Below are 42,305 nucleotides of genomic sequence, written 5' to 3' on the forward strand. Positions count from 1 at the left end.
CTGGTTCGGCAACCGGATGCCCAAGCGCTTCGTGCCCAGCGACTGGGGCCGCCGCGTCAACCGGGTGGGCGGCTGGTCGCTGGCCCTGAGCGGCCTCGTCTATGCCGGTCTCTGGGCGTTCGCTTCGCCCCGGGTCGCGGTGATCGGCGGCAGCGGCGCGATCCTCGCGGGGCTGGCGGTGACGATCGGCTACTGCCTGTCGGTGCGCGCCCGCACCAGGGCGCTCTAGCTAAAGCCGGTCGCGCAGGGCGTACCAGGACAGCCCCGCCACCGTCAGCGGCCAGCGCAGCAGCCGGCCGCCCGGGAACGGCGGGGTCGGCAGGCGCGACAGCAGCTCCACCCCGCCCGTGTCGCCCAGGGCTGCGTCGGCTAGGAGCTTGCCGAACCACGGCGCCAGCATCACCCCCTGCCCCGAATAGCCGGCCGCCGTCCGCACCCCCGGCGCCAGTTCGCGAACATAGGGCGAGCGGTGCACGGTGATCCCCAGGGTCCCGCCCCAGGCGTGGGTCACCTTCACGTCGGCCAGGTCGGGATAGACCTTCAGCATGTGTCGGCGCACGAAACCGGGCAGATCCGCTGGGAAACCCGGCCGGTAGTTCTCGCCGCCGCCGAACAGCAGCCGGCCGTCCGGGCTCTTGCGGAAGTAGTTCACCACGAAGCGGCTGTCGGCCACGGCGGCGTTCGAGCGAATGATCGTCTCCGCCCGCTCGCCCAGGGGTTCGGTGGCCAGCACGAAGTTGTTGATCGGCATCACCCGGGCGCGGGCCTGCCCGCCGGCCAGTTCGTCCAGATAGCCGTCGCCGGTCAGGATCAGCTGGTCGCAAATCACCCGGCCGGCGGCCGTCTCGACCACGATGCGGCCGCCCTCGCGCCGCCACTCCCGAGCCCGACTGCGCTCATGGACCACCGCGCCCTTCGAGAGCGCCGCCCGCGCCAGCCCGTGGGCCAGGTTCAGCGGATGCAGGTGGCCGCCGCCGTTGTCGCGCACCCCGCCATGATAGACCCCCGTGCCCAGTTCCTCGCTCAGGGCGTCTTCCTCGATCGGCTCCAGTTCGTGATAGCCGTAGCGAGCGGCCATGAACGCGATGTGGTCGAGATCCTCGCCCTCGCCTCCCGGCTTGTGGCGGGCGTGGATCATGCCCGGGGTGAAGTCGCAGGCGATGGCGTGCTCGGCGATCACCGCCGACAAGTGCGAGCGGGCGTCCAGCGACATCTTCCATAGCGCCATGGCGTCGTCGCGGCCGACGGCCTTCTCCAGCCAGGCCTGGTCGTTGCGCTGGCCCATGTGCACTTGGCCGCCGTTGCGCCCCGAAGCGCCCGAGCCGACCTGGGCTGCCTCCAGCACCACGACCGACACGCCGCGCGAGGCCAGCTCCAGCGCCGCGCCCAGGCCGGTGTAGCCGGCGCCCACCACGCAGACGTCGGTCGTCACCTCGCCGTCCAGGGCGGGCAGCGGGCCGAACGGCGTCGCGGTGGCTGCGTACCAGGAGGTGGCGGGGTGGCCGGTGTTGCTCATCTCCCTTCCCTCTTGATGGGGGGAGGGCTGCATGGCCCTAAACATTCAGCAGCAGGAACTCCCGCTCCCACGGACTGATGGTGCGCATGAAGGTCTCGTACTCGGCCTGCTTGACCCGGGCGTAGGCGGTGCAGAAGGTGCCGCCCAGGATGTCTGACAGCGCCTTGGCCTCCTCGAACAGGGTCACCGACTCCAGCAGGCTGCGCGGCAGCTCGATGCCCCTGGCGCTGGCGTCGATCTCCACCGGCGCGGTGGGCGCCAGGTTCTGGGTCATGCCCAGATAGCCGCAGGCCAGCACGGCGGCGATGGCCAGGTACGGGTTGGCGTCCGAAGACGGGATGCGGTTCTCTACGCGGCGGTTGGCCGGATCCGATGGCGGCACGCGCAGGCCGCAGGTGCGGTTGTCGTAGCCCCACTGGGTGTTGACCGGCGCGCCGCTGTCGCGGGCGATGCGGCGATAGCTGTTCACGTAGGGCGCGAGGATGGCCATGATCGCCGGCAGGTAGCGCTGCTGCCCCGCGATGAAGGCGTAGAAGGACGGCGTCGCCTCGCCGGTCTTGGGATCCGAGAACAGGTTGTCGCCGTCCTCGGTCAGGATCGACTGGTGCACGTGCATGGCGCTGCCCGGCTCGCCGGCCATCGGCTTGGCCATGAAGGTGGCGTAGATGTCGTGCTCCATCGCCGCCTCGCGGATGGTGCGCTTCATCATGAACACCTGGTCGGCCAGCTCCAGCGGCGTGCCGTGGCGCAGGTTGATCTCCATCTGCGCCACCCCGCTCTCGTGGATCAGGGTGTCGATCTCCAGGCCCTGGCGCTCGGAATATTCGTACATGTCCTCGAACAAGGCGTCGAACTCGTTGACCGCGCTGATCGAATAGCCCTGGCGGCCGCTCTCGGGACGCCCCGATCGGCCCACTGGCGGCTTCAGCGGGTAGTCCCAGTCGATGTTCTTCTCGACGAGATAGAACTCGATCTCTGGGGCCACGATCGGGCTCCAGCCCTTTTCGCGATAGAGCGACAGCACCCGGCGCAGCACCTGGCGGGGGCTCTCCTCCACCGGCCGTCCGTCCGGGTGGAAGGCGTCGTGGATCACCTGGGCCGTCGGATCCTGCGCCCAAGGCACGGCGGCCAGGGTGGCGAAGTCGGGGGTCAGGAAGATGTCGGTGTCGGACTGCACCGCGTTCACCGCCCCCTCGAACTGCGGGAAGTCGCCGGTGATGGTCTGGTAGAACACCGCCAGCGGCAGGTTCATCGACGGGGTCCCCAGGAACTTGCGCACCGGCATGATCTTGCCGCGCGCAACGCCGGCGAGATCCGGCACGACGCACTCGATCTCCTCGATGTTCTGGCTGCGGAACCAGGCCTGGGCCTCGTCCAGCGTCTTGACCCCCCGGGTGATCTTCGGACCGTCGTGGTTCTTCTTGTGCTTGGGCTTCATGAGGGCGCTCCTCGCGCTTGCTGAAGTTTGGGCTAGTGGAACGGGTTGATGATGCGGACGCCCTCGACGACCTGGCCGTGCGAGAGATCCTCGGTGAAAAGTTCGGTGCAGCCGGCGGCGCGGGCCGCGGCGATAACGGCGCTGTCCCAATAGGAAAAGCCGTAGCGCGCCTTGATCTCCAGGGCCGAGAGCAACACGGCCAGGGTATTGTCCTGCACCTTGAAGCGGGTCCAGGCTTCAACCAGCCCCTGCGCTTGATCATGTGTTATGCGGCTCGAGCGGGAAGCCCGTGTGGCCTGCACGTAAAACTCCTGCAGCACCTGCACGGACAGTGTCCCGTCCTGCCGGTCCAGCAGTTGGAGCGCCCGCTCGCGCTTGGCGGCCTCATGCGCGAGCGGACTGACTGCATAGAGCAGGATGTTCGTGTCGAAAAAGACCGGCATCAGAACTTGCGATCGTAGAGCTCATCGCGAGGCAGGCGATCGCTGGCGGAGAAATCCTTGATCTGCGCCCGGATCTCCGCCTCGCGCCGCTTCAGCCGCTCGAACTCGCTCTCGTCCTGAGCCACCTCGACCAGGAACCTGCGCACCATGGCCGATACGGAAGTGTCCTGCTCGGCGGCCTTGATGCGGGCGCGCCGATAGGTCTCTTCGTCGATCGAGACTGTGATGTTTTTCATAATCTCACAGTATCACAGTTTCACAGCGATACCGACGTTCACTCCTCTTCCTTCGGCTTCAGCGCCCGCAGCACCGGCTCGGCCTCGTCGAGCGACTTCCTGATGATCCCCACCAGTTCGTCGATCTGGGCCTTGGTGATGATCAGCGGCGGGCAGCAGACGATGCTGTCGCGGATGGCGCGCACCATCAGGCCGTTCCTGATGCACAGGTCCCGCACGATCGGCCCGGCCTCGCCCTCCTTGTCGAGAAAGCGATGGTTCGTGCCCTTCTCGCGCACGATCTCGACCGCGCCGATCAGGCCCAGCGAGCGCACTTCGCCGACCAGCGGATGGTCGTTCAGGCTCGCCAGCGCCTGCGCCAGATAGGGGCCGGTCTCCTCGCGGGTGCGCTCGACCAGGCCCTCGCGCTCCATGATCTCGATGTTCTTCAGCGCCACGGCCGCCGCGGTCGGATGGCCGGAATAGGTGAAGCCGTGGATGAAGTCGCCGCCCTTCTCGCGCAGTTCGGCGACGATGTGGTCGGCCACGCCCACGGCGCTGATCGGCAAGTAGCCGGACGACAGGCCCTTGGCCATGGCGATCAGGTCGGGCTTGACGCCGTAGTGCTGGTGGCCGAACCACTGGCCCAACCGCCCGAAGCCGCAGATCACCTCGTCGCAGACCAGCAGGATGCCGTACTTGCGGCACAGGGCCTCGACCGCCGGCCAGTAGCCGTCCGGCGGGATGATCACCCCTCCCGCCCCCTGCACCGGCTCGCCGATGAAGGCCGCGACATTCTCGGGACCGACCTCCAGGATCTTGTCCTCGATGGCCTGCACCGCCCGGTCGCGGAAGGCGACCGGATCCTCGCCGAAGCCGTCGCCGAAATGATAGGGCTGCATCACGTGCTCGACCCCGGCGATCGGCAGGTCGCCTTGGCGGTGCATGTGCTTCATGCCGCCCAGCGACACCCCGGCCACGGTCGAGCCGTGATAGGCGTTCCAGCGACTGATGAAGACGGTGCGGCTGGGCTCGCCTTTAAGCTTCCAGTAGTGGCGCACCAGGCGGAAGACCGTGTCGTTGGCCTCCGATCCCGACGAATTGTAGAAGACGTGGGAAAGATGCCCGCCCATTTTCTGGGCGATCTTGGCCGCCAGCTGGATCGGCGGCGGCGAGGCCGTCTTGAAGAAGGTGTTGTAGTACGGCAGCTCCAGCATCTGGTCGTAGGCGGCCTTGGCCAGCTCCTCGCGCCCATAGCCGACATTCACGCACCAAAGCCCGGCCATGCCGTCGAGGATCTGATGGCCCTCGCCGTCGTGGATATAGACCCCTTCGGCGCGGGTGATGATCCGGCTGCCGCCCTGCTCGGCGATGACCTTGTGGTCGGCCTGGGCCGGCAGGTGGTGGGCCAGGTCCAGACGCTTGAGCTCGGCGATGTCGTGATTGCGGAGGGGGGCGGTCATGTGTGCGAACTCCTGGACGATCTTTGTTTTTCCCCTTCCCCCTTTGATGAGGGAAGGGTCGGGGGATGGGGGTGAACGCGTGTCAGGTCATGGCGCGGGCCGAACCGCCGCAGTCACCCCCACCCCTGCCCCTCTCCCATCGAGGGGGAGGGGAAATGTGCGAGCGGTTTCACGACAGCAGCACCGCCGGCGAGCACGCGTGCCAGGCGATCCACACCGCCTCGCCCAGCCGGAAGTCCTCCTGGTCCCAGCGGGTCAGGTTGGAGCGCTGCACCTTCACCCGGCGCCCCCCCTCTATCTCCACCTCGTAGGTCGACACCCCGCCCAGATAGGCCTCGTGCCTGATCACGCCGGCCACCGCGTTGGCGCCCTTGGGCGCGTCGCCCATGTTCGGCGGCTCGCCGTCGTCGGGGCGCTTGTGCAGTTCGATCTTCTCGGGCCGGATCGCCGCCCACACCGTGCCGCCGCGCGGGCCGGTCACGCCATGGTCGAGGAAGATGTCGGTCGGCAGGCCCGGCGAGCGGATCACCGCGTGGCTCGGCTCGTCCACCGCCAGCACGCCCTCGAACAGGTTCACGCTGCCGATGAAATCGGCCACGAAGCGGCTGCCTGGAAACTCGTAGAGGTCGTTGGGCGCGGCCACCTGCTGCAGCACGCCCTTGCTCATCACCGCGCAGCGCGTCGCCAGCGCCAGGGCCTCGTCTTGGTCGTGGGTGACCATGATGAAGGTGATGCCCACCTTCTCCTGCAGGGTGCATAGCTCGGTGCGCATCTGCTCGCGCAGCTTGGCGTCCAGGGCCGAAAGCGGCTCGTCGAGCAACAGCACGCGCGGCCGTTTCACCAGCGCCCGCGCCAGGGCCACGCGCTGCCTTTGCCCGCCCGACAGCTGGTCAGGCTTGCGCTCGCCAAGTCCGCCCAGCTGCACCAGCGCCAGCGCCTCCTCCACCCGGCGGTCGCGCTCGGCCTTGCCCACCCGGTCGACCTTCAGGCCGTAGGCGACGTTGTCGGCCACGGTCATGTGCGGGAACACGGCGTAGGACTGGAACACCATGTTCACCGGCCGCTTGTTGGGGGGAACATTGGATATGTCCTGGCCGTCGATCAGGATCCGACCTTCCGTCGGCGTCTCGAACCCGGCCAGCATCCGCAGCAAGGTGGTCTTGCCGCAGCCCGATGGTCCCAGCAGCGCGAAGAACTCGCCCTCCCTGATGCTCAGCGACACATTGTCGACCGCCGCCAGCTTGCCGAAGCGCTTGGTGACGTTCTCGAAGGTGATGATGGGTTTGGCTTCGGTCACTTGGTCATTTCCCCCGAAAACGTCGGTGGCCTGGGCTCCTCGGCTCGCGAGGAACCTCCCCCTCTGGGGGAGGCGATCGCGCGGCGATCGGTGGGGGGCGTGGCTGCGAACCTTCCGACACCGCGGAAGCTGAAAACGTCCCCCCGCCGGCCTTCGGCCGCCTCCCCCACGGGGGGAGGTTCCAGAACGGTGAGCCTCATGCCTTGTCCCCCCCATGCGCCCCGGCAGTCGCGGCCGGGTCGCCCTGCAGCTTCAGCGCCACGGCGGTCAGGATCACGGTCAGCACGATCAGGATGGTCGAGGCCGCGTTGACCTCGGGCGTCACCGAGAAGCGCACCATCGAATAGACCTTCACCGGGAAGGTCACGGTGTCCGGGCCCGCCGTGAAGAAGGTGATGACGAAGTCGTCGAGACTCAGCGTGAAGGCCAGCAAGGCGCCCGCTACAAGCGACGGGGTCATGTGCGGCAGGATCACGTCCCTGATGGTGCGGAACTCGCCGGCTCCGAGGTCGCGCGCGGCCTCCTCCAGTTCGCGGTTGAAGCTGGCCATCCTGGCCCTCACCACCACAGCCACGAACGGGAACGAGAAGGTCACGTGAGCGATGATGATGGCCCCGAGATTCAGCGGCCAGACCAGGCCCTGCGGCCAGGGCAGCACCTTGGCGAAGAACACCAGCATGCCCACGCCCATGCAGATCTCGGGCACAACGATCGGCAGGGCCAGCGCCCCGTCCACCACCGTCTTGCCCGAAAACCGGAACCGCCACAGGGCCAGGGCCACCATCGCCCCCAGCACCACGCTCAGCAGGGTCGAGACCGCCGCGATCGTCAGGCTGTTGGCGAAGGCCTCGATCAGGCCGTCGTTGTTGAAGGCCTTCTCGTAATATTTGAGCGTGAAGCCCTTCCAGACGATGTTGCGCCGGCTGTCGTTGAAGCTGAAGGCCATCAGGGCGATCAGCGGCGCGTAGAGGAACACGCCCACCGCCAGCAACCATAGCCGGATCGGCCAGCGGCGCAGGTACTCCAGGGGGCCGGGCGGAGCGCGCTTGGTCATCCCACGCCCTCCTTCTTGCGGCCCTTCGACAGAAGCGCCTGCACGGCGATGGCGATGAAGGTCAGGTACATCAGCAGGAACGACAGGGCCGCGCCGAACGGCCAGTCGTTGGCCCGCTTGAACTGGCGCTCGATGACGTTGGCGATCATCTGGCTGTCGGGACCGCCCAGCAGGTCGGGCGTGAGGTACGCGCCCAGCGCCGGGATGAAGGTGATCAGCACGCCCGAGGCGATGCCCGGCAGGGCCAGCGGCACGACGATGCGGAACAGGGTGCGCAGGTGCCCGGCGCCGAGGTCGAGGCTGGCTTCAAGCAACGACTTGTCCAGCCGGTCCAGCGCCGAATAGAGCGGCAGCACCATGAACGGCAGGTGCACGTAGACGAGGCCCAGGATAACCGCGAAGTTGTTGTGCAGCAGCTCCAGCGGCTGGTAGGCGCCGAGCGGCGCGACCTTGGCGCCCAGGTTCCAGAACCACTCGAAGGTCTGGTTGACGTAGCCCTCGGTGCGCAGCACCGCGATCAGCGCGTAGGTGCGGATCAGGAGGTTGGTCCAGAACGGCAACATGACCAGCAGCAGCAGCCAGGTCTTGGCCTTCTGCGACGCGAAGGTGATGGCCAGCGCCACCGGGAAGCCGATCACCAGGCACAGCGCCGTGGTCAGCGCCGCCACCCAGGCCGACTTGACGAAGATCTTCAGGTAAAGCGGCTCCAGCGCCCGGGCGTAGTTGGCGATCGTGCCGGTGAACGAGATCTCGGTCAGCCCGACGTTGTGGCCGAAGCTGTAGGCCCAGACGATCGCCATCGGCGCGACGAAGAACACCACCAGCCAGACCAGCGGCGGTCCCAGCGCGGCGGCGAACACCGCCTTGGCCTTCTTCCAGCTCTGTTCCATTTGTCCGGAGCTCCCCCTCCCCCCTTGATGGGGGAAGGGTCGGGGTTGGGGGTGACAGCCTGTCAGGACGAACACGGACGGGGATGACGGCCAACGCCGCGGACACCCCCATCCCCAGCCCTTCCCCCATCAAGGGGGAAGGGAGACCACGGCGCGCTTACGCCGCCCGCACGCGGGTGATGATCTCCTCGTAGAGGCTGGCTTTCTCCGCCCCCTCGAACGCCCCGTATTCGCACTTGGCCATGATGGCGGCGGACGGGAAGATCACCGGGTTGTTCTTGTAGTCGTCCGGCATCAGCGCCTTGGCCGCCGCGTTGGGCGTCGGATAGAGGATCGTCTTGCTGATCTCGGCGCCGGCCTGGGCGTCCAGCAGGTAGTTGATGAACTTGTGGGCGTTGTTGGGACGCGGCGCGCCTTTCGGAATGCACAGGCAGTCCGAATTGATCAGCGAGCCTTCCTTGGGCACGACGAAGTCGATGTCGTCGTCGTCCTTCATCGCCTGGGCGATGTCGCCGTTGTACTCCAGCACCAGGTCCACCTCGCCCGACAGCAGGAGGTCCTGGCCGTTGTCGTCGTGGAAGGCCTTAACGAACGGCTTCTGCTTGATCAGCATCTGCTCGATCCGCGGCAGCATGTCGGCCGGGATGTCGTTGACCGAGTGGCCCAGATACTTGGCCGCCAGGCGCACCAGGTCAGCGCTTTCCGACAGCAGGGCGATCTTGCCGGCGTACTGGTTGCTGTCGAACAGCTGCTTCCAGCTGTCGGGCACGCCTTTGACCTTGCTCTTGCGATAGCCGATGCCCAGCAGCAGCCAGGTGTAGGGCAGCGAGAACTTCCGACCCGGGTCGAAGTCCGGGTTCAGGAAGGAGGGATCGATGTTCTTGATGTTCGGGACCTTGGCGTGGTCCAGCGGCTCCAGCATGCCGGCCTGGGCCATGCGGGTGACGAACTCGTTGGACGGCACGATCACGTCAAAGCCGGGATTGCCCGCCTTCAGCTTGGCGAACAGTTCGTCGTTGGTCGCGAACAGGCTCATGTTCACGTCGACGCCGCTGGCCTTCTTGAAGTCGCCAAGCGTGGTTTCGCCGATATAGGTGTCCCAGTTGTAGAAGTTGAGCTTGGCCTCCTCGCCGCCCTCGGCCGGCGCGGATTTCTCGCCGCAGGCGGTGAACGACAGGCCGATGGCCGCCGCGCCGAACGCGGTCAGCAGCGAGCGGCGCGAGGCCCCCCGGAAGTGGTTGGTGCTCATGGCCTCGAAACTCCCTCTTTCGTTCGCATGAAGCGGACGAGGCCCCTTCCCCGCCGCCGGTTCAACCCAAAGCTTATTCCCAGCGCCATGCCGTCAGGCGTTGCGCAGATACCAGTCATAGTCGAGCTGCCCGACCACCTCGAAGAACCGCGCCTGCTCGGTGCGCTTCACCGACACGAACATCTTCACGAACCGCTCGCCGAGGTAGTCGGCCAGCACGTCGGACTTCTCGAACAGGTCGACGGCGGCGAACCAGTTGGACGGCAGGCGCACGTTCTCCCTGGCCGCGGCGGCATAGCCGTCGCCGACCACCGCCGGGCCCGGATCTATCCTGTTCTTGATGCCGTGGTGGGCGGCAGCCAGCAGCGTGGCCATCACCAGGTACGGATTGCCGTCGGCCCCGGCCACGCGGTGCTCCACGTGCCGCGTCGGCGCAGGCCCCGCCGGCACGCGCAGGGAAACCGTGCGGTTGTTGACGCCCCAGGTCGGGGCGACGGGCGCGTAGGAATTGGCCTTGAAGCGGCGATAGCTGTTGGCGTTGGGCGCCAGGATCGCCATGCCCTCGCCCAGCAGCGCCTTCATGCCGCCGATGGCGTGCCTGAGCAGCTCCGAGCCTTCGGGATCCTCGGAGGCGCACAGGTTGTTTCCGCCTGCGTCGTTGAAGCTGACATGCACGTGGAAGCCGTTGCCCGCCTTGTCGGCCCAGGGCTTGGCCATGAAGGTCGCCTCGCAGCCGTGCCGCAGGGCCACCCCCTTTGCGGCGCGCTTGTAGAGCACCGCATCGTCGGCGGCCCGCAGCGCATCGGGCTTGTGCTTGAGCGTCAGCTCCACCTGGGCCGGGGCGAATTCCGAGATCGCGCCTTCCAGCGGCACGCCCAGCACGTCGGCGGTATCCCACAGCTCGCGCAGGAACGGCGCGTTGGCCTCCAGCTCAGGCAGGCCGTAGACTTGGATGCCGGTGGGCCGCTGGCCGGTCAACACCGACCTGGCGGGCATCAGCTCGCCGCCGGGGCCGCGCTCGATGTCGACGAGGTAGTATTCCAGCTCGCAGGCCGCGACCGGCGTCAGGCCGTCGGCGGCGTAGCGGTCGAGCACCCGTTGCAACACATGGCGCGGGTCCAGGTCGTTGGGCGTCCCGTCCAGCTCGTACAGCGACAGCATCACCTGGGCGACGTCGGGACCCAGCCACGGCGCCAGGGTGAGGGTCCCCGGCACGGGCCGCGCGCGGCGGTCGGCGTCGCCGTCCTCCCAGACCAGGCCCGTCTCCTCGCAGTCGGCGCCCACGGTGTCGACCACCAGGATCGAGCCCGGCAGGAACCGGCCGTAGTCATAGATCGCCTGCAGCTCGTGCACCCGCAGCCGCTTGCCTCGCGGCACCCCGGTCATCGAGGTGAAGAACACCTCGACGTACTTCACCTGCGGGTTGGCGGCCAGGAAGTCGCGGCATTCCTGCGGATCGGCGACGGCGGTCATCGGGAGCACTCCCCCTTCCCCCTTGATGGGGGAAGGGTCGGGGATGGGGGTGACTGGGGCGGTTCAGGATGCAGCGAAGCCGAGCCAAGGCCCGCCGACGGCGTCACCCCCACCCCTGCCCCTCCCCCATCAAAGGGGGAGGGAAAGTGAAAACACGTCATTCCACCTCCCCGACGGCCACGGCGAACGCATCCACCGCCGCGACCAGCCGATCGACCGCCGCATCCTCGGTGACGGGCGAGACCAGCATCATGTTGTGGAAGGGCGCGATCAGCACCCCTCGGTTGATCAGCCACAGATGCAGCGCTTCCACGGCATCCTGGTCCAGAATTTTCCGCATCGCGGCGGCGTCGCGCGGCGGCGGGTCGGCGAAGACCAGCTCCACCCGCGCCCCGACATGAACGACCGACCACGCAAGGCCGTGGGCTTCGATGACGCCCTCCAGCCCCGCCACCAGCCGCTGCGCCCCGGCCAGCATCCTGGCGTAAGCCGCCTCGGTCATGACTTCCGACAGCATGGCCCGCATGGCCGCCATGGCCAGCGCATTGCCCGACAGCGTCGTGCCGATCCCCGACTGGCCGGGACCGATGCGCGCCTGCGCCTCGTCCATCCGCGCCGACAGCGCCGCCGTCACGCCCCAGATGGCGGCCGGCACGCCGCCGGCCACCGCCTTGCCCAGCACGAAGATGTCCGGCTCCAGCCCATGCGCTTTCGTATAGCCGCCGGGACCAGTCGAGATGGTGTGGGTCTCGTCGATGACCAGCAGGGTTCCGGTCTCGCGGGTCAGGCGGCGCAAAGCGTCGTGGAAACCGGGTTCGGGCAGGATCATCCCGCAGTTGGTCATCACCGGCTCGGCCAGCACGGCGGCGACGTCTCCCGGAGCCAGGGCCGCTTCCAGGGCCGCAAGGTCGTTGAACGGCACGACGCGGGTGGTCGCCGTCAGGTCCTGCACCTGGCCCAGCAGGCCGGGCTTCATCGAAGGCTGGCCATCCTTCAGCACCACGAAGGCGTCCTCGACCATGCCGTGATAGCAGCCGTCGAACACCAGCACGACCGGCCGCCGCGTCACCGCCCGCGCCCAGCGGATCGCCGCGCGGTTGGCGTCGCTGGCCGTGGTCGCCGCCTGCCACAGCGGCAGGCCGAACCGCTCGGCCAAGAGCTTGCCGACGATCACCGCCGAGGCGGTGGGCAGCATGAACCCCGCCCCGCGCCTGGCCTGGTCGGCGACGGCGGCGGCCACGGAAGGCTCGCCATGGCCGAACATCGACGGCGTGTCGCCCAGGCAGAAGTCGTCATAGAGTTGGCCGTCGATGTCGGTGACCTGCGCCCCAACGCCCTGGGCGGCGAAGATCGGGCTGGGGCAGGCCCAGTCTCCCATCCAGTGCATCGGAACCCCGCCCCGCCAGACGGCCGAGGCCGCCTTGGCCATCGCCACGCTGCGCGGATGCTCGGCCAGGAACCGCTCGCGCTCGGCGGCGATCAGGTCGGCGAGGGTCGAAGGGCGGGAGAGTTCGGCGATCATGCCGACGCCCTTCTTTTCCCTTCCCCCTTGATGGGGGAAGGGTCAGGGATGGGGGTGACCCCGCCCTGTCCGCTATGCGGCGTCGAATAGCTGCGCCCAGGCGACGAAGGACAACGAAGCTGAACCGCTTCCACCCCCATCCCCAGCCCTTCCCCCATCAAGGGGGAAGGGAGCGGGTATATGTGCGACGACCTCATACCACCCCGCCAAAGCACAGGTACTTGGTTTCGAAATACTCATCGAGACCCTCGGACGAGCCCTCGCGGCCCAGGCCCGACTCCTTGACCCCGCCGAACGGGGCGACCTCGGTCGAGATCAGGCCTTCGTTGATCCCGACCATGCCGGCCTCGATGGCCTCGGCCACGCGCCAGCAGCGGCCGACGTCGCGGCTGTAGAAGTAGGCCGCCAGGCCGAACGGCGTAGCGTTGGCGAGGCTGATCGCCTCGTCCTCGGTCTCGAACTTCACGATCGGCGCGACCGGCCCGAAGATCTCCTCGTTGAACAGGCGCATGTCCGCCGTCGCGCCGCTAAGCACCGTCGGCTGGTAGAACAGGCCGCCCATGTCGTGACGCGCGCCGCCGACCTCGACCCGCGCCCCGGCCTCCACCGCCTCGCGCACCAGGGCCTCGACCTTGACGATGGCCTTGTCGTTGATCAGCGGGCCGATCACCACGCCCTCGCCCGCACCCGGGCCGACCTTCATCGCCGCGACCTTTTCGGAGAGGCGCGCCACGAACGCGTCGTGGATGCCGGCCTGCACGATCAGGCGGTTGGCGCAGACGCAGGTCTGGCCGGTGTTGCGATACTTGCTGGCGATCGCCCCATCGACCGCGGCCTCCAGGTCGGCGTCGTCGAAGACTACGAAGGGCGCGTTGCCGCCCAGTTCCAGGGAAAGCTTCTTCATCGTGCCGGCGCACTGGCCGTAGAGCACCTTGCCCACCGGGGTGGAGCCGGTGAACGACAGCTTGCGCACCCGACCGTCCTCGCACAGGGCCTTGCCGATGGCGCTGGCGTCCGTGCCGGTGACGACGTTGAGCACGCCGGCCGGCACGCCCGCCTCGATGGCCAGGCGCGCGATGGCCAGGGCGCACAGCGGGGTCTCCGCGGCCGGCTTGACCACCACGGTGCAGCCGGCCGCAAGGGCCGGGCCGACCTTGCGGGTGATCATGGCGATGGGGAAGTTCCACGGCGCGATGGCCGCGCACACCCCGATCGGCTGCTTGATCGAGGCCAGGCGCTTGCTGCGATCGGGCGTCGGGATGGTATGGCCGTAGCCGCGCTTGGCCTCCTCGGCGAACCAGTCGATGAAGCTGGCGCCATAGGCCACCTCGCCCCTGGCCTCCGCCAGCGGCTTGCCCTGCTCGGCCGTCATCAGCCGGGCCAGGTCTTCGGCGTGGGCGAGCATCAGGTCGCTCCACTTCCTCAGGATCGCGCCACGCTCCTTGGCCGTCTTGCCCGCCCAGGCCGGGAAGGCCCGGTGGGCGGCCTCGATGGCCACCCGCGTCTCGCCGGCGCCCAGGTCGGCGACCTGGGCGATCACCGTCCCGTCGGCCGGATTGGTCACCTCGAAGGTCGCCTCGCCCTCGATCCAGAGGCCGTCGATGAAGGCTTCGGTTTCAACGAGATTCAGGGTCATCACAGGCTACCTCAGCGTTACGGACACCGACTTCAGGTCGGCGTACTTGTGCAACGCATGAAGGCTGCGGTCACGGCCGAAGCCCGACTGCTTGAAGCCCCCGAACGGCATGGTGATGTCGCAGGCGTCCCAGCCATTGACCCAGACCAATCCGGCCTTCAGCTTCCGCGCCCCTTTCAGGCCGCGGTTTATGTCGCTGGTCCACAGGCCGGCGGCCAGGCCGTAGACCGTGTCGTTGGCCAGGGCGAAGGCCTCGTCCTCGCCTGTGAAGCTCATCACGCCCAGGACAGGTCCGAACACTTCTTCCCTGGCCAGTTTGTGCGAGGGCCGCACGCCGTCAAAAATGGTCGGCTCCACATAGAAGCCGCCGGTCTCGACGCGCACCTGCGACCCGCCCAGCACCGGCCCGCCGCCTTCCTCGCGGGCCTTGTCGATATAGTCCAGCGCGGTCTGCATCTGCCGCTCGCTGACCATGGCCCCAAAGCCCGTCTCGGGATCCAGCGGATCACCGACCTGGATGGTGCGCGCCACCGCAACCACCTTCTCCAGGAACTCGTCCTTGACCTGGGCCTCGACCAGCAGGCGCGAAGCGGCCGTGCAGACCTCGCCCTGGTTATAGAACACGCCCCAGGCGGCGGCCTGGGCGGCCGCATCCAGGTCGGGGCAGTCGGCGAAGACGATCTGGGGCGACTTGCCGCCCAGCTCCAGCGACACGCGCTTGAGGTTGCTCTGGGCCGCATATTCCATCAGCCGCCGGCCGGTGGCGCCCGAGCCGGTGAAGGCGATCATGTCGACGTCCATCGACCGCGCCAGGGCCTGGCCGGCGATCGCCCCGAAGCCCGGGACCACGTTCAGCACGCCCGGCGGCAGCCCGGCTTCGAGGGCCAGCTCCCCCAGCTTCAGCGCCGTCAGCGGCGACTGCTCGGCGGGCTTCAGCACCACGCAATTGCCCATCGCCAGGGCCGGCGCGACCTTCCACATCGCCATGTGCAGCGGGAAATTCCACGGCACGATGGCCCCGATCACCCCCAGCGGCTCGTGAGTGGCGAAGCTCAGCCGATCGGCCGGCGAGGCGCCGACCTCGCCATAGACCTTGTCCAGGGCCTCGGCGTACCAGCGGGTGGTGTTGATCGCGAGCGGCACGTCGACGGCCCGCGCATCGCGGATCGGCTTGCCGACATCCAGGCTCTCCAGCAGGGCCAGGTCCTCGGCGTCGCGCTCCATCAGCTCGGCCAGCCGAAACAGCACCTTCTTCTTCTGGCGCGGATGCAGGTCGCGCCAGCGGCCGTCCTCGAAGGCGGCGCGGGCGGCGGCCACGGCGCGCTCGACGTCGGCGACGTCGCAGGCGGCCACCTGGTTCAGCACCGCCCCGTCGCGCGGCCCGACATTGTCGAAGGTTCCGCCCGAGGTCGCACTCGCCAGCGCGCCGTCGATCACCGCCTTGCCGGGAAGGGCCAGGCGCTGGCGCTGTTCGGAGATGGATGCGGGAATGCTCACGCCCTACCTCATGGAATTGTGATCACAGTTTGTCCCGCCGAAGCGGCTGTCAAGCCGGCGCCGGCCTCGACCGCCGCGCGCATCTTGTCCATGCCTTCTGCAAGGTCAGCGGCGATGGCCCGGCGGGCGCCCTCGGCGTCGCGGGCCTTCAGGGCGTCCATGGCCTGCGCATGGCGGTCGGCCGGCAGGCTGCCGGTGCCCACCCGACCGAACACCACCCGCATGAACGGCCCGATCTGCAGCCACAGCCCCCCGGCCATGGCCAGCAGCACCTCCGCCCCGGCCCGCTCGTAGATGGCGAAGTGGAAGGCGTGGTTGGCCACCATGTAGCCATCGACGTCGCCCACCCGCAGGGCCTCTTCCAGATCAAGATCGATGGCCTTCAGCCGGCGCACCAGGGCCTCGTCGGCCCTGGGCGCTGCGCGAGCGGCCAGTTCCGGCTCGACCCAGCGCCGGGCCAGCTCCAGCTGCTCCAGGCGCTCGGCGGTCAGGGAGGGCACGGACAGGCGCTTGTTGGCCGGATTGATGGCCAGGGCGCGCTCGGCCGCCAGCCGGCGCACGGCGTCGCGCACCGGCATCGGCGACACTCCCAGCTCGGCCGCCAGGCTGCGCAAGGACACCCCCACCCCCGGGGCGATCTTGCCGGTGATCAACGCCTGCCGGATCGAGTCATAGACCTGGTCATGCACCGCCGTGGAATCGGCCAGGGAACGGCGCGCTTTCGGCTCGACCATGTCCCCTCTTCGCTCCGGCTCAATCCAGGGGTTGCCAGCTAGCCGATAATTGCGATCACAATGCAAGGTCCCAACCCGGAGCGTCACATGCCCGATTTCGGCGCCAACGACCTCGACGCCTACTGGATGCCGTTCACGCCCAACCGGCGTTTCAAGGCCAATCCGCGCCTGCTCGGCAGCGCCCACGGGATGCACTACCAGACGCCCGAAGGACGGCAGATCCTCGACGCCACCTCGGGCCTGTGGTGCGTCAACGCCGGCCACGGGCGCGAGCAGATCACCGAGGCGATCCGCAAACAGGCCGGCGAACTGGACTATGCGCCGAGCTTCAATCTCGGCCACCCGCTGGCCTTCGCGTTCGCCTCGCGCCTGGCGCAGGTGACGCCGAAGGGCCTGGACCGGATCTTCTTCACCAACAGCGGCTCGGAGTCGGTCGACACCGCCCTGAAGATTGCGCTGGCCTATCACCGCGCCCGCGGCAAGGGGACCAAGACCCGGCTGATCGGCCGCGAGCGCGGCTATCACGGCGTCGGCTTCGGCGGCATCTCGGTGGGCGGCATTCCCAAGAACCGCATGTACTTCGGCAGTTTGCTCACCGGCGTCGACCACCTGCCCCACACCCATGGCCTGGCCGGGAACCTGTTCAGCCAGGGCATTCCCCGGCACGGCGCGCACCTGGCCGACGATCTGGAGCGCATCGTCGCCCTGCACGACGCCTCCAACATCGCCGCCGTCATCGTCGAGCCCGTCGCCGGCTCGACCGGCGTGCTGGTGCCGCCCGAGGGCTACCTGCAGAAGCTGCGGACGATCTGCGACAGGCACGACATCCTCTTGATCTTCGACGAGGTGATCACGGGCTTTGGCCGCATCGGCGCCGCCTTCGCCGCCGACCGCTTCGGCGTCACGCCCGACCTGCTGTGCATGGCCAAGGGCCTGACCAACGCCGCCGTGCCGGCCGGCGCGGTGGCCGCCAGCGCCGCCATCTACGAGACCATGCTCGACGGCGCCGACGCGCCCATCGAACTCTTCCACGGCTACACCTATTCAGGGCATCCGCTGGCCTGCGCGGCGGGCCTGGCGACGCTGGAGATCTACCAGGGCGAGGGCCTGTTCGAGCGGGCCCTGGCGCTGGAGCCCTACTGGCGCACGGCCGTCCATTCCCTCCGCGGCGCCCGCCACGTCATCGACATCCGCGACTTCGGCCTGATCGCCGGCATCGAGCTTTCGCCCCGCCCCGGCGCTCCCACGGCCCGGGCGATGGAAGCCTTTGAAGCCGCCTTCGACCAGGGCCTGCTGGTCCGCGTCACCGGCGACATCATCGCCCTCTCCCCGCCGCTGATCATCGAGGAAAGCCAGATCGACCAGATCGTCGAGACGATCCGCAAGGTGCTGGCCGCGGTGGAGTAGACCCGCCCCCTGGGGGAGGTTCCTAGTTACAGAGCATCGTGGCTACGCCTTCAGCCGCAGCACATTGCTCACAGCCCGTTCGGCCGCCACGGGCAGCGGCGCATCCACCGCCTGGCGCTGCACCAGGCAGCCGTACCAGCCCAGGCCCTTGTAGGTCTCGTAGCCCGGCGTCAGGGCGTAGCCGATCGTACGGTCGCCTTCCGCATAGCTGCCCATGGTCCCATGCGAGGTGTCGAGCTTGAAGCTTTCGGTCAGCACGCCCTGCCCGTCCGAGGCCGCCAGGATCCGATGGTTCTGGTCGAGCAGCAGCACGCGCGAGCGGCTCTTTTCCTCGTCGGTCATCCGCACGCCGTCGACGATCGCCTGGGCCTGGGGACGCCAGTCGAAATGAACGCCCAGCACGCCGATCACCTTGCCCCGCGCCTGGCCGCCCTCGCGGATCGCCGTGGCGTAGGTGGCCACGGGCGCCTCGTCGAGCAGACGCTGACGGGCGATGTCGGCCACCGCGAAATCATCGCCGCTCTTGGTGCACAGGGCCTCCTGGAACCAGCTGGCATTGGCGACCGACGCGCCCTGCACGCCGCGATACCTGTCGGGCCGGCCGCTGGCGATCACCCGCCCGGCCGCGTCGCAGATCCACAGGTCCAGATAGACGGTGTAGGCGTCCAGGATCACCCGCAGCCGCTGGCTGGCGTAGTCGGCCGCCTCGCGAGAGGGGGCCATGGCGCAGTCGACAACAGCGCTGTCGGTCGCCCACCAGCGCACGTCGCAGGTGCGCTCATAGAGATTGCGGTCGATGATCTCGATGGCGTTCAGCGCCAGGTCCGCCAGCCGCTGGCCGCGCAGGTGCGACAGGATCGCCCCGCCGATCGCCGTCAGCTCGTCGAGATCGGCGCGCACCTGGCTTTCCAGGGCCCCGGCCACCTCGTCGATCTGGGTGGAGATCTTCTTGAACTCCTCGGCGACGATGGCGAACCCCCGGCCGGCCTCGCCCGCCCGGGCCGCCACGATCAGGGCGTTGATGGCCAGCATCTTGGCCGCGCGATTGACGGTCGAGATCTCGCCGATCTTCTGGCCCGCCACGATGCTCAGGCGTTCGGAGAGATCGAGGATGCGCTCCGGTCGGAGGCTGGCTTCTTCGGCGGACATGGGATGCTTCCCCCCCCGGGACGCGAATCGACGGCACTCCGGTAAGGTTGACACCAGCGTCAGGTTCGACCGCCCATTTTCGGAAGAAAACTTCGCCTGTCGGCGTCATGCCGCAACGCACTCGCTGCTTTCGCCCGAATATCGAGCAGGAATTGATCACGGGCGAAGCAAATCCCCTGCCTTTGTAAGGTTACCGTCACGATGCGTCACGCCGGACCGCAAAATGACACCGGTGGACATTTCTCGATCCCACGGGCAGGGTCGCGTCATCCGGACGATGCGCGCCCGACGCTCGCCGACCTCGGGGAGAGACCGCATATGAACCGCCTTCGTCCGCGCCGCCTGCTGGCCGGCGCCGCCGCCATCGCCCTCTGCGCCCTCGCCGCCCAGGCGTCGGCCCAGACTTCGGGCCAGACTTCGGGCCAGACCTTGGCCTTTCCCGGCGCCGAGGGCGCGGGTCGGTTCTCGCAAGGCGGACGCGGCGGCGCGGTGATCAGGGTCGTCAACCTGGAGGATTCCGGTCCCGGCTCGCTGCGCGCCGCCGTCGAGGCCAAGGGCCCGCGCACCGTGGTCTTCGACGTAGCCGGCACGATCCAGCTGAAGTCGGACCTGAAGATCAGCGAGCCTCGCATCACCATCGCCGGCCAGACCGCGCCGGGCGGCGGGATCACCCTGCGCGACCATACCCTGGTCGTCTCGGCCGACGACGTGGTCATCCGCTTCATCCGCTCGCGCCTGGGCGACGAGAGCAAGACCGAAAGCGACGCCATCTGGATCAACAACGGCCGGCGGATCATCCTCGACCACGTCTCGGCCAGTTGGTCGGTGGACGAGACCCTGTCGGCCTCGGCCCGCTACGGCGAGGAAGGCCAGGGCTTCTTCGACCTCACCGTCCAGTGGTCGATCATCGCCGAATCCATGGCCCGTTCGCTGCACGCCAAGGGCGACCACGGCTACGGCAGCCTGATCCGCGGCGGCAAGGGCTCCAAGGCCAGCTTCCATCACAATCTGTGGGCCAGCCACATGGCCCGCATGCCCCGCCCCGGCAACTACGACGGCGTCGACAAGGACCCGGTCGGGGCTTTCTTCGATTTCCGCTCCAACGTCTTCTACAACTGGGGCAAGGGCCATGCCGGCTACGACGCCGACAAGGCGGCGATGGTCGCCTACAACTTCGTCGACAACGCCTACGTCCCCGGCCCGCAGAGCGGCAAGCCGGTGGCGTTCCAAGAAAGCAACACGCTAGCCCGGGCCTATTTCGCCGGCAACAGCATGGCCGGCGCGGTCCCCGCCGATCCGTGGAGCCTGGTGACCTTCACCATCCCCGAGCCCGCCGGCTATCGCCAGGCCGCGCCGATCGAGGTCGGGACGGTGGCGCCCGAGCCGGCCGGCAAGGCCTATGAGCGCGTGCTGGCCGGCGCCGGCGCCTCGGTGTTCCGCGACAGCGTCGACGCCCGCATCGTGGCCGGAGTGCGCGACCGCACCGGCGCGACGATCAACAGCCAGAAGGACGTCGGCGGCTGGCCCGCCCTCCCCGCCGGCAAGCCCGCCAGGGACAGCGACGGCGACGGCATGCCCGACGCCTGGGAGAAGGCCCGTGGCCTGGATCCGAACACCCCCGCCGACGGCCCGGCCCTGGCCAGGGGCGGCTCTGGCTACACCAACCTGGAGCTCTATCTCGCCGACGCCGCCAGCAGGCGCGGCTAGGCCCCGAACGAAAGCCGGCGACCGCGAGGCCGCCGGCTTTCGAAGGACCAAGGTCGGCGCGCCCCTTTCGGAGCGCGCCGCTTGCGATCAGTAGCGCAGGCGCGCGTTCAGGAAGAACACGCGGCCCAGCACGTCGTAGACGGCCGGATAGCCGCTGTTCGACGGCGAGGCGTTGCCGCCCAGGATCGGATAGGATTCCTGGGTCAGGTTCTTGACGCCGGCCGTGAAGGCGACGTTGTCGCTCACGTCCCAGTCGGCCGACAGGTCGAAGTAGTTCTTCGCGCCGATCTTTTCGACAAAGAAGGTCCCCGCATTGGTCTTCAGCGGGTTGTCGTCGATCATGTCGTCCAGGTAGTTCCAGACGAGGTTCACGCCGAACTGCTTGAAGCGCCAGTTGGCGGCCGAGCTGATCTTGTGGCGCGGCAGCGGGTTGACGCTCGAGCCCGAGCAGCGCGAACCGAAGCGGTCGGCGCACTTGATCGGCGCCGAGATGTCGTCCGGATTGATCGTGTAGATCCAGGTGTTGGTGTATAGCGAACGGACCGACAGCGAACCCCAGTCCGGCAGACCGATGTCTTCCAGTTGGGTGCGGTAGGTCAGGCCGATGTCCATGCCTTCCACCGTGCGCAGGGCGACGTTCTCGTTGATCGACGAGACGTAGTCGATCGAGCCGTTGCCCAGGCGCTTGATGGCCTGGCAGTAGGGCGAGTTGGGGTTGCCGTTGACCAGCGTGCCGTAGCAGACGTTCATCAGGTTGGACGTGCCGCCGCCGAAGGTGTCGATGGCGTCGCGGACCTCGATCTTGAAGTAGTCGAGGGTCAGCGACAGGCCCGAGACGAACGACGGCGTGTAGACGACGCCGACCGTGGTGGTCTTGCCCTCTTCCGGACGCAGGTTCGGGTTGCCGCCCGACAGGGTCTGGGTCTGCTGGTTGGCGTTCAGGTTGCCGACCAGGGCCGCGGGAATGCCCGAGTTGATACAGGCCTGGCGGACCTGGGCGTTCGGCGCGGCGCGAGCCGAGCAGGGGTCGGTCGCGGTCGGGAAGCCGTTCGACTGCGGCGCGTAGAGGTCGCCGATCGACGGGGCGCGGATGGCCTTGTTGTACGACACCCGGAGCATCAGGTCGTCGATGGGCTTCCAGGTGCCGGCGATCTTGTAGGTCTCAACAGGGTCCGGCTGGGTGGAGTAGTCCGAGATACGGCCGGCCAGTTCCAGGTCCAGCGCCTTGACGAACGGCAGGTCCTTCAGGATCGGCACGACGATTTCGCCGTAGACTTCATAGACGTCGAAGCGGCCCGAGACCGGCGGGCTGGCGTTGAAGCCGGTCAGGTTGCCGGTGGCCAGGTCTTGGCTCGGGTTGAAGGCGAAGTCTTCGGCGCGATATTCGCCGCCGACGGCGAAGCCGATCGGGCCGGCCGGCAGCGAGAAGAAGTTGCCGGTGTCGCCGTTGAAGGTCAGGCCGGCATAGAGCTGCTCGTAGTCTTGCGACGAGTTGATTCGCGTCTTGATGAAGTTCGCGGCGCCTTGCGAGATGTTGCCCTGGCCGAAGAGGTTGATCGGCACGCAGCCGCCCGACGGATCAAGACAGCCGGTGCCCGAGGCGTTCAGCAGCAGGGCCTGCTGGATGCGGGCCAGGCTGGTGTCGCCCAGCAGCGAGTTGCTGCCGTGGGTGTTGCCGTACTGGAAGTAGGTGTCGAAGCCGCCGTTGATGGCCTCGATCTCGCCCTTCAGGCCCAGCTGGATCTGGAAGGCGCTGAAGTTGTAGCGCGAGACGCGCGGGCCGACTTCCGACAGGCGGCGGTTGAAGACGCCGGTGACGGTGTCGTAGATGCCGTCGCCGTCGCTGTCGACGTCGGTGAAGGTGCCGGCGGTCCACGAGGCGCTCGACGGGATCGTGTAGGCGGTGCTCGAACCGAGGCTGTTCAGCGCCGACTTGGCGGCGGTCGTCAGGAACGGGTTGTTGTCCAGCGTGAAGCGGAAGGTGCGGTTGCCGATCGGGGTCGGCGCCAGCTGGGTGACGACCTGGCTGTTGACGAAGTTGCCCTTGGCGTAGGCGGTCAGGCCCGGCTTGAGCTCATAGCTGGCCAGCGAGGTGACCGAGTAGCGCTCCTGCGGGGTCTGGACGTAGTTGACCGGGGCGAAGTTGTAGGTGTCGGTCGCGCTGCTGTAGAGGCGCACATTGCCGTCCGGCAGCAGCAGGGCGGCGTTCGACGAGGAGTTGGCCACGCCCGGCAGGGTGACGAAACGGCCCGACACGAAGGCGCCGATATTGCCTTGCTCGTTCGATTGCGAGCCGCTCGGCACCAGGCCGACCGGGTTGAGGCCGTTGCGAACCGTGCTCTCGCCCCAGGCGGTGCTGAGCATGCCGCCCCGCTCGCCCTGCGTCAGCGCTTCACGCTTGTTGTAGCCCAGGCTGAGGACGACGTTGCCCTTCTTGTCGCCGCCGAAGTTGGCGCCGAAGGTCATCGAGCCCGAATAGATCGGGGCTTCGCCCTTGTCGGTGGCCTGATAGCCGGCCGACACTTCCAGGCCCTCGAAGTCGTTCTTCAGGATGAAGTTGACGACGCCGGCGATGGCGTCGGAGCCGTAGACGGCCGAGCCGCCGCCCGACAGCACTTCGATGCGCTTGATCAGGGCCGGCGGGATCAGGTTGATGTCGACGGCGCCGGCCTGGGTGGTCGGGGTCTGGCGCTTGCCGTCCACCAGCACCAGGGTGCGGTTGGAGCCGAGGCCGCGCAGGCTGACCGTGGCCGTGCCGTTGCTGCCGTTGTTGACCGTCGAGGTGATGCCCGGGACGGCCTGCGGCAGGGTGTTGATCAGGTTTTCGGTGTTCACCACGCCCGACTGCTGCAGCTCCTTCTCGCCGACCGAGGCGACGGGGCTGCTGGAGGTCAGGTCAGGGCGCGCGATGCGCGAACCGGTGACGACGATTTCCTCGACCGCGGCAGGCGCTTCCTGCGCGAAAGCCGGCGAGGCCACCACGGCCGGCGCGATAACGCCGCAGAGCAGGGTGGACGCAAGCAAACGCTTACGCGTGGACAAGGCGTGCAACATCAGACCTCCAAAAACATATTGCAGCGCCGCTCGTGTTCCCCCGCGCGGCGCTTCTTGTGCCCCCCCGCGTCGGGCTCGAAGCGGGTCTGCGCCATGAACGTCGTTTGCCGAACCAGGGTCAATCTTGCCCAGGCCAGCAACATTGCATTTGGTTCACACTGTAACAAAAGGGACGCACTTCGCCCCAAACGCGCCACATATTGCTGTTTTTTCGCCCATTATGGTGGAATTAGTCTTCAAATTGTTGCTGAAGCAGAAACAATTCATATCGATAATCGAAAATAGCGACAGCCAAGCTCGCTCAAGCACTTCCGGCAATTTATTCTAGCTGTGCCAGTGAATTTCGCCCGCGACGTTGCGTTGGCGACGGTATACGAAAACTAGTGTTCACCGATTTTAGACACAAGCCGCGCCACCGGATAACGTTGCAATTCGGTAATGTAGCGTCGCCGATCGCCGCAATCCGCGACACGGCGGCGCGACGCGGCGCCCGCTTTTTCGGCGCCTCGCCGTCGGGGCGCGCCCGGGGCGATTGAACCGGCGAACACCGATCTGTTAGCTAGAACCCACCGGCGCCGAGCGCGCGACGGGGGAGATTCGCCGTGAACAACGCCGCCCGATGACGGCCGACAAACCCGCCTTCCGCCTCCGTGCGGACCTGGATCCGGCCGCCTTCGCCGAGACCTTCGCCCGCGAGGGCGTGGTGCAGATCCCCGTTTTCCTGCGGCCGGTCGACGCCGACGCCGCTGGCGACCTTCTTGAAGGCGTTTCGTCCTGGGCGATCGTCGCGCCGGACGAAAGCAACGAGACCCTGGTCATCACCAACGAGGCGATCCGCAAGTTCGGTGACACAGCCGTCCGCCAGTTCCTGCAGAGCGCGCTGAAGCGCGCCTCGCGCGGCTTCTCGTTCATCCACCTGTCCTATCCCCTGCAGGACGAGTACGCCCGCGACCCGGCCCCACCGATCCACGCCCTGACCGAGCTGATGCAGAGCAGAGCCTTCCTCGACTTCGGGGGCGGGGTGATCGGCGAGCCGCACGTGGCCGGCGTCCGCGTCCAGGCGTCGAACTACCGCCCGGGCGATTTCCTTACCCTGCACGACGACAAGCATGGCCGCGACACGCGCCTGGCCGCCTTCACCCTGGGCTTCACCCGGGGCTGGCGTCCGGACTGGGGCGGCCAGTTGCTGTTCCACGACGCCGACGGCCAGATCGAGCGCGGCTTCCTGCCTGGCTTCAATGTGCTGACCCTGTTCAAGGTGCCCCGTCCGCACTCGGTGGCGCCGGTCGCCGCCTACGCCGCCGCCAAGCGCCTGTCGGTCACCGGCTGGTTGATCAACGAGCCCCAAGGAGCGCCGCGATGATCAGTCTTTCCCGCCGATCGGCGCGCGCCCTTGTCGCCTCTGGCCTGGTATGCGCCGTGGCCGTCGCCGCCGCCCAGGCCGCGGCCCCTGTCGTTCGCGACGTCGCCCCGGCCCTGAAGGCCCTGCTCGACTGCCGCGCGATCGTCGAGGGGGACAAGCGGCTGGCCTGCTACGACGCGGCCGTCGACTCCATCACCACCGCCGAAAAGAAGGGCGACGTCATCATCGTCGACCGCCAGCAGGCCCAGGCCGCGCGTCGCCAGGCCTTCGGGCTGGACCTCTCGGCCCTGTCGATCTTCGATCGCGACGACAAGCCCGAGCAGGTCGACCGCATCGCCGGCGAGGTGACCAAGGCCGTGCGCGGCTCGGACGGCCGCTGGACCCTCATCCTGGCCGACGGGGCGGTCTGGCGCCAGGCCGACGACCGCGACCTGCCATCGCCGCCCAAGCCGGGCTCGAAGGTCGAGATTCGCAAGGCCGCCGTCGGCAGCTACCTGATGAACATCGATGGCCAGATCGCCATCCGAGCCCGCCGCGTCGTCGGCCCTTGAGACATCCAGATCAGGAGCGCTGGCTATGATGAAGTACTTCGACACGGTCCGCGAGCTGCTCGCGATCTACGTCGCCATCCTTCTGGTCGCCGCCGGCGCCTATGCCCTGTTTGAGGGCAAGCCCTATCTGGACTCGATCTGGTGGGCCTGCGTCACCGCCACCACAGTGGGCTATGGCGACATGTATCCGGCGACGGTGGGCGGCCGGGCCGTCGCCGTGGTGCTGATGCACGTCACGCTGCTGCTGATCCTGCCGCTGCTGATCGGCACCATCTGCTCGCGCTGCATCAAGGACGCCAACGAGTTCAGCCACGCCGAACAGGAAGAGATCAAGGCGAGCCTGACCCGGCTGGAAGCGAGGCTGACGGAACTTGGGCGGCGGGATTAGGGCGCGACTACAGACATGCCCCAGCCGCCTTCCTGGGCCTTGCGCCCAGCACCCATCGTTCAACCGCTCAGGCCTTTGCAGGACGGCCAGGGTTTGAGCTTGCGGCCAACATGGGTCCTCGCCACGAGGGCGAGGGAGGCAGAAGCGGGTTTGCTCGATAGAGCCTCGCCTCTCGCCCCTACCCAACCCGCTTCATGCTGATGATCTGGACCGGCGCCTTCAGCATCTCGTCCTTCATCGCCTCGGTATAGGCCGGGCCGCCCGTGGGCATGGCCAGGATCTTCTTCACGATCGGCAGGCCCTCGACCACTGTGCCGAAAGCCGCGAAGCCCAGGTTGTCACCTTTCGCCCCTGGATGGGCGTCAAGATAGGGCATGGCGCTGGCGCAGATGAAGAAGTCGCACGTGGCGGTGCCCGGCGCGTTGCGGGCCATCGAGATCACGCCGGGCTTGTGACGGATGCCGGTCTTGGTCGTGCTCTCGTGGGCGATCGGCGCGAAACGGCGAGCCCGGGCCGGCGGCGCGCCCTGGATCGAGCCCGCGCCCTTCACGCCCTTGGTCCGCGAGGCCCGATAGAAGGTTCCTCCGTCATACTTCTTGCCGTCCACATAACGCAGGAAGTTCGCCGAAGTGACCGGAGCCTTCTTGTCCTCCAGCTCGACGATGATCGCACCAGCGCTGGTTTGGATCGCCACGCGCGGCTTGCCGGCGGCCAGGGCGAGACCCGGCGTCGCGACGACGAGGCCGGCGGCGCCGATCAGGGTGCGGCGAGCGATATCGGTCATGTTGAAATCCTGGTCTGCGGTGCGTGATCCTCGTCCTTCGACAAGCTCAGGATGAGGGCCAAGGCAAGCGGTGCGAGCTGTAAAAAGCGAGGTCGTCGTTAGAAACCTCATCCTGAGCCTGTCGAAGGACGGGGTTTCACAGCTCAGCCCTTTCCCCAGCCGCCGCCGCCCGGCGTCTCGATGACCACGCGGTCGCCGGCGGCGACCTGCGCCTCGTCGGTGGCCGCCAGGGTCTGGACGGTCCCGTCGGCCCGCTCGATCCGCGCCCGGCCCAGCGCCCCGCTGCCCCCGCCATGCAGGCCGAACGGCGGCACGCGGCGGCGGTTGGAAAGCAGGGTGACCGTCATCGGCTCGCGGAAGCCGATGGTGCGCACCACCCCGTCGCCGCCGCGATGCTCACCGGCCCCGCCCGAACCACGCCGGACCTGGAAGGCCTCGACCCGCACCGGATAGCGCGTCTCCAGCACCTCCGGATCGGTCAGGCGGCTGTTGGTCATGTGGGTCTGGACGGCGTCGGCGCCGTCGAAGTCCGGCCCTGCGCCCGCCCCGCCGCAGATGGTCTCGTAATACTGTCGCCGTTCGTCGCCGAAGGTGAAGTTGTTCATCGTGCCCTGCGCCGCGGCCATGACGCCGAGCGCTCCGTAGAGGGCGTCGACCACCACCTGGCTGGTCTCGACATTGCCGGCCACCACCGCCGCCGGATAGCGGGGCTTGAGCATCGAGCCCTCGGGAATGACCAGTTCGACCGGCCGCAGGCAGCCGTCGTTCATCGGGATCTCGTCGTCCACCAGGGTGCGGAAGACGTACAGCGCCGCCGCACGACAGATCGAGGCCGGAGCGTTGAAATTGGTGGGGACCTGGTCGCTGGTGCCGGTGAAGTCCACGCGCGCGGTGCGGGCGGCCTGGTCGACGGTGACGGCGACCTTCACCACGCTGCCGTCGTCGAGCTCGTAGGCGAACGCGCCGTCCGACAGCCTGGCCAGCACGCGGCGCACTGCCTCCTCGGCGTTGTCCTGCACGTGGGCCATATAGGCCTCGACCACGTCCTGGCCGAACTCGGCGACGAGGCCGGTCAGGCTTTCGGCGCCGCGCGCGCAAGCCGCCACCTGGGCCTTGAGGTCGCCGATGTTCTGGTCGGGATTTCGCGCCGGCCACTTGCCCGAGGCCAGCAGCGCCCGGGTCTCGGCTTCGAGGAACCGGCCGCCTTCGACCAGCAGGAAGTTCTCGATGAGGACCCCCTCCTCCTCGACCGTCCTGCTGCCCGGCGGCATCGACCCCGGGGTGATCCCGCCGATGTCGCCCTGATGGCCGCGCGCGGCGACATAGAACAGCAAGGCCTGGTTCGCATCGAACACCGGCATGATCACCGTCACGTCCGGCAGGTGGGTGCCGCCGGCATAAGGTGCGTTCAGCATGTAGACGTCGCCGGGCTTCATGCCCCGGCCGTCATTGCCGCGGCCGTCACGGATGGCCCGTACGCTGTCGCCCATCGAGCCCAGGTGGACGGGCATGTGCGGGGCATTGGCGATCAGATTGCCGTCGCGGTCGAACAGCGCGCAGGAGAAGTCGAGCCGCTCCTTGATGTTCACCGAATAGGCGGTGTTCTGCAGGGCGAAACCCATCTCCTCGGCCACGGCCATGAAGAGGTTGTTGAACACCTCCAGCATGACGGGATCGGCTTCCGTCCCGGCCGCCCGGCGGGGGGCCAGGGCCTCGACACGGTCGAGGATCAGATTCAGGTGCGCATCGACCTTGGCCCGCCAGCCCGGCTCGACGATAGTCGTGCCTGTGCTCTCGCGGATGATGGCGGGACCTTGCACCTCGGACCCAACGGCCAGTTGCTCGCGATCGAAGACCGGAGCGGCGTGAGCCACCCCAGCCATCCGGGCCTCCACGGTCGCCAGAGCCTTAGCGCCATCTAGAGCAGCGGATTGAAAATCCGCGCGTCGACCAGCGTCAGCGTGGCCGACGGCCTCGACGCTGAGCGTCTCGACCACAAGCGGCGTCGCCGGCGAGACGAAGCCGAAACGGCGTTGATGCAGCGCCTCGAACGCCGCCTGGACGCCCACTGCATCAGTCAGCGAAACCCGCAGCGGCGTGTCCGTGCCGGCATACTTGACCAGCAGCGCCGCTTCCGTCTCGACCGTCACCAGCGGCGCGTCCTGGGTGCGCAGGGCGGCTTCGGCTTCGGCCGCCAGGGCGGCGGCGCGGGCCGGCAGCGTCGCGGCGGCCTCGTCCAGGCGCTGCTCGACCGTGGCCTCGCGCAGCAGCCGCAGGTCCGCCAGCCCCATGCCATAGGCGCTGAGCACGCCCGCGAACGGGTGGATCATCACCGTCTTCATGCCCAGCGCGTCGGCCACCAGGCAGGCATGCTGCCCGCCCGCCCCGCCGAAGCAGGCCAGCACGTAGCGGGTGACGTCGTATCCCCGCTGGATCGAGATCTGGCGCACGGCTTTCGCCATGTTCTCGACGGCGATGGTCAGGAAGCCCTCGGCGATCTCGGCCGGGGTCATGGCGCGACCGGTCGCCGCCGCGATCTCCACCGCCAAGGCCTCGAAGCGCTCGATGACCACGTCACGGTCCAGCGGCTGGTCGGCGTTCGGCCCGAAGACGTGCGGGAAGAACTCGGGCTGCAGCTTGCCCAGCATGACGTTGCAGTCGGTCACCGTCAGCGGTCCGCCGCGGCGATAGCAGGCCGGTCCGGGATTGGCCCCAGCCGAGGCCGGTCCTACCCGCAGGCGCGCGCCGTCGAAGCTGCAGATCGAGCCGCCGCCGGCCGCAACAGTGTGGATGTTCATCATGGGCGCGCGCATCCGCACGCCGGCCACCACCGTCTCGTAAGCCCGCTCGTACTCGCCGGCATAATGGCAGACGTCGGTCGAGGTGCCGCCCATGTCGAAGCCGATGACGCGGGAAAAGCCGGCTTCGGCCGCCGTCCTGGCCATGCCCACCACGCCGCCCGCCGGGCCCGACAGGATGGCGTCCTTGCCCCGGAAGGCCCGAGCGTCGGTCAGGCCGCCGTTCGACTGCATGAAGAAGAGCCGCGTCTCCGCCCCCAGCCGCGAGGCCACCTGGTCGACATAGCGGCGCAGGATCGGCGACAGGTAGGCGTCGACCACCGCCGTGTCGCCCCGACCGACCAGCTTCATCAGCGGGCTGACCTCGTGGCTGACCGAGACCTGGGTGAAGCCGACCTCGCGGGCGATGGCCGCGACCCGCGCCTCGTGGTCGGTGAAGCGGAAGCCGTGCAGCAGCACGATGGCCACGGCGCGGAAGCCGGCGTCGAAGGCGGCCTGCAGGCCTTCGCCGGCGGCGGCTTCGTCCAGCGGCCGCACCACCTCGCCGTCGACGCCGATCCGCTCGTCGATCTCGACGACGCGGGTGTAGAGGGCTTCGGGCTTTACGATGTTGCGGTCGAACAGCCTGGGCCGAGCCTGCTGGCCGATGCGCAGGGCGTCGGCGTGACCCTTGGTGATCGCCAGAAGGGTCGGCTCGCCCTTGCGTTCGAGCAGGGCGTTGGTGGCCACCGTGGTGCCCATCTTCACGGCGTCGACCGCCCCGCCGCCGCCCTGTTCGAGCAGGGCGCGCACGCCTGCGACGGCGGCGTCCTCGTACTGCTCGGGATTTTCCGACAGCAGTTTGTGGGTAATCAGCCGCCCATCGGGGCGGCGGGCGACGATATCGGTGAAGGTGCCGCCGCGATCGATCCAGAATTCCCAGCCGGTCGCGGACAGCGTGTCTTGGGTCATGAGGCGGGAAACTCCGGATCGTTCGACCCGTGAATAGCTCCCGCCCCCGCCTACGTCATTACCCGAAGAGGCCCAGCAGGCTCGCGATCCCCCACAGGCCCAAGCCAAGGAAGATCAGCGCCGCGCCGATGCGCACGTACTTCAGCGGCACGATCTTCGTGGCGGCCTCGCCCAGGTACACGGCCGGCACATTGGCCAGCATCATGCCCAGGGTGGTGCCGGCGGCCACCAGGGTGACGTTATGGAACTGCGCGCCCAGGGCCACCGTGGCGATCTGGGTCTTGTCGCCCATCTCGACCAGGAAGAAGGCGATGGCCGTGGTGGCGAACACGCCGTAGCGGCCCACCGCGCCGCCGTCCTCGTCGTCGGCCTTGTCGGGGATCAGCGCCCACGCGGCCATGGCGATGAACGAGATGGCGACCAGCCACTGGAACCAGGCGCCCTGCAGGTACTGGGCGACCAGCGAACCGGCCAGCGCCGCCAGGGCGTGGTTCAGCAGCGTGGCGACCAGGATGCCCAGGATGATCGGGATCGGCTTCTTGAACCGCGTGGCCAGGATGATGGCCAGAAGCTGGGTCTTGTCGCCGATTTCGGCAATGGCCACGACCAGGGTCGAGACGAGCAGGGATTCCATGAAACACCGTTGCGGGGCCGAGCGCAGACAAGACAACAGCGACCGTTTCCCCGCCCAGCCCGGACGGAAAACGACGCCATTGGTCTCGCCAGGAAAGCTGTCGGTGCTTTCCTCGCCCGCGCCATGATCCGAGGATCAAGTATGTTGACGGCGGGCCCCGCTGATAGGCGCGGGCGGCTACTCCCCAAGGGATGGGGGCGTGTAGCCGGGCTGGCCCCTCGGATCAAGCAGAGAGCCATTCGCAAGTTGAGGGATGGTCGGCAGTCGGAGAGCAAGGCCGTCGGCCGACAGTCCCCTAAACCGCCGCCGGAGCCTCGAACCGCAGCAGTTGGATCGCCACCCGCACCTTGCCGGAAACGAACGAGCCGCCAGCCGCGGTGAGCACCACGGGCGTATCGGCGTAATACGCCGTCGGTCCCACCACGCCGATGTTGCTGGCGTTCAGCGCCACGCCCAGCGAGCTTCCGAACTTGCCCGTCTCGCCGGCGACGCCGCAGCTGTAGGAAATCGCGCCGGTGACCGCGGCGCTGGTGCGGGTCGAGACGCCCAGCACGATGGCGCGGGCGGGAATCACGGCGGCGGTGACGACCGACGCGCCGGTCAGGCTCGCCTCGACCTCGACGATCTCGATGCGAACATTGGCCCCGAACGGCGAGCGCGCGGCGGTCAAGCTGGTGAAGGTGGACGACAGCGCGACCCAGGCCGAGCCGGTGAACACCGCCATCTGGCCCTCGTCGACGATCCAGGCGGTGAAGCCGGCGGCGGGCGCGATGGACTCCCAGGCGCCGGCTTCGAAGCGCATCAGGCGTTGGGCAGGCGCGGACGCCCAGTCGCCCCCGGTCGCCGCGGCGGGACGGATCCACAGGGCGCCGTCGGCGGGATTGGCGGGCTGGATCGCGATCGTGCGGCTGATCACGCAGGGCTGGACGAGGCCGTCGAGCCTGGCGAGGCCTTCGTTGACGGTGACGTGCTTCTGGGCTTGCCCCGCAGCCACATAGGGCAGCGAAAGACGGGGCGTGGCGGCGTCGGACATGGCGCGCTCCTGGCGGGTTTCGAACCCGCTCAGGATCGCCTCGCCGGAGTCGCCGGGGACGAAGCCGCCTTCGTCCCCGGCTCGATCCCCGTCCTACTCGGCGGCGAAAGCCAGGCGATTGCCGGCCGTCAGCGCGGTCTTGGCCGCCAGTTCGGCCTTCGCGTCCTCATATTCCTCCGCCAGGCGCGCGATGCGTTCGGCGACCGGCAGCACTTCGGTGATGGCGCCGATGCCCTGGCCCGAACCCCAGATGTCTCGCCAGGCCTTGGCGTCCTGGTTGCCGCCCGAGCCGAAGCTCATCTTCGACGGATCGCTTTGCGGCAGGTTGTCGGGGTCTAGGCCGGCGGCGACGATCGACTGGCGCAGATAGTTGCCGTGCACGCCGGTGAAGAGGTTCGAATAGACGATGTCGCTGGCGTTGGCCTCGGTGATCGTCCGCTTGTAGGCCTCCGGCGCATTGGCCTCCTCGGTCGCGATGAAGGCCGAGCCGATATAGGCCAGGTCCGCGCCCATGGCCTGGGCCGCCAGGACCGAACGACCGCTGGCGATGGCGCCCGACAGGGCCACAGGCCCGTCGAACCAGGTGCGGATCTCCTGCACCAGGGCGAAGGGCGAGATCGCCCCCGCGTGGCCGCCGGCCCCTGCCGCCACCGGAATCAGGCCGTCGGCCCCCTTCTCGATGGCCTTGCGGGCGAAGCGGTCGTTGATGACGTCGTGCAGGGTGATGCCGCCGTACGAGTGGATCGCCTGGTTCAGGTCCTCGCGTGCACCCAGCGAGGTGATCACCACGGGCACCTTGTATTTCACGCACAGCTCGATGTCCTGCTCGAGCCGGTTGTTGGTCTTGTGGACGATCTGGTTCACCGCGAACGGAGCCGAGGGCATGTCCGGGTGGGCCTTGTCCCAGGCGGCCAGTTCCTCTGTGATGCGGGCCAGCCACTCGTCAAGCTGCGACAGCGGGCGGGCGTTCAGCGACGGGAACGAGCCGACGATGCCGGCCTTGCACTCGGCGATCACGAGATCCGGATTGCTGATGATGAACAGCGGCGAGGCGATCACCGGCAGGCGCAGACGGTCACGCAGGATGGGCGGCAGAGCCATGGGACGGGGGTCTCCTCGTTCCGCGACGTCAGGCGCCGCGCATGTTAACAGCGTTAGCTTAAACGCCTGTTCATGGGACTTGCAAGCGCTTGACCTCCGTGGCGGCAGGCGCGCAACTGCGTCAAAATACAGGAATGCCGCACCGCAGGAGAACCCCGTCGTGAGCGAGGCGCCCGCCCAACTGGCCGACGACTTCGGCCCGCCCGACGAAGCCTTGGCGCAGGCCAAGTGGTTGAAACTGGTCGAAAAGACCCTCAAAGGGGCCGATTTCGACGAGACCCTGGTGCGCGCCACGCCGGACGGCATAGCCATCCGCCCGCTCTACACCGCCAGCGACGCCGTGGCCGTGACCCGCGACCTGCGCCCGCGCGACCTCGACCGCCCCTGGGACCTGCGCACGCGCATCGCCCACCCCGATCCTCGGCACGCCAACGCCGAGATCCTGAAGGACCTGGAGAACGGCGCGGCCTCGGTGTTGTTGGCGCTGCATCCGCAAGGCGGAAACGGCGTCGCGGTCGGTTCGCGCGAGGACCTGGCCCGCGTGCTCGACGGCGTGCTGCTGGATCTGGCGCCCGTGGCGCTGGACGCCGGATTCCTCGGTCCCAAGGCCGCCGACTGGCTGGGCGCCCTGGCCAAGGCCGCGCCCAACGCGCCGCTCGCCTTCCACATGGATCCGCTGACGGCTTGGATGCAGGCCGGCGTCAGCCCCGGCCCGATCGAGAGCCACGTGTTCAGCGCGGCCACGGTCGGCGCAAGGCTGGCCGAGATCTACGCCACGGCAACCCTGTTCCTGGCCACCGGCCGCGCCGCGCACGAGGCCGGCGGCTCCAACGCCGAGGAACTGGCGGTGATGGCCGCCAGCGCGCTCGCCTACGCCAAGGCCCTGGTCCGCTCGGGCCTGTCGATGGACGAGGCCTGGTCTCGCATCGTGCTGGGCGTCAGCCTGGACGGCGAATACTTCACCGGCGTGGCCAAGGTGCGCGCCGTCCGCTCGCTGTGGGCGCAATTGACCCGCGCCTGCGGCGTTGAGCTTCCCGCCCGCATCGAAGCCCGCTCCTCGCAGCGGATGCTGGCCAAGGCCGACGCCTGGACCAACCTGCTGCGCCTGACCGCCGCCGGCTTCGCGGGCGCGGTGGGCGGGGCCGACACGGTCATCCTCGGAAACTTCACCGACGCCATCGGCCTGCCGACGGCCTTCGCCCGCCGCCAGGCCCGCAACACCCAGCTCGTCCTGATGGAGGAAAGCCACCTGGGCCGCGTCGCCGATCCGGCCGGCGGCGCCTGGTACCTCGACACCCTGACCGACCAGCTGGCCCGCGCCGCCTGGGGCTGCTTCCAGGCCATCGAGGCCGACGGCGGGATCGTCAAGGCGCTGGAAAGCGGCCTGATCGCCGACATGGTCGCCGAGACCCGTGAGGGACAAGAGGCGTCCTTCGCCGACAAGAGCCGCAAGATCCTGGGGGTCACCGCCTTCCCCAACGCCGAGGACAAGGCGCCCGACGTCGAGACGCCCGACGCGTCCGCCTTCGCGGTCGACGGCCCCGACCCGCGCTTGCCAGGCCCGGACAGCCGGTGCCCGGCCCTCACCCCCATCCGCTTCGCCGCCGCCTTCGAGGGAGCCTGAGCCATGAGCAAGTTCCCGAACTTCGCAGAAGTCTCCTTCGAGGCGCCCGAACCCACGGCCGCGCCCGCGGCCGGCAAGGCCTGGAGCACGCCCGAGGGCGTCGACGTCGCCCCTGCCTTCACCGCGCAGGATGCGGCGGGCCTCGACTTCACCGACGGCCGCCCCGGCGTCGCACCGTTCGTGCGCGGCCCCTACCCGACCATGTACGTCACCAATCCGTGGACGGTACGCCAGTACGCCGGCTTCTCCACGGCCGAGGACTCAAACGCCTTCTACCGCCGCAATCTCGCGGCCGGTCAGATGGGCCTGTCGGTGGCCTTCGACCTTGCCACGCACCGCGGCTATGACTCAGACCACGAGCGGGTGAAGGGCGACGTCGGCATGGCGGGCGTGGCCATCGACTCCATCCTCGACATGCGCACCCTTTTCAGCGGCATCCCGCTCGACAAGATGAGCGTGTCGATGACCATGAACGGCGCGGTGCTGCCGATCCTGGCGCTCTACATCGTCGCCGCCGAGGAGCAGGGCGTCACGCCCGACAAGCTCTCGGGCACGATCCAGAACGATATCCTCAAAGAGTTCATGGTGCGGAACACCTACATCTATCCGCCCGCGCCCTCGATGCGGATCATCTCGGACATTTTCGCCTTCACCTCGGCGAACATGCCCAAGTTCAACTCGATCTCGATCAGCGGCTACCACATGCAGGAGGCCGGGGCCTCGGCCGACCTGGAACTGGCCTACACCCTGGCCGACGGCATCGAATACGCCCGAGCGGGCGTGGCGGCCGGCATGAGCATCGACGCCTTCGCGCCGCGCCTGTCGTTCTTCTGGGCCATCGGCATGAACTACTTCATGGAAGTGGCCAAGATGCGCGCGGCCCGCCTGCTGTGGGCCCGCCTGATGAAGCGCGAGTTCGATCCCAAGGACGACCGCTCGCTGTCCCTTCGCACCCACAGCCAGACCTCGGGCTGGTCGCTGGCGGCGCAGGACGTGTTCAACAACGTCTCGCGCACGTGCGTAGAGGCGATGGCCGCCGTCAACGGCCAAACCCAGAGCCTGCACACCAACGCCCTGGACGAGGCCCTGGCCCTGCCGACCGACTTTTCGGCCCGCATCGCCCGCAACACCCAGCTGTTCCTGCAGATGGAAAGCGGCACCACCCGCGTCGCCGACCCGTGGGGCGGCAGCTTCTACGTCGAGCGCCTGACCCACGACCTGGCGGTCAAGGCCCTCGCCCACATCGAAGAGGTCGAAGCCGCCGGCGGCATGGCCAAGGCCATCGAGCAGGGCATCCCCAAGCTGCGCATCGAGGAAGCCGCCGCCAAGACCCAGGCCCGCATCGACTCCAATCGCCAGAGCGTCGTGGGGGTCAATCGCTACAAGCCCGAGGTGGCCGACGTCATCCCGATGCTGAAGGTCGACAACAGCTCGGTGCGCAACCAGCAGCTCGAAAAGCTGGCCCGCCTGAAGGCCGAGCGCGATCCGGCCGCGACGCAGGCCGCGCTGCAGGCGCTGGAGGACGGCGCGCGCGGCAGCGGCAACCTGCTGGCCCTGGCCGTCGACGCGGCCCGCGCCAAGGCCACCGTCGGCGAGATCAGCGACGCGCTCGAGCGGGTGTTCGGCCGCCACCGGGCCGAGATCAAGTCGATCCAGGGCGTCTACATGAAGGAAGCCGGCTCCGATCCCACCACCGCCCGCGCCAAGGCCATGGTCGAGGCCTTCGCCCAGGCCGACGGCCGCCGCCCGCGCATCCTGGTCGCCAAGATGGGCCAGGACGGCCACGACCGCGGCCAGAAGGTGATCGCCACCGCCTTCGCCGACCTCGGCTTCGACGTCGACATCGGCCCGCTGTTCCAGACGCCCGCCGAGGCCGCCCGCCAGGCCGTGGAGAACGACGTCCATATCGTCGGTGCCTCGTCGCTCGCGGCCGGCCACCTGACCCTGGCCCCCGAGCTGAAGGCGGAGCTGGGCAAGCAGGGCCGCGCCGACATCATGATGGTGGTCGGCGGCGTGATCCCGCCACAGGACTTCCAGGCCCTGCGCGACGCCGGCGCCGCGGCGATCTTCCCTCCCGGCACCGTGATCGCCGAGGCGGTGATCGAGCTGCTGGAGAAGCTGAACAAGCAGCTGGGCTACACCCAGGGCGAGGCGGCTTAGTCGATCGGGCTCGGGAAATTTCCCGAACGCCATGCTAGGCTTCGCCCATGAACGCTCCGGGCCGCCTTGCCGAAACCGTCGCGCCATATCGCTTCACGTACGACGACGTGCTGCGGATGGTCGAGGCCGGCATCCTCGCGCAGGACGCCCGCGTGGAGCTGATCGAGGGGGAACTGATCGCGGTGTCGCCGGAAAGCGTGCCTCACGTCCGCTGTCGGCGCTGGCTGACCCAGTTCTTCACCCGCCGCCTCGCCGAAGGCGAGTGGGAGGTCAACGCCGGCGCCCCCGCCCATCTCGACGACCAGACGGCGCCCGAGCCCGATCTCGCGATCTTCCCGAGCCGCCTACACGATCGCGAGGTGCGCGGTTCTGATATCGTGCTGGCGATCGAGGTGTCGGTTTCCAGCCTGGCCTTCGACCTGGGCCGCAAGGCCGAGCTCTATGCCCAGAGCGGCGTCCGAGAATACTGGGTGGTCGACGTGCCAGGCCGCCGGATCATCGTCCATCGCGAACCGTCTGCGGGCGGCTATCGCGCCGTGCAGGAGGTTGGGATGCGGGGATCAATCGCGCCGAAAGCCTTCCCGCATCTGGAAATCGCCATCGTGAGCCTGCCGCTCGACGATTGAGCCTTCAGCGCCTGCCGGCCTTGGCCTTCTTCTTCCGGCGCTTGAGGTCGATCCCCTCGGGCGCGCCATGGCGGGCTTCGATGTCCTTCTGCAGGGCCTTGGCCGCCATCAGGTGTCCGGGAAACAGGGTGTCGACCGCCCAGCCGACGACGGGCACGGCGCTGGTAGAGCTGTCGAACAGCATGTAGGCGGCCATCCGCGCCACGGTAGGCAGCGACGCGCGGGCCTGCCAGGCGTGATACCCAAGCACGGCCGCCGCGCCCAGGCTGTAGGCGGTGTTGGCGCCCGGCACCCAGGCCAGCACGCCGTCGAGGCCGATGCCGATAGGACCGACGCCGATCAGCCGGTCCGACAATCGCTTGATCGTCTCGGCGTTGCGCCAGGCCCTGTGCGCCCGCTGTCGATAGCCGGCGGGGCCCCCATCAAGGGTTTTGGCGTCGATCACTTCGCCTTGCAGAACGGCTTCGTCGGTCATGCTGTCTCAACGCCTCGCCGCAGGCTTGGTTGTCAGCCCAGGAACACCACCCGGCGCTTTTCCTTGCCCGACCGGATCCGCTCGAGCAGGTCGCGGTACTCGGCCGTGCCTTGGGCCTCCTTGCGCGATCCCTCGAAATAGATCGTGTCGTCCATGTGCTTGATCAACATGCCGCCGGCCCACTTCTGGCCCGTAAACAGGGTGTCGGCCACCGCGCCGAGCCCGGGCGGTCCCAGCGGCAGCAGGGCGTCGATCAGCAGCACGGCGGCCATCTGGATCAGGATCATCGGCGCGGCCCTGGCGCGCACGCCGTCGAACAAAAGCACCCCGCCCGCGCCCAGCGAGTAGAGCGACCCCGCCCCGCCGAACCAGGCCAGGATGCCGTCGAGGCCGATGCCCACCGGCCCCACGCCGACGATGTTGTCGGACAGCTTGACCGTGCGCTCGACGCTGCCGCGGATATTGTGCAGGTCGAGATGCGATTTGGCGAAGAACAACGGCCAGCCCCCCAGCTTCAGCGCGGGCAATCTGCCTCAAGGCCGAGCTCGCCGGAAGCCGGTTTCCCGCCACGCGCGAAACTTCGCCTTGTCGCCATGCGAGCAGCGCGGGAGCCCCTCGCGGTACGTCCCGTTTATGCTTAACTATGCGCCATCGAGCGAAGGACCCGCAGCCATGCTGATCTCGACCACCCCGTTCATCGAGGGCCGTCCGGTCAAGGAATACAAGGGCGCGGTCTATTCCCAGGCGATCCTGGGCGCCAATGTCGTACTCGACCTGCTGGCCTCGATCCGCGACTTCATCGGCGGCCGCTCCAGCTCCTACGAGCGCGTCCTGGCCAGGGCCCGGGAAGACGCCCTGAAGAACCTGACCAAGGAAGCCGAGAAGGTCGGCGCCAACGCCATCCTGGCGGTCGATCTCGACTACAACACCGTCGGCCCCAACGGCCAGATGATGATGGTTTCGGTTTCCGGCACGGCGGTCGTCCTCTAAGCCTGCGGCGTGTCCCCCCAAAGGGGGAGCATCTGTTTGACTCGCCAGATCCTGGTCCTCTGGGTGAGGCGACCCGAAGGCCGGATGGGGGGTTTTTCCCCGCCGCAGGAAGGAAACCGATGGCGCTGATCCTGCACGCCCACCCGCTCTCGTCGTTCTGCCACAAGGCGCTGACGGCGCTCTACGAGTACGGCCTGCCGTTCGAGCAGCGCATGGTCGACTTTGGCGACCCAGCCTCGGCGGAAGCGTTCCGCGCCCTATGGCCGATGGCGCGGATGCCTGTGCTGGAGGACACGAGCCGTGGCGCGGTCGTCCCCGAGAGCTCGATCATGATCGAGTATCTGCAGATCCATCATTCCGGCACGGTCCGGCTGATCCCCGAGGATCCGGACGCAGCGCTGGAAGTGCGGGCCAGGGACCGGTTCTTCGATCTTTCAGTGCAAGTCCCGATGCAGAAGATCGTCAACGACCGGATCCGGCCGGCGAACGCCAAGGACCCTCACGGCCTGGCCGAGGCGAAAGCCCATCTGGCTGCCGCCCTCGACATCGTCGAACGCGACATGGAAGGCCGCACCTGGGCGGCCGGCGAGGCCTTCAGCATGGCCGACTGCGCCGCCGCGCCGGCGATGTTCTATGCCGACAAGGTCATGCCCCTAGCGCCCGAACGGCCCAACGCGGCCGCCTATCTGGGGCGGCTGAAGGCCCGGCCTTCCTATGCGCGCACGCTGAAGGAGGCCGAGCCCTACATGCGGTTCTTCCCGGTCGCCTAAGCCTCGGCCTCCCAGGCCAGGAACTCCGGCGTCTCCAGCAGGCGCTCGCAATAGGCGCCGGCCGCGCCGGTGTCGCCGTAGTCCGACAGGTGCACGCCGTAGGTGCGGAAGCGGGTGGCGACCGGGGTGTAGAAGGCGTCGGCGATCGACCATTCGCCCAGCAGGAACGGCCCGCCCGAACGCTTCAGGAGTTGATTCCAGCGCTCGGTGATCTTGCGCACGTCCTTCTGGGTGGCTTCCGACAGGTCGGCCTTCTTGATCAGGCCCAGGTCCATGGGGCATTCGCCGCGCAGCGACGAGAAGCCCGAATGCATCTCGGCCGCCGCCGAACGGGCCAGGGCGCGCAGTTCGGGTTCCTCCGGCCACAGCTTGGCCTCGGGGAACTTCTCGGCCAGGTATTCACAGATCGCCAGCGAGTCCCAGACCACCAGGTCGCCGTCCTTCAGGGCGGGCGCCAGCTTGCTGGGCGAGTGCCTGGCGATGTCGGCCTCGGTGGCGTCGCCGCGCCGCAGCTCGATCTCGATCTCCTTGAACGGAGCGCCCACGCGCTTGAGCACGAGCCAGGGTCGCAGCGACCAGGTCGACCACTTCTTGGTGCCGATGACGAGTTCCATGACGGTCTCCTGTTCTATGCGGACTGGCCTTCCGGCTTAACGCGCGTCTACAGTCCCCTCAACGATTAGAACAACTGTTCGAGGAGGAACGCCCATGGCGGAGACGGCAACCCCGTCGCCGGTGATCGCGCCCGTGTCGAGCGGCTATCGCCGCTATGCCCTTTGGGTGCTGCTGATCATCTACACGCTGAACTTCCTCGACCGGCAGGTGGTCAACATCCTGGCCGAGCCGATCAAGCGCGATCTGGGGCTGGCCGACTGGCAGCTGGGCATGATGACGGGCCTGGCCTTCGCGATCTTCTACACCGTGCTGGGCATCCCGATCGCGCGGCTTGCCGAGCGTAAGAACCGGCCGCGGATCATCGCCGCCTCTATCCTGGCCTGGAGCGCCTTCACCGTGCTGTGCGGCTTCGCCCAGAACGTCTGGCAGCTGATCGCCGCCCGCATCGGGGTGGGCGTCGGCGAGGCCGGCTGCACCCCGCCGGCCCACTCGCTGATCACCGACTATGTTCCCAAGGAAAAGCGGGCCAGCGCCATCGCCTTCTATTCGATCGGCACGCCGCTGGGCACGCTGGCCGGCATGGCCATGGGTGGGCTGATCGCCGACGCCTACGGCTGGCGCGCGGCCTTCATGGTCGCTGGCGCGCCGGGCGTGCTGTTCGCGATCATCGCCGCCTTCACCCTGGTGGAGCCGCGCAGGCAGCTGGCCGCGGACCTCGCCAACCGCGCGGCCCATCAGGTCAGCTTCGGCGCCGCCCTGGCGGTGCTGATGACCAAGAAGACTTTCTGGCTGGTGGCCTTCGCCGCCTCGATCAAGGCCTTCGTCGGCTATGGCCAGGCGCCGTTCATCGCCTCGTACTTCTTCCGCAACCACGGCGCCGACGTCGCCGCCCTGGCCGCGCAGTTCGGGCTGAAGTCGGCTGGGTTCCTGGGCCTGGCCCTGGGCCTGATCGGCGGTACGGCCGGCGTCATCGGCGCCTGGCTGGGCGGGCAGATGGCCGACAAGCTGGGAGCCAAGGACCTGCGGGCCTACGTCACCGTGCCGGCGATCGCCTCGCTGGTCACCTTGCCCTTCTACATCGCCGCCGTCAGCCTCGATTCGGTGACCGCCGCCATCGGCATCCTGACCATTCCGATCCTGCTGGGAACGCTGTGGTACGGACCGGTCTACGCCACGGCCCAGAGCATCGTCGACCCGTCGATGCGGGCCACGGCCTCGGCCGTGCTGCTGTTCGTGATCAATCTGATCGGCCTGGGCCTTGGCCCCGTGGCCGTGGGCGCGCTGAGCGACCTCTTCGCCGGACCGATGGGCCTGGGCGAGGCCCAGGGCGTGCGCTGGGCGCTGATCGTCTCGACGATGTTCGGCCTGGTGGCGTTCGCGCTGTTCTGGGCGGCGCGAAAGACCATTCGCGAGGACATGGTGGGGTAAAGCGCGGGGAACCTCCCCCTATGGGGGCGTGTTGCTTAAAACGGCGGATCGTCGAGATTGAGGTGGCGGACGGGCGGCCGAGGGGCTGATGAGCCGCTCTGGAGGCTCTTTGGCCGGGCGGAGGGGGCTTTTTTCCAGACTGCAGACGCAGTGAGCCCCTGGAAGCCTCCGCTCAGGTCGCGGTGAGTGCGGTCCAGCGGCGCAGGTTGAAGGCGATGGCGGCCATCAGGACTTGGGCGCGGGCCTTTGTCAGGCCGACATAGCGGATGA

General features: G+C 68.3%; 36 protein-coding genes, 1 pseudogene and 1 riboswitch (1 of these 38 cut by a window edge). Of the genes and pseudogenes, 12 read left to right on the forward strand and 25 right to left on the reverse strand.

The window, feature by feature from the left end:
• Positions 1–229, forward strand: the 3' portion of a protein-coding gene (locus tag DDF67_RS14430; protein ID WP_199229240.1) for an SdpI family protein. 146 nt of this gene lie to the left of the window's left edge; 229 of the gene's 375 nt are visible here — the last part of the coding sequence; the start codon falls outside the window, past its left edge; the stop codon is at positions 227–229.
• Here DDF67_RS14430 and DDF67_RS14435 read toward each other — a convergent pair whose 3' ends face one another.
• From DDF67_RS14435 to DDF67_RS14500, 14 genes are all read right to left on the reverse strand, one after another.
• On the reverse strand, positions 230–1,516 hold the full coding sequence (locus DDF67_RS14435; RefSeq protein ID WP_109101552.1) for an NAD(P)/FAD-dependent oxidoreductase: 1,287 nt from the start codon (positions 1,514–1,516) through the stop codon (positions 230–232).
• Between the two features lie 37 nt (positions 1,517–1,553).
• Complete coding sequence (locus DDF67_RS14440; RefSeq protein ID WP_109101553.1) at positions 1,554–2,954, reverse strand: glutamine synthetase family protein; 1,401 nt, start codon at positions 2,952–2,954, stop codon at positions 1,554–1,556.
• 32 nt (positions 2,955–2,986) lie between these two features.
• A complete protein-coding gene (locus tag DDF67_RS14445) occupies positions 2,987–3,397 on the reverse strand; it encodes a PIN domain-containing protein (protein ID WP_109101554.1) in 411 nt (136 codons plus the stop codon).
• On the reverse strand, positions 3,397–3,633 hold the full coding sequence (locus DDF67_RS14450) for a DUF6364 family protein (RefSeq protein WP_109101555.1): 237 nt from the start codon (positions 3,631–3,633) through the stop codon (positions 3,397–3,399). The genes DDF67_RS14445 and DDF67_RS14450 overlap by 1 nt, the downstream gene beginning before the upstream one ends.
• 38 nt (positions 3,634–3,671) lie before the next feature.
• Complete coding sequence (locus DDF67_RS14455; protein ID WP_109101556.1) at positions 3,672–5,075, reverse strand: aspartate aminotransferase family protein; 1,404 nt, start codon at positions 5,073–5,075, stop codon at positions 3,672–3,674.
• Between the two features lie 169 nt (positions 5,076–5,244).
• Positions 5,245–6,372, reverse strand: coding sequence for an ABC transporter ATP-binding protein (locus DDF67_RS14460; protein ID WP_109101557.1), 1,128 nt, complete (start codon positions 6,370–6,372; stop codon positions 5,245–5,247).
• A gap of 196 nt (positions 6,373–6,568) precedes the next feature.
• The gene (locus tag DDF67_RS14465; RefSeq protein WP_109101558.1) at positions 6,569–7,426 is read right to left on the reverse strand and encodes an ABC transporter permease; all 858 of its coding nucleotides are present in this window, start codon (positions 7,424–7,426) and stop codon (positions 6,569–6,571) included.
• Positions 7,423–8,316, reverse strand: a complete 894-nt coding sequence (locus DDF67_RS14470) for an ABC transporter permease (RefSeq protein WP_109101559.1) — start codon at positions 8,314–8,316, stop codon at positions 7,423–7,425. Before DDF67_RS14470 ends, DDF67_RS14465 begins: the two co-directional genes overlap by 4 nt.
• Positions 8,317–8,473: 157 nt before the next feature.
• The gene (locus DDF67_RS14475) at positions 8,474–9,565 is read right to left on the reverse strand and encodes an ABC transporter substrate-binding protein (RefSeq protein ID WP_109101560.1); all 1,092 of its coding nucleotides are present in this window, start codon (positions 9,563–9,565) and stop codon (positions 8,474–8,476) included.
• Positions 9,566–9,658: 93 nt separating this feature from the next.
• The gene (locus DDF67_RS14480; protein WP_109101561.1) at positions 9,659–11,038 is read right to left on the reverse strand and encodes a glutamine synthetase family protein; all 1,380 of its coding nucleotides are present in this window, start codon (positions 11,036–11,038) and stop codon (positions 9,659–9,661) included.
• Positions 11,039–11,195: 157 nt separating this feature from the next.
• Entirely contained in the window at positions 11,196–12,560 is a 1,365-nt protein-coding gene (locus DDF67_RS14485; RefSeq protein WP_109101562.1) for an aspartate aminotransferase family protein, read from the reverse strand.
• 193 nt (positions 12,561–12,753) lie between these two features.
• On the reverse strand, positions 12,754–14,196 hold the full coding sequence (locus tag DDF67_RS14490) for an NAD-dependent succinate-semialdehyde dehydrogenase (RefSeq protein WP_109101563.1): 1,443 nt from the start codon (positions 14,194–14,196) through the stop codon (positions 12,754–12,756).
• A 6-nt stretch (positions 14,197–14,202) separates the two neighbouring features.
• A complete protein-coding gene (locus tag DDF67_RS14495) occupies positions 14,203–15,693 on the reverse strand; it encodes an aldehyde dehydrogenase (protein WP_109101564.1) in 1,491 nt (496 codons plus the stop codon).
• A gap of 8 nt (positions 15,694–15,701) precedes the next feature.
• Positions 15,702–16,427 carry a GntR family transcriptional regulator gene (locus tag DDF67_RS14500; protein WP_109101565.1) on the reverse strand — a complete coding sequence of 242 codons (726 nt, stop codon included), beginning with the start codon at positions 16,425–16,427 and terminating at the stop codon, positions 15,702–15,704.
• 87 nt (positions 16,428–16,514) lie between these two features.
• Between DDF67_RS14500 and DDF67_RS14505 the strand changes: the two genes are divergently transcribed.
• Positions 16,515–17,834: an aspartate aminotransferase family protein gene (locus DDF67_RS14505; protein WP_109101566.1), complete on the forward strand. Its 1,320-nt coding sequence runs from the start codon at positions 16,515–16,517 to the stop codon at positions 17,832–17,834.
• A gap of 42 nt (positions 17,835–17,876) precedes the next feature.
• Here DDF67_RS14505 and DDF67_RS14510 read toward each other — a convergent pair whose 3' ends face one another.
• The gene (locus DDF67_RS14510) at positions 17,877–18,983 is read right to left on the reverse strand and encodes a methyl-accepting chemotaxis protein (protein WP_109101567.1); all 1,107 of its coding nucleotides are present in this window, start codon (positions 18,981–18,983) and stop codon (positions 17,877–17,879) included.
• A 318-nt stretch (positions 18,984–19,301) separates the two neighbouring features.
• Between DDF67_RS14510 and DDF67_RS14515 the strand changes: the two genes are divergently transcribed.
• Entirely contained in the window at positions 19,302–20,690 is a 1,389-nt protein-coding gene (locus tag DDF67_RS14515; RefSeq protein ID WP_199229241.1) for a pectate lyase, read from the forward strand.
• Positions 20,691–20,777: 87 nt separating this feature from the next.
• On the opposite strand, the gene DDF67_RS14520 is transcribed toward DDF67_RS14515, so the two are convergent.
• A complete protein-coding gene (locus tag DDF67_RS14520) occupies positions 20,778–23,744 on the reverse strand; it encodes a TonB-dependent receptor plug domain-containing protein (protein WP_109101568.1) in 2,967 nt (988 codons plus the stop codon).
• 619 nt (positions 23,745–24,363) lie between these two features.
• On the opposite strand from DDF67_RS14520, the gene DDF67_RS14525 reads away from it, so the two are divergent.
• The 3 genes from DDF67_RS14525 to DDF67_RS26265 are packed head-to-tail and all read left to right on the forward strand — an operon-like array spanning position 24,364 to position 26,046.
• Positions 24,364–25,107, forward strand: a complete 744-nt coding sequence (locus DDF67_RS14525) for a 2OG-Fe(II) oxygenase family protein (protein ID WP_109101569.1) — start codon at positions 24,364–24,366, stop codon at positions 25,105–25,107.
• Positions 25,104–25,658: a hypothetical protein gene (locus DDF67_RS14530; RefSeq protein WP_109101570.1), complete on the forward strand. Its 555-nt coding sequence runs from the start codon at positions 25,104–25,106 to the stop codon at positions 25,656–25,658. Before DDF67_RS14525 ends, DDF67_RS14530 begins: the two co-directional genes overlap by 4 nt.
• A gap of 25 nt (positions 25,659–25,683) precedes the next feature.
• Positions 25,684–26,046, forward strand: coding sequence for a potassium channel family protein (locus DDF67_RS26265; protein ID WP_269845454.1), 363 nt, complete (start codon positions 25,684–25,686; stop codon positions 26,044–26,046).
• A gap of 178 nt (positions 26,047–26,224) precedes the next feature.
• On the opposite strand, the gene DDF67_RS14540 is transcribed toward DDF67_RS26265, so the two are convergent.
• The 6 genes and pseudogenes from DDF67_RS14540 to DDF67_RS14560 form a co-directional block, all read right to left on the reverse strand.
• Positions 26,225–26,830: a peptidylprolyl isomerase gene (locus tag DDF67_RS14540; protein ID WP_109101572.1), complete on the reverse strand. Its 606-nt coding sequence runs from the start codon at positions 26,828–26,830 to the stop codon at positions 26,225–26,227.
• Positions 26,831–26,857: 27 nt separating this feature from the next.
• A pseudogene (locus DDF67_RS26405) lies at positions 26,858–26,960 on the reverse strand (hypothetical protein); the annotation flags it as partial.
• Positions 26,961–26,973: 13 nt separating this feature from the next.
• On the reverse strand, positions 26,974–30,564 hold the full coding sequence (locus DDF67_RS14545; protein ID WP_109101601.1) for a hydantoinase B/oxoprolinase family protein: 3,591 nt from the start codon (positions 30,562–30,564) through the stop codon (positions 26,974–26,976).
• Between the two features lie 73 nt (positions 30,565–30,637).
• A complete protein-coding gene (locus DDF67_RS14550; protein WP_109101573.1) occupies positions 30,638–31,213 on the reverse strand; it encodes a TMEM165/GDT1 family protein in 576 nt (191 codons plus the stop codon).
• A gap of 90 nt (positions 31,214–31,303) precedes the next feature.
• A riboswitch (yybP-ykoY riboswitch) is annotated at positions 31,304–31,411 on the reverse strand.
• A 97-nt stretch (positions 31,412–31,508) separates the two neighbouring features.
• Positions 31,509–32,246: a DUF2793 domain-containing protein gene (locus DDF67_RS14555; protein ID WP_109101574.1), complete on the reverse strand. Its 738-nt coding sequence runs from the start codon at positions 32,244–32,246 to the stop codon at positions 31,509–31,511.
• A 93-nt stretch (positions 32,247–32,339) separates the two neighbouring features.
• Positions 32,340–33,347 (reverse strand): NAD(P)H-dependent flavin oxidoreductase, encoded by a 1,008-nt coding sequence (locus DDF67_RS14560; RefSeq protein WP_109101575.1) that lies wholly within the window; start codon positions 33,345–33,347, stop codon positions 32,340–32,342.
• A 181-nt stretch (positions 33,348–33,528) separates the two neighbouring features.
• Between DDF67_RS14560 and DDF67_RS14565 the strand changes: the two genes are divergently transcribed.
• The 3 genes from DDF67_RS14565 to DDF67_RS14575 are packed head-to-tail and all read left to right on the forward strand — an operon-like array spanning position 33,529 to position 37,757.
• Complete coding sequence (locus tag DDF67_RS14565; RefSeq protein WP_109101602.1) at positions 33,529–34,971, forward strand: methylmalonyl-CoA mutase family protein; 1,443 nt, start codon at positions 33,529–33,531, stop codon at positions 34,969–34,971.
• Between the two features lie 3 nt (positions 34,972–34,974).
• A complete protein-coding gene (gene scpA, locus DDF67_RS14570; RefSeq protein ID WP_109101576.1) occupies positions 34,975–37,131 on the forward strand; it encodes a methylmalonyl-CoA mutase in 2,157 nt (718 codons plus the stop codon).
• Between the two features lie 47 nt (positions 37,132–37,178).
• Positions 37,179–37,757 (forward strand): Uma2 family endonuclease, encoded by a 579-nt coding sequence (locus DDF67_RS14575; RefSeq protein WP_109101577.1) that lies wholly within the window; start codon positions 37,179–37,181, stop codon positions 37,755–37,757.
• A 4-nt stretch (positions 37,758–37,761) separates the two neighbouring features.
• Here the strand turns inward: DDF67_RS14575 and DDF67_RS14580 are convergent, their stop codons facing one another.
• Both DDF67_RS14580 and DDF67_RS14585 read right to left on the reverse strand, forming a co-directional pair.
• Positions 37,762–38,232 (reverse strand): DUF4112 domain-containing protein, encoded by a 471-nt coding sequence (locus DDF67_RS14580; protein WP_109101578.1) that lies wholly within the window; start codon positions 38,230–38,232, stop codon positions 37,762–37,764.
• 32 nt (positions 38,233–38,264) lie between these two features.
• A complete protein-coding gene (locus DDF67_RS14585; protein ID WP_109101603.1) occupies positions 38,265–38,729 on the reverse strand; it encodes a DUF4112 domain-containing protein in 465 nt (154 codons plus the stop codon).
• 175 nt (positions 38,730–38,904) lie between these two features.
• Between DDF67_RS14585 and DDF67_RS14590 the strand changes: the two genes are divergently transcribed.
• Positions 38,905–39,222 carry a heavy metal-binding domain-containing protein gene (locus DDF67_RS14590; RefSeq protein ID WP_109101579.1) on the forward strand — a complete coding sequence of 106 codons (318 nt, stop codon included), beginning with the start codon at positions 38,905–38,907 and terminating at the stop codon, positions 39,220–39,222.
• Positions 39,223–39,341: 119 nt separating this feature from the next.
• Entirely contained in the window at positions 39,342–39,992 is a 651-nt protein-coding gene (locus tag DDF67_RS14595; RefSeq protein ID WP_109101580.1) for a glutathione S-transferase family protein, read from the forward strand.
• Here DDF67_RS14595 and DDF67_RS14600 read toward each other — a convergent pair.
• Positions 39,989–40,606 (reverse strand): glutathione S-transferase family protein, encoded by a 618-nt coding sequence (locus tag DDF67_RS14600; protein WP_109101581.1) that lies wholly within the window; start codon positions 40,604–40,606, stop codon positions 39,989–39,991. The two genes, DDF67_RS14595 and DDF67_RS14600, sit on opposite strands and share 4 nt — an antisense overlap.
• A 94-nt stretch (positions 40,607–40,700) precedes the next feature.
• Here DDF67_RS14600 and DDF67_RS14605 point away from each other — a divergent pair, with 94 nt between their 5' ends.
• Positions 40,701–42,035, forward strand: coding sequence for a spinster family MFS transporter (locus DDF67_RS14605; RefSeq protein WP_109101582.1), 1,335 nt, complete (start codon positions 40,701–40,703; stop codon positions 42,033–42,035).
• Positions 42,036–42,305 lie beyond the last annotated feature (270 nt).

The organism is Caulobacter endophyticus, assembly GCF_003116815.1.
Taxonomy (GTDB): Bacteria; Pseudomonadota; Alphaproteobacteria; order Caulobacterales; family Caulobacteraceae; genus Caulobacter; species Caulobacter endophyticus.

Excerpts from the sequence above, each read along its gene's own strand:
- DDF67_RS14435 (WP_109101552.1), bottom strand. The coding sequence starts at position 1,516 with ATGAGCAACACCGGCCACCCCGCCACCTCCTGGTACGCAGCCACCGCG.
- DDF67_RS14440 (WP_109101553.1), bottom strand. The coding sequence starts at position 2,954 with ATGAAGCCCAAGCACAAGAAGAACCACGACGGTCCGAAGATCACCCGG.
- DDF67_RS14445 (WP_109101554.1), bottom strand. The coding sequence starts at position 3,397 with ATGCCGGTCTTTTTCGACACGAACATCCTGCTCTATGCAGTCAGTCCG.
- DDF67_RS14450 (WP_109101555.1), bottom strand. The coding sequence starts at position 3,633 with ATGAAAAACATCACAGTCTCGATCGACGAAGAGACCTATCGGCGCGCC.
- DDF67_RS14455 (WP_109101556.1), bottom strand. The coding sequence starts at position 5,075 with ATGACCGCCCCCCTCCGCAATCACGACATCGCCGAGCTCAAGCGTCTG.
- DDF67_RS14465 (WP_109101558.1), bottom strand. The coding sequence starts at position 7,426 with ATGACCAAGCGCGCTCCGCCCGGCCCCCTGGAGTACCTGCGCCGCTGG.
- DDF67_RS14470 (WP_109101559.1), bottom strand. The coding sequence starts at position 8,316 with ATGGAACAGAGCTGGAAGAAGGCCAAGGCGGTGTTCGCCGCCGCGCTG.
- DDF67_RS14475 (WP_109101560.1), bottom strand. The coding sequence starts at position 9,565 with ATGAGCACCAACCACTTCCGGGGGGCCTCGCGCCGCTCGCTGCTGACC.
- DDF67_RS14480 (WP_109101561.1), bottom strand. The coding sequence starts at position 11,038 with ATGACCGCCGTCGCCGATCCGCAGGAATGCCGCGACTTCCTGGCCGCC.
- DDF67_RS14485 (WP_109101562.1), bottom strand. The coding sequence starts at position 12,560 with ATGATCGCCGAACTCTCCCGCCCTTCGACCCTCGCCGACCTGATCGCC.
- DDF67_RS14490 (WP_109101563.1), bottom strand. The coding sequence starts at position 14,196 with ATGACCCTGAATCTCGTTGAAACCGAAGCCTTCATCGACGGCCTCTGG.
- DDF67_RS14500 (WP_109101565.1), bottom strand. The coding sequence starts at position 16,427 with ATGGTCGAGCCGAAAGCGCGCCGTTCCCTGGCCGATTCCACGGCGGTG.
- DDF67_RS14505 (WP_109101566.1), top strand. The coding sequence starts at position 16,515 with ATGCCCGATTTCGGCGCCAACGACCTCGACGCCTACTGGATGCCGTTC.
- DDF67_RS14510 (WP_109101567.1), bottom strand. The coding sequence starts at position 18,983 with ATGTCCGCCGAAGAAGCCAGCCTCCGACCGGAGCGCATCCTCGATCTC.
- DDF67_RS14515 (WP_199229241.1), top strand. The coding sequence starts at position 19,302 with ATGAACCGCCTTCGTCCGCGCCGCCTGCTGGCCGGCGCCGCCGCCATC.
- DDF67_RS14520 (WP_109101568.1), bottom strand. The coding sequence starts at position 23,744 with ATGTTGCACGCCTTGTCCACGCGTAAGCGTTTGCTTGCGTCCACCCTG.
- DDF67_RS14525 (WP_109101569.1), top strand. The coding sequence starts at position 24,364 with ATGACGGCCGACAAACCCGCCTTCCGCCTCCGTGCGGACCTGGATCCG.
- DDF67_RS14530 (WP_109101570.1), top strand. The coding sequence starts at position 25,104 with ATGATCAGTCTTTCCCGCCGATCGGCGCGCGCCCTTGTCGCCTCTGGC.
- DDF67_RS26265 (WP_269845454.1), top strand. The coding sequence starts at position 25,684 with ATGATGAAGTACTTCGACACGGTCCGCGAGCTGCTCGCGATCTACGTC.
- DDF67_RS14540 (WP_109101572.1), bottom strand. The coding sequence starts at position 26,830 with ATGACCGATATCGCTCGCCGCACCCTGATCGGCGCCGCCGGCCTCGTC.
- DDF67_RS14550 (WP_109101573.1), bottom strand. The coding sequence starts at position 31,213 with ATGGAATCCCTGCTCGTCTCGACCCTGGTCGTGGCCATTGCCGAAATC.
- DDF67_RS14555 (WP_109101574.1), bottom strand. The coding sequence starts at position 32,246 with ATGTCCGACGCCGCCACGCCCCGTCTTTCGCTGCCCTATGTGGCTGCG.
- DDF67_RS14560 (WP_109101575.1), bottom strand. The coding sequence starts at position 33,347 with ATGGCTCTGCCGCCCATCCTGCGTGACCGTCTGCGCCTGCCGGTGATC.
- scpA (WP_109101576.1), top strand. The coding sequence starts at position 34,975 with ATGAGCAAGTTCCCGAACTTCGCAGAAGTCTCCTTCGAGGCGCCCGAA.
- DDF67_RS14575 (WP_109101577.1), top strand. The coding sequence starts at position 37,179 with ATGAACGCTCCGGGCCGCCTTGCCGAAACCGTCGCGCCATATCGCTTC.
- DDF67_RS14580 (WP_109101578.1), bottom strand. The coding sequence starts at position 38,232 with ATGACCGACGAAGCCGTTCTGCAAGGCGAAGTGATCGACGCCAAAACC.
- DDF67_RS14590 (WP_109101579.1), top strand. The coding sequence starts at position 38,905 with ATGCTGATCTCGACCACCCCGTTCATCGAGGGCCGTCCGGTCAAGGAA.
- DDF67_RS14595 (WP_109101580.1), top strand. The coding sequence starts at position 39,342 with ATGGCGCTGATCCTGCACGCCCACCCGCTCTCGTCGTTCTGCCACAAG.
- DDF67_RS14600 (WP_109101581.1), bottom strand. The coding sequence starts at position 40,606 with ATGGAACTCGTCATCGGCACCAAGAAGTGGTCGACCTGGTCGCTGCGA.
- DDF67_RS14605 (WP_109101582.1), top strand. The coding sequence starts at position 40,701 with ATGGCGGAGACGGCAACCCCGTCGCCGGTGATCGCGCCCGTGTCGAGC.